The organism is Nitrobacter vulgaris (assembly GCF_002028545.1).
Classification (GTDB): domain Bacteria; phylum Pseudomonadota; class Alphaproteobacteria; order Rhizobiales; family Xanthobacteraceae; genus Nitrobacter; species Nitrobacter vulgaris.
The window spans coordinates 1-57,671 of record NZ_MWPQ01000005.1 but is presented as its reverse complement, the minus strand read 5'-3'; the positions used below and the strand labels follow the sequence as shown (position 1 = coordinate 57,671).

General features: G+C 60.7%; 48 protein-coding genes, 1 other RNA gene and 2 pseudogenes (1 of these 51 running past the window's edge). 33 read left to right on the top strand and 18 right to left on the bottom strand.

Annotated features, from left to right (window positions below):
- The 4 genes in view from B2M20_RS02110 to B2M20_RS02095 are tightly spaced (at most 6 nt apart) and all read left to right on the top strand, a layout consistent with a single transcriptional unit that may run on beyond the window.
- Positions 1–7, top strand: partial view of a carbon-nitrogen hydrolase family protein gene (locus B2M20_RS02110; protein WP_079445454.1) — the 3' portion only. Its footprint begins 875 nt before the window's first position; only the last 7 of its 882 coding nucleotides appear in the window; its start codon lies beyond the left edge, outside the window; its stop codon occupies positions 5–7.
- Positions 4–246 carry a DUF1178 family protein gene (locus B2M20_RS02105; protein ID WP_079445453.1) on the top strand — a complete coding sequence of 81 codons (243 nt, stop codon included), beginning with the start codon at positions 4–6 and terminating at the stop codon, positions 244–246. Before B2M20_RS02110 ends, B2M20_RS02105 begins: the two co-directional genes overlap by 4 nt.
- Positions 243–686 (top strand): DUF1178 family protein, encoded by a 444-nt coding sequence (locus B2M20_RS02100; protein WP_079445452.1) that lies wholly within the window; start codon positions 243–245, stop codon positions 684–686. Before B2M20_RS02105 ends, B2M20_RS02100 begins: the two co-directional genes overlap by 4 nt.
- 6 nt (positions 687–692) lie before the next feature.
- The gene (locus B2M20_RS02095; protein WP_079445451.1) at positions 693–1,130 is read left to right on the top strand and encodes an EamA family transporter; all 438 of its coding nucleotides are present in this window, start codon (positions 693–695) and stop codon (positions 1,128–1,130) included.
- On the opposite strand, the gene B2M20_RS02090 is transcribed toward B2M20_RS02095, so the two are convergent.
- The 3 genes and pseudogenes from B2M20_RS02090 to ubiG form a co-directional block, all read right to left on the bottom strand.
- The gene (locus B2M20_RS02090; protein ID WP_079445450.1) at positions 1,131–2,030 is read right to left on the bottom strand and encodes a DMT family transporter; all 900 of its coding nucleotides are present in this window, start codon (positions 2,028–2,030) and stop codon (positions 1,131–1,133) included. It abuts the gene before it with no gap.
- Between the two features lie 161 nt (positions 2,031–2,191).
- Positions 2,192–2,471, bottom strand: a pseudogene (locus tag B2M20_RS02085) (GIY-YIG nuclease family protein).
- An 81-nt stretch (positions 2,472–2,552) separates the two neighbouring features.
- Complete coding sequence (ubiG, locus tag B2M20_RS02080; RefSeq protein WP_079445449.1) at positions 2,553–3,326, bottom strand: bifunctional 2-polyprenyl-6-hydroxyphenol methylase/3-demethylubiquinol 3-O-methyltransferase UbiG; 774 nt, start codon at positions 3,324–3,326, stop codon at positions 2,553–2,555.
- A 411-nt stretch (positions 3,327–3,737) separates the two neighbouring features.
- On the opposite strand from ubiG, the gene B2M20_RS02070 reads away from it, so the two are divergent.
- The 5 genes from B2M20_RS02070 to B2M20_RS02045 all read left to right on the top strand — a co-directional run bounded on the left by B2M20_RS02070 (position 3,738) and on the right by B2M20_RS02045 (position 11,000).
- Positions 3,738–4,991, top strand: coding sequence for an aspartate kinase (locus tag B2M20_RS02070; protein ID WP_079445447.1), 1,254 nt, complete (start codon positions 3,738–3,740; stop codon positions 4,989–4,991).
- Positions 4,992–5,272: 281 nt separating this feature from the next.
- On the top strand, positions 5,273–7,540 hold the full coding sequence (gene ptsP / locus B2M20_RS02065) for a phosphoenolpyruvate--protein phosphotransferase (protein ID WP_079445446.1): 2,268 nt from the start codon (positions 5,273–5,275) through the stop codon (positions 7,538–7,540).
- 244 nt (positions 7,541–7,784) lie between these two features.
- On the top strand, positions 7,785–8,861 hold the full coding sequence (gene prfA / locus B2M20_RS02060; protein WP_173815890.1) for a peptide chain release factor 1: 1,077 nt from the start codon (positions 7,785–7,787) through the stop codon (positions 8,859–8,861).
- 69 nt (positions 8,862–8,930) lie between these two features.
- Positions 8,931–9,827 carry a peptide chain release factor N(5)-glutamine methyltransferase gene (gene prmC, locus B2M20_RS02055; RefSeq protein WP_079445444.1) on the top strand — a complete coding sequence of 299 codons (897 nt, stop codon included), beginning with the start codon at positions 8,931–8,933 and terminating at the stop codon, positions 9,825–9,827.
- A gap of 468 nt (positions 9,828–10,295) precedes the next feature.
- On the top strand, positions 10,296–11,000 hold the full coding sequence (locus B2M20_RS02045) for a DUF4167 domain-containing protein (RefSeq protein WP_079445442.1): 705 nt from the start codon (positions 10,296–10,298) through the stop codon (positions 10,998–11,000).
- A gap of 55 nt (positions 11,001–11,055) precedes the next feature.
- On the opposite strand, the gene B2M20_RS02040 is transcribed toward B2M20_RS02045, so the two are convergent.
- Positions 11,056–11,796 (bottom strand): methyltransferase domain-containing protein, encoded by a 741-nt coding sequence (locus tag B2M20_RS02040; protein ID WP_079445441.1) that lies wholly within the window; start codon positions 11,794–11,796, stop codon positions 11,056–11,058.
- Positions 11,797–12,130: 334 nt separating this feature from the next.
- Here B2M20_RS02040 and gloB point away from each other — a divergent pair, with 334 nt between their 5' ends.
- Positions 12,131–12,898, top strand: a complete 768-nt coding sequence (gloB, locus tag B2M20_RS02035) for a hydroxyacylglutathione hydrolase (protein WP_079445440.1) — start codon at positions 12,131–12,133, stop codon at positions 12,896–12,898.
- A 40-nt stretch (positions 12,899–12,938) separates the two neighbouring features.
- Here the strand turns inward: gloB and recR are convergent, their stop codons facing one another.
- The 4 genes from recR to ffs all read right to left on the bottom strand — a co-directional run bounded on the left by recR (position 12,939) and on the right by ffs (position 16,166).
- A complete protein-coding gene (gene recR, locus B2M20_RS02030; RefSeq protein ID WP_079445439.1) occupies positions 12,939–13,544 on the bottom strand; it encodes a recombination mediator RecR in 606 nt (201 codons plus the stop codon).
- Positions 13,545–13,732: 188 nt separating this feature from the next.
- Positions 13,733–14,053 carry a YbaB/EbfC family nucleoid-associated protein gene (locus tag B2M20_RS02025; RefSeq protein WP_079445438.1) on the bottom strand — a complete coding sequence of 107 codons (321 nt, stop codon included), beginning with the start codon at positions 14,051–14,053 and terminating at the stop codon, positions 13,733–13,735.
- A gap of 60 nt (positions 14,054–14,113) precedes the next feature.
- Positions 14,114–15,952, bottom strand: a complete 1,839-nt coding sequence (locus B2M20_RS02020) for a DNA polymerase III subunit gamma/tau (RefSeq protein WP_079445437.1) — start codon at positions 15,950–15,952, stop codon at positions 14,114–14,116.
- Between the two features lie 117 nt (positions 15,953–16,069).
- Positions 16,070–16,166, bottom strand: an RNA gene (ffs, locus tag B2M20_RS02015) — signal recognition particle sRNA small type.
- Between the two features lie 135 nt (positions 16,167–16,301).
- Between ffs and B2M20_RS02010 the strand changes: the two genes are divergently transcribed.
- The 3 genes from B2M20_RS02010 (at position 16,302) to B2M20_RS02000 (ending at position 18,329) form a co-directional block, all read left to right on the top strand.
- Positions 16,302–16,751 (top strand): HIT domain-containing protein, encoded by a 450-nt coding sequence (locus B2M20_RS02010; RefSeq protein WP_079445436.1) that lies wholly within the window; start codon positions 16,302–16,304, stop codon positions 16,749–16,751.
- Between the two features lie 58 nt (positions 16,752–16,809).
- Complete coding sequence (locus tag B2M20_RS02005; RefSeq protein WP_079445435.1) at positions 16,810–17,733, top strand: sugar kinase; 924 nt, start codon at positions 16,810–16,812, stop codon at positions 17,731–17,733.
- Between the two features lie 86 nt (positions 17,734–17,819).
- Positions 17,820–18,329, top strand: a complete 510-nt coding sequence (locus tag B2M20_RS02000) for an Lrp/AsnC family transcriptional regulator (RefSeq protein WP_079445434.1) — start codon at positions 17,820–17,822, stop codon at positions 18,327–18,329.
- A 120-nt stretch (positions 18,330–18,449) separates the two neighbouring features.
- On the opposite strand, the gene B2M20_RS01995 is transcribed toward B2M20_RS02000, so the two are convergent.
- From B2M20_RS01995 to hrpB, 4 genes are all read right to left on the bottom strand, one after another.
- Positions 18,450–19,949, bottom strand: a complete 1,500-nt coding sequence (locus B2M20_RS01995) for a phosphomannomutase/phosphoglucomutase (RefSeq protein WP_079445433.1) — start codon at positions 19,947–19,949, stop codon at positions 18,450–18,452.
- 254 nt (positions 19,950–20,203) lie between these two features.
- Positions 20,204–20,731 (bottom strand): TIGR02281 family clan AA aspartic protease, encoded by a 528-nt coding sequence (locus B2M20_RS01990; RefSeq protein WP_079445432.1) that lies wholly within the window; start codon positions 20,729–20,731, stop codon positions 20,204–20,206.
- 242 nt (positions 20,732–20,973) lie between these two features.
- Entirely contained in the window at positions 20,974–21,693 is a 720-nt protein-coding gene (locus B2M20_RS01985) for an MgtC/SapB family protein (protein WP_244553381.1), read from the bottom strand.
- Between the two features lie 83 nt (positions 21,694–21,776).
- Positions 21,777–24,290 carry an ATP-dependent helicase HrpB gene (gene hrpB, locus B2M20_RS01980; protein ID WP_079445431.1) on the bottom strand — a complete coding sequence of 838 codons (2,514 nt, stop codon included), beginning with the start codon at positions 24,288–24,290 and terminating at the stop codon, positions 21,777–21,779.
- 264 nt (positions 24,291–24,554) lie between these two features.
- Between hrpB and B2M20_RS01975 the strand changes: the two genes are divergently transcribed.
- The 6 genes from B2M20_RS01975 (at position 24,555) to rocF (ending at position 33,876) form a co-directional block, all read left to right on the top strand.
- A complete protein-coding gene (locus tag B2M20_RS01975; RefSeq protein ID WP_079445430.1) occupies positions 24,555–25,604 on the top strand; it encodes an acyltransferase family protein in 1,050 nt (349 codons plus the stop codon).
- Positions 25,605–25,708: 104 nt separating this feature from the next.
- Positions 25,709–28,762, top strand: coding sequence for a DNA polymerase I (polA, locus tag B2M20_RS01970; RefSeq protein ID WP_079445429.1), 3,054 nt, complete (start codon positions 25,709–25,711; stop codon positions 28,760–28,762).
- Positions 28,763–28,913: 151 nt separating this feature from the next.
- A complete protein-coding gene (gene ku / locus B2M20_RS01965) occupies positions 28,914–29,885 on the top strand; it encodes a non-homologous end joining protein Ku (RefSeq protein WP_079445536.1) in 972 nt (323 codons plus the stop codon).
- A 12-nt stretch (positions 29,886–29,897) separates the two neighbouring features.
- On the top strand, positions 29,898–30,086 hold the full coding sequence (locus B2M20_RS01960) for a hypothetical protein (protein WP_079445428.1): 189 nt from the start codon (positions 29,898–29,900) through the stop codon (positions 30,084–30,086).
- Positions 30,087–30,151: 65 nt separating this feature from the next.
- A complete protein-coding gene (ligD, locus tag B2M20_RS01955) occupies positions 30,152–32,905 on the top strand; it encodes a DNA ligase D (protein ID WP_079445535.1) in 2,754 nt (917 codons plus the stop codon).
- A complete protein-coding gene (gene rocF / locus B2M20_RS01950; RefSeq protein ID WP_079445427.1) occupies positions 32,902–33,876 on the top strand; it encodes an arginase in 975 nt (324 codons plus the stop codon). Before ligD ends, rocF begins: the two co-directional genes overlap by 4 nt.
- A gap of 24 nt (positions 33,877–33,900) precedes the next feature.
- On the opposite strand, the gene bla is transcribed toward rocF, so the two are convergent.
- The 3 genes from bla to B2M20_RS01935 form a co-directional block, all read right to left on the bottom strand.
- Complete coding sequence (bla, locus tag B2M20_RS01945) at positions 33,901–34,797, bottom strand: class A beta-lactamase (RefSeq protein WP_079445426.1); 897 nt, start codon at positions 34,795–34,797, stop codon at positions 33,901–33,903.
- Between the two features lie 120 nt (positions 34,798–34,917).
- Positions 34,918–36,534 (bottom strand): phosphoenolpyruvate carboxykinase, encoded by a 1,617-nt coding sequence (locus B2M20_RS01940; protein WP_079445425.1) that lies wholly within the window; start codon positions 36,532–36,534, stop codon positions 34,918–34,920.
- Between the two features lie 156 nt (positions 36,535–36,690).
- A complete protein-coding gene (locus B2M20_RS01935; RefSeq protein WP_079445424.1) occupies positions 36,691–37,428 on the bottom strand; it encodes a HugZ family pyridoxamine 5'-phosphate oxidase in 738 nt (245 codons plus the stop codon).
- A 210-nt stretch (positions 37,429–37,638) separates the two neighbouring features.
- On the opposite strand from B2M20_RS01935, the gene B2M20_RS01930 reads away from it, so the two are divergent.
- From B2M20_RS01930 to modC, 11 genes are all read left to right on the top strand, one after another.
- Positions 37,639–38,340 (top strand): response regulator transcription factor, encoded by a 702-nt coding sequence (locus B2M20_RS01930; RefSeq protein WP_079445423.1) that lies wholly within the window; start codon positions 37,639–37,641, stop codon positions 38,338–38,340.
- A 172-nt stretch (positions 38,341–38,512) separates the two neighbouring features.
- On the top strand, positions 38,513–40,324 hold the full coding sequence (locus B2M20_RS01925) for a sensor histidine kinase (protein WP_173815889.1): 1,812 nt from the start codon (positions 38,513–38,515) through the stop codon (positions 40,322–40,324).
- Positions 40,321–40,848, top strand: coding sequence for an HPr kinase/phosphorylase (locus B2M20_RS01920; protein ID WP_079445422.1), 528 nt, complete (start codon positions 40,321–40,323; stop codon positions 40,846–40,848). Before B2M20_RS01925 ends, B2M20_RS01920 begins: the two co-directional genes overlap by 4 nt.
- 129 nt (positions 40,849–40,977) lie before the next feature.
- The gene (locus B2M20_RS01915; RefSeq protein ID WP_079445421.1) at positions 40,978–41,379 is read left to right on the top strand and encodes a PTS sugar transporter subunit IIA; all 402 of its coding nucleotides are present in this window, start codon (positions 40,978–40,980) and stop codon (positions 41,377–41,379) included.
- A complete protein-coding gene (locus B2M20_RS01910; protein WP_079445420.1) occupies positions 41,376–41,717 on the top strand; it encodes an HPr family phosphocarrier protein in 342 nt (113 codons plus the stop codon). The genes B2M20_RS01915 and B2M20_RS01910 overlap by 4 nt, the downstream gene beginning before the upstream one ends.
- A 250-nt stretch (positions 41,718–41,967) precedes the next feature.
- Positions 41,968–43,800, top strand: coding sequence for a translation elongation factor 4 (lepA, locus tag B2M20_RS01905; RefSeq protein WP_079445419.1), 1,833 nt, complete (start codon positions 41,968–41,970; stop codon positions 43,798–43,800).
- A 216-nt stretch (positions 43,801–44,016) separates the two neighbouring features.
- Positions 44,017–44,355, top strand: coding sequence for a plasmid stabilization protein (locus B2M20_RS01900; protein ID WP_079445418.1), 339 nt, complete (start codon positions 44,017–44,019; stop codon positions 44,353–44,355).
- Between the two features lie 203 nt (positions 44,356–44,558).
- Entirely contained in the window at positions 44,559–45,521 is a 963-nt protein-coding gene (gene mepA, locus B2M20_RS01895; RefSeq protein WP_079445417.1) for a penicillin-insensitive murein endopeptidase, read from the top strand.
- Between the two features lie 320 nt (positions 45,522–45,841).
- A complete protein-coding gene (gene modA / locus B2M20_RS01890; protein WP_079445416.1) occupies positions 45,842–46,666 on the top strand; it encodes a molybdate ABC transporter substrate-binding protein in 825 nt (274 codons plus the stop codon).
- Positions 46,667–46,907: 241 nt separating this feature from the next.
- Positions 46,908–47,603 (top strand): molybdate ABC transporter permease subunit, encoded by a 696-nt coding sequence (modB, locus tag B2M20_RS01885; RefSeq protein WP_079445415.1) that lies wholly within the window; start codon positions 46,908–46,910, stop codon positions 47,601–47,603.
- A gap of 2 nt (positions 47,604–47,605) precedes the next feature.
- Positions 47,606–48,271, top strand: a complete 666-nt coding sequence (gene modC / locus B2M20_RS01880) for a molybdenum ABC transporter ATP-binding protein (protein ID WP_079445414.1) — start codon at positions 47,606–47,608, stop codon at positions 48,269–48,271.
- A 75-nt stretch (positions 48,272–48,346) separates the two neighbouring features.
- Here the strand turns inward: modC and B2M20_RS01875 are convergent, their stop codons facing one another.
- A complete protein-coding gene (locus B2M20_RS01875) occupies positions 48,347–50,140 on the bottom strand; it encodes a potassium/proton antiporter (protein WP_079445533.1) in 1,794 nt (597 codons plus the stop codon).
- Positions 50,141–50,452: 312 nt separating this feature from the next.
- Here B2M20_RS01875 and map point away from each other — a divergent pair, with 312 nt between their 5' ends.
- A complete protein-coding gene (gene map / locus B2M20_RS01865; protein WP_079445412.1) occupies positions 50,453–51,277 on the top strand; it encodes a type I methionyl aminopeptidase in 825 nt (274 codons plus the stop codon).
- Positions 51,278–51,564: 287 nt separating this feature from the next.
- Positions 51,565–52,275: a RadC family protein gene (radC, locus tag B2M20_RS01860; protein ID WP_079445411.1), complete on the top strand. Its 711-nt coding sequence runs from the start codon at positions 51,565–51,567 to the stop codon at positions 52,273–52,275.
- 137 nt (positions 52,276–52,412) lie between these two features.
- On the opposite strand, the pseudogene B2M20_RS20060 reads toward radC, so the two are convergent.
- Positions 52,413–52,733 (bottom strand): annotated as a pseudogene (locus B2M20_RS20060) (transposase); the annotation flags it as partial.
- A gap of 127 nt (positions 52,734–52,860) precedes the next feature.
- Here B2M20_RS20060 and B2M20_RS19365 point away from each other — a divergent pair.
- Positions 52,861–53,124: a hypothetical protein gene (locus tag B2M20_RS19365; RefSeq protein WP_079445410.1), complete on the top strand. Its 264-nt coding sequence runs from the start codon at positions 52,861–52,863 to the stop codon at positions 53,122–53,124.
- A gap of 44 nt (positions 53,125–53,168) precedes the next feature.
- On the opposite strand, the gene B2M20_RS01845 is transcribed toward B2M20_RS19365, so the two are convergent.
- A complete protein-coding gene (locus B2M20_RS01845) occupies positions 53,169–57,548 on the bottom strand; it encodes a hypothetical protein (RefSeq protein ID WP_079445409.1) in 4,380 nt (1,459 codons plus the stop codon).
- Positions 57,549–57,671 lie beyond the last annotated feature (123 nt).

The window sequence follows — 57,671 nt, the reverse complement described above, 5'->3', positions numbered from 1 at the left end:
TGCATGATCCGCTACAACCTGCGCTGCGAGCGGGGCCACACTTTCGAGAGCTGGTTTCAGAGCTCCTCGTCCTACGACGCGCAGGTCAAACGCAAACTCGTCACCTGTGCGCTCTGCGGCTCGGCGAATGTCGAGAAGGCGATCATGGCGCCAAGGATCGCCGGCTCCAAGCGCCGCTCGCCGAGACTCGCAGCCGCTCCCGCATTTACGATAGACGAGCCTCCCGAGCGAGGAGGTTCGGCATGATCCGCTACAACCTGCGTTGCGATGGTGGCCATACCTTCGAAAGCTGGTTTCAGAGCTCGTCGGCCTATGATTCACAGGTCAAGCGCAAGCTTGTGACCTGCGCGATCTGCGGCTCTGCCAAGGTCGAGAAGGCGATCATGGCGCCGAGGATCGCCGGCACCAAAAAGCGCGGATCGGCGGCACCTGCGGACTCATCCACATCGGCAACAATGGCCGAGGGGCGCGAGCTGCGTGCCGAGCTCAAACAATTGCATGATCATCTCGTCAAGAACGCCGACAATGTCGGCGCGCGGTTTCCGAGCGAAGCTCGCAAAATGCATTACGGCGATATCGAGCATCGCCCGATCTACGGCGAGGCCTCGCCCGAGGAAGCGAGATCGCTGATCGAGGAAGGCGTCGAGGTCGGGTCGCTGCCGGTGCTGCGGGACAACCGGAACTAACGGGCGATGACGCTCACGCTTCCCTCCTGGCTGTTCTGGGCACTGCTGTCGGCGGCATTCGCGGCACTGACCGCCATCTTTGCCAAGGTCGGCGTCGAAGGCATCAATTCCGATCTCGCCACTTTCCTCCGCACCATTGTTGTCCTTGTCAGTCTCGGCCTGATCCTGTCGGCGACGGGGCAGTTCAGCCACCCCGGCCCAATCCCGACCCGGAGCTGGATTTTTCTCGTACTATCGGGACTGGCCACCGGTGCGTCGTGGCTCTGCTATTTTCGCGCGCTCAAGCTCGGTCCGGCCACACTGGTCGCGCCGATTGACAAGCTGAGCGTCGTACTGGTTGCCTCGTTCGGCGTCGTCTTTCTTGGCGAGCGCCCCTCGCTAAATGGCTGGATTGGAATCGCCCTGATCGCAGCCGGCGCCGTCATTATCGCCGTCAAACGCTGATTATACCGCGACCAACAGCCCAACGCCGATCACAATCAGCACGATGCCGCCGAACTCATGTAACGAAAGCGGCTGCTTGAACGAATAATATGACACCGCCTGCGCGAACAGCACCTCGACCAGCGCCAACGTCCGAACGTTGGCAGCGGCGGTGAGCGCGAACGCCAGGAACCAGAATTGCGAGGCGAACGCGCCCAAAAAACCCGCGAACAGCGATGGCCGCCACAGGCCGAGAATTCTTTTCGGTACGTCGGGCGCGCGCAACAACAGATATGCCGTCAGCACCGCCGTCTGCACGAATAGCCCGAACACCAGCGTGTAGGATGCCGCGGTGACGAACGACACGCCCGGCACGGCGATGATGGCGCCGCGAAAGCCGACCGCGGACAGGGCGAAGCAGGCGGCTGCGACCAGCCCCAACGCCGTCGGCTTGAGATCGGCGAAGCCCTTGGCGCCGCCGGGACGGAGCGCGGTGATAACGACGCCCACGGTGGCGATCAGAATCGCGACCACCTTTAACAAGGTGAGATGATCGCTGAGAAACACAAATCCAAAGATCGCGGTCTGGATCGCTTCGGTCTTGAGGTACGCGATCGTCACCACGAACGAGTTGCCGTCCATCACGAGCAGCATCAAGCCGGTGCCGACGATCTGGGTGAGTGCGCCGAGCAACAGCCACAGCCAGAAGGCGACGACGGGCCATGGGACCGGGTCCCCGGTGAACCCGATCACCATGGCGAAAAAGATCAGCGAGAACGGAAAGCCGAACAGGAAGCGGATGTTGGTCGCGCCCCACGTGCCGAGCGGACTGGTCAGCGACCGCTGCATCGCGTTACGCGCGACCTGTCCGAACGCTGCCGTGACGGTGAAGGGTATCCAGAGCGAGGCGACGGTGAACATGGAGGATGACTTCCAGGTCGTCCCTGCGAACTCAAGGGACCTTTAGCCCCTGCCCCACCTGGAGCAAAGGACCCTGGTGTCCAAGAGGTAAAGTCCTCGCCGTATGGGTCCCTGCGTGCGCAGGGACGACTCGTTGAGGGTTTGTACGCGACTCAAGCTGTTCAATCGAGCAAATCATCCAGATCGCACCATTCCAGATTATCGCGCTCGATCAATTCGATTTTCCAGTCCCGTTTCCAGCGCTTCAATTGCTTTTCGCGCGCAATGGCCTCCGGGCCGGTCGTAGCTTTCAACATAAACGAGGCGGTAGACTTTGTATTTCTGGACGAATTCGGACCCCTTCCCGCTGCGATGCTGCGCCAATCTCGCCAGCAGCGAATTGGTCACGCCGATATAAAGCGTTCCATGGCGACGGCTGGCAAGGATATAGACGTGATACATGCTGAGCCCGGCGCGCCTGTAGCCTATCTTCGTCGTCCCTGCGGACGCAGGAACGACCATGTAGTCAGGCCGCGAACCCCGTCACCCCACCGCTTCCGCCACCACCATGTAGTTGACGTCCATGTCGGATGACAGGCTCCACTTGTCCGCGAACGGGCTGTACACCACGCCGGACTGCTCGGTGATGCCGAGCCCGTTGCGCTCGAGGTGGCGCGCAAGTTCGTCCGGAGTAACGAACTTATCCCACTGATGAGTACCGCGCGGCAGCCAGCGCAGCACATATTCGGCCGCGACAATGCCCAGAGCAAAGCTCTTCCAGTTACGATTGAGGGTGGAGGCCACCATGATGCCGCCCGGCTTCAGCATCGCGGCGCAGCGATCCAGAAACAGCCCGACGTTAGCGACGTGCTCCACCACCTCCATCGCGAGGATGATGTCAAAGCGCTCTCGTACGTCCATGTCTTCCACGGTCGTGCAGCGATAATCGATCGACAGATGGGCTTTCTCGGCGTGGAGCTTCGCCGCCGCGATATTGGACGCGGAGGGATCGACCCCGATCACCTGCGCGCCGAGCCGCGTGAACGGCTCGCATAGAAGGCCCGCGCCGCAGCCGATATCAAGCAGCCGCAGGTCCGCCAGACAGTTCAGGCTGCGGACGCTGCGCTCGAACTTGCGGCAGGCGGCGTCGCGGATGAACTGGAGCCGCAGCGGGTTGATCCTGTGCAGCGGCGCCATCTTGCCGGTGGGATCCCACCACTCCTGCGACAGTTTTGAGAACTTCTCGATCTCGGCGCGATCGACGGTCGTTTCGGATGCGGCTGAAGAATTGGCAGAAGGGTCGGCTTGCATCGTCATTGCCGGGCGGCTCCTTGGGCGACGTGATGGGATTGCGGAACGCCGGCCGCGGCGGCGATGGTTCTGACCCTCTCAGCCCAGTCGTCGACCCCACATAGGGTTTCGTGCAAAACCTGCAAATGGGTCACCTCGGTCCTCATGGTCCGGCGGGCCGTGCAGTGCACATTGTTCGAATACAACATCGTCTCATCCGGTTGCAGAATCGTTGATATGGCAGCCCATCGGCCTGCCTCACGCCGTTCCCTGGAGCGTCCGGCCGCCGCAGGACGACCGAAAGCCGGGTTGCCTGCCCGCATCCGCCCCGTTATGTATACGCGCCTTCTCGCCCGTGCGCCCCCGCTTTTCGCATTTCATCGAGTTGGCTTGTATCCAGAGCCTTCTTGTAGAGAGCCTTAGGAACGCACACCCGTCATGAGCCGGCTTGTGATGAAATTTGGCGGCACCTCCGTCGCCAATCTCGACCGTATCCGCAACGTCGCGCGGCATGTCAAACGCGAGGTCGATGCCGGCCACGACGTCGCGGTGGTGGTGTCGGCGATGTCGGGCAAGACCAACGAGCTGGTGGCATGGTGCAGGGACGCTTCGTCGATGCACGACGCGCGCGAATACGACGCCGTGGTGGCATCCGGCGAGCAGATCACCTCGGGGCTTTTGGCGATCGCGCTACAGGCGCTCGGCATTCAGGCACGCTCATGGCAGGGATGGCAGATCCCGATTCAGACCAGCGACGCCCACGCCTCGGCCCGCATTCTTGAAATCGACGGCAGTGAACTGGTCAACCGCTTCACGGAGCGCAAAGAGGTTGCCGTGATCGCCGGTTTTCAGGGAATTAGCCCGCAGACCGGCCGGATCACCACGCTTGGCCGCGGTGGCTCCGATACCTCGGCGGTGGCGATCGCCGCTGCCATCCGCGCCGACCGCTGCGACATCTACACCGATGTCGACGGCGTCTATACCACCGATCCACGGGTGGTCCCGAAAGCGCGCCGGCTCGACAGGATCGCGTTCGAGGACATGCTGGAACTGGCATCGCAGGGCGCCAAGGTGCTTCAGGTTCGTTCCGTGGAACTCGGCATGACCCAGAACATGCCGATTTTCGTCCGCTCCAGTTTCGACAAGCCGGAGGACATCGATCCCCATGGCACGCCGCCGGGTACGCTGATCTGCGGCGAGGAGGAAATCATGGAAAGCCACGTCGTTACCGGGATAGCCTTCTCCAAGGACGAGGCCCAGATCTCGGTCCGCCAGATCGAGGACAAGCCGGGCGTCGCCGCCTCGATCTTTGTCCCGCTTGCCGATGCCAATATCAACGTCGACATGATCGTCCAGAACGTCTCAGAGGATGGCAAGACCACCGACCTGACGTTCACGGTGCCTGCCTCCGACTATGCCCGCGCCAAGGAGACCATCACCGGCGCCAGGGACAAGATCGGTTATGCGCGCCTCGACAGCGCCACCGACGTCGCGAAGATCTCGGTAATCGGGTCCGGCATGCGTAGCCATGCCGGCGTCGCGGCGCAGGCGTTCAAGGCGCTGTCCGACAAGGGTATCAATATCCGCGCCATCACGACCTCGGAGATCAAGTTCTCGTTGCTGATCGATACCGCCTATACCGAACTCGCGGTACGGACCCTGCATACGCTCTACGGGCTCGATCAGACCTGAAACGCGCGCTTGCAGCCACCTCCATCGTCCTCGGCTGAGCCGGCGCGGCGCGGCCCCAGCGAAGCCCATTGTAGCGCGAACGCCGTTGCCGTTTTTCAGACCTTGTGCTCCTCAACGGCAGGCGTTTTGCTTGGCAAAATGGACGTCGATTGGCTATACGGCGAATGACATGGCCGTTGCGGCTGGGGCAACGACTTCAGACAATCGCGCTACGCTTCTGACGCGGAATGTCGTTTTTTAGGCTAATCCAAAAACTGGCTCGCAGGGGAAGGGACCGGGATATGCGGAGCGCGTCGAGCGGCCCCCGCGTCTTGTTGAGACGGCTCCGCGAGGTCATGGCGGAGCGGGTCAGCGCGCAAGAGCGTCTCGACAAGGTCGTGGTGCTGATCGCCGCCAATATGGTGGCGGAAGTATGCTCGACCTATGTGCTGCGCGTCGATAACACGTTGGAACTCTATGCGACTGAAGGCCTCAATCGCGATGCCGTGCATCGCACCGTTCTGACCGCGCACGAAGGCCTCGTCGGCCTGGTCGCAAGCGAAGCGACGCCACTGAACCTGTCGGACGCACGCAGTCATCCGGCATTCTCGTTCCACCCTGAAACCGGCGAAGAAATCTACAATTCGTTCCTCGGCGTGCCGATCCTGCGCTCGGGCAACACGCTTGGCGTGCTTGTGGTGCAGAATCGCGCCAAGCGCACCTATGTCGAGGAAGAGGTCGAAGCGCTTCAGACTACGGCGATGGTGCTCGCCGAGATGATCGCTTCCGGCGAACTGGCTGCCCTCGCGCAGCCCGGCCTTGAGCCTGCCACCCGCCACACAATCCACCAGGTTGGCGCGATCCTGTCCGATGGCATCGCGCTGGGCCATGTTGTGCTGCACGAACCGCGCGTCGTCATCACCAACTACATTGCCGACGATGTGCCAAAGGAGATCCGGCGGCTGGATACGGCGCTCTCCAAGCTGCGCGCCGATCTCGACCACCTGCTGGAGCGCGGCGACGTTGCTGACGGCGGCGAGCATCGCGAGGTGCTTGAGGCTTACCGGATGTTCGCCAACGACCATGGCTGGTCGCACAGGCTACAGGAGGCGGTTGCAACCGGCTTGACGGCCGAGGCCGCTGTTGAGCGTGTGCAATCGGACACCCGCGCGCGAATGTTGCGCTCGACCGACCCTTATCTGCGTGATCGCCTTCATGACCTCGAGGATCTCGGCCACCGCTTGATGCGACAGCTGGTCGGGCAAGATCACGCGCCTTCCCGCGAGCAGCTTCCCGATAACGCGATCCTGATCGCGCGCGCCATGGGACCGGCGGCCCTGCTGGATTATGACCGCAAGCGGCTGCGCGGACTGGTGCTGGAGGAAGGCACGGCGACCTCACACGTTGCCATCGTCGCGCGCGCGCTGGGCATCCCCGCCGTCGGCGAGGTGCCGAACGCGGTCGGAATCGCCGATCCCGGCGACGCCATCATCGTCGACGGCACCTCTGGTTCGATTTACCTGCGGCCATCGGCGGAAATCGAGTCGGCCTATGCGGAGCGCGTGCGTTTTCGCGCCCGGCGGCAGGCGCAGTACATCGCCCTGCGCGACAAACCCTGCGTCACCAGGGACGGCGAACCGATCGATCTCATGATCAATGCGGGCCTCGTGATCGACCTTCCGCATATCGAGGATACCAATTGTTCTGGCATCGGACTGTTCCGGACCGAACTCCAATTCATGATCGGACAGAGCCTGCCGCGCGCAAGCGAGCAGCTTGCACTGTACCGCACGGTACTGGACGCCGCCGGGGACAAGCCGGTGACGTTCCGCACCCTCGACATTGGCGGCGACAAGGCGCTTCCCTATATGGAAGCCGCAGTTGAGGAAAATCCTGCGCTAGGCTGGCGCGCGATCAGGCTCGGGCTCGATCGTCCCGGCCTGCTGCGCGGCCAAATTCGCGCGCTGCTGCGCGCCGGAGGCGGTCGCGCGTTGCGCATCATGTTCCCGATGATCTCGGAAGTCGCCGAATTCGATCAGGCCAAAGCCATCGTCGAGCGCGAACTTACCTATCTTCGCCAGCATGGCCACACGCTGCCGGAACGGGTGGACGTCGGCACCATGGTCGAAGTCCCCGCGCTGTTGTACCAGCTTGACGAATTGCTTGCGAAAGCCGATTTCGTCTCCGTTGGATCGAACGACCTGTTTCAATTCATGTTTGCAGTCGATCGCGGAAACAGCAAGGTGTCGAACCGCTTCGACACGCTCTCCTCCCCGATCCTGCGTGCGCTGCACGACATCGTGGTCAAGGCCCGGGCCGCGGGGAAAACCGCTTCGCTATGCGGGGAAATGGCATCGCAACCGCTGGGCGCACTGGCTCTGATCGCGCTCGGCTATCGCTCGCTCTCGCTCTCGGCCACTGCACACGGTCCCGTCAAGGCCATGATACTCGATCTCGATACCAAAAAGGCGGAGGCGGCCATCATGCCGCTGCTCGAAGCGCCCTCCGGCAGCATTTCGATCCGCGACAAGCTCAAGAACTTCGCCGACGCCGAGGGGCTGTCGCTGTGACCTTTTTTTCGGTGATCGTCTCCCGAACCGGGACGTCGTTTTCCCTCCCCCCTCGCGGAAGAGCGTGCATGGGCGGCCAATGGCCGCCGTCACAGAACACACCGATGCTTTGGATCGGCCATGGTGAAGCGAGGGCGGGAAAAGCGAATTTGCCTGTCACGTACGAAAGCTTTCTCACCCGGCACGGACGTGGTCCGCGTCATCCTCTCCCGCAAGGGAAGGGGGAAAGAGGCCACTTCTGACAATGCTGCCCGAAGCCAAACTCGACCTCCTGCTGGTTCGCCACGCCGCGCTCGAAAACGAGCTGCTGAGCCAGGTCAGTGCTGACAGATACGTCCAGATGACGCGCGAATTGGCGGAACTCAATCCCATCGTGGATGCCGTCAGGAACTGGCGCGCTGTCACGACCGAGATTGCAGGAATCGACGCGATGATCGCCGATCCCGCCACGGACGCTGAGATGCGTGCGATGGCGGAGGCCGAGCGCCCCGCGCTGGAGGCGCGCAACAACGAACTTATGCAGAGTATCCGAGTAGCACTGCTGCCAAAGGACGCGATGGACGAACGCAACGTCATGCTCGAAGTCCGGGCTGGCACCGGCGGCGACGAGGCCTCATTGTTCGCTGGCGATTTGTTTCGAATGTACGAGCGCTTTGCAGCCCTGCTGGGATGGAAGGTGGAGGTGATCTCCGCAAGCGAGGGCACCATGGGCGGCTACAAGGAGATCGTCGCTCAGGTGCAGGGACGCGGCGCCTACGCCAAGATGAAATTTGAATCCGGCGTGCATCGTGTGCAGCGCGTGCCGGATACCGAAGCGCAGGGACGTGTCCATACCTCAGCGGCCACGGTGGCGGTGCTGCCCGAAGCCGAAGAGGTCGATGTGGAGATCAAGCCCGATGATCTGCGAATCGAAACCATGCGCGCGCAGGGCGCAGGCGGCCAACACGTCAACAAGACGGAATCGGCGATCCGCATCACCCACATCCCGACTGGCATCGTCGTCAACATGCAGGACAGCCGCTCACAGCACAAGAACCGCGCGTCGGCGATGAATATCCTGCGTTCCCGCATCTACGACGCCGAGCGGCAGCGCATCAATGCCGCGCGCTCGGCCGACCGCAAGGATCAGGTTGGATCGGGCGATCGTTCCGAGCGCATCCGCACCTACAATTTTCCGCAAGGCCGCGTCACGGACCACCGCATCAACCTGACACTTTACAAGCTGCCGCAGGTGATCGCCGGCGACGCGCTGCACGAATTGATCGATGCGTTGACCACAGAGCATCAGGCCGCGCAGCTGGCAGCCGAAGGTGGCCGGTGAACATTCCCCTATCGCGACGCGGCGTCTTTCTTTCCGTCTTCCCTGGCGGGAGAGGGAAAAAGCGATCACATGACCGCTTCGTTTGCCACTGAGACGATAGAGTCCGCGCGGCGGATGCTGACGGCACGCTTGGCGGCCGCGGGGATCGACAGTGCCGCGCTCGAAGCCCGCACACTCACCGGCGAAGTGCTGGGCCTCGATCTTACTGGACTGATCGCGCAAGGCTTGCGGAGACTCAACGAGGATGACGCGGCGCGCCTCGATGCTTTTGCACAACGCCGGCTTGCGGGCGAGCCCGTGGCGCGCATTCTTGGAAAGAAAGAGTTCTGGGGCCTGCCGCTGAAGTTGTCGGCGGACACGCTGGTACCTCGGGCCGACACTGAAACCGTGGTCGAGGCCGCGCTTGACGTTCTCCGCGCTGAAGGCCGGATCCAAGCTGCGCTCCGCATCGCGGACCTTGGCACCGGCAGCGGTGCGATCCTGCTCGCATTGCTGACCGAACTGCCGGCTGCCACCGGCGTCGGGACCGACCTGAGCGCCGCGGCACTCGACACGGCCAGAACCAATGCGCAAGGCGTCGGCCTCACGACGCGCGCGCAATTCCTGGTCAGCGATTATGGAGATGGTCTGTCAGGCCCATTCGACCTGATTGTCTCGAACCCGCCCTACATCCCGTCGGCCGACATCGCGATGCTGTCGCCAGAGGTACGCGACCACGATCCGCATCTCGCACTGGACGGCGGCCGCGACGGGCTTGATGCCTATCGCCGGATCGCGCCGCAGGCGGTGTCGCTGCTGGCGACCGACGGCCTCCTGGTGTTGGAGATCGGGCAAGGTCAGGACAGCGCCGTCAGCCGGCTGGCGACCGCGGCGGGGTTGGCGGTCATGGAATCGGCAAGGGTTGATCTCGCGGGTATCGGCCGCGCCATCGTGGCCCGCAAGATTGCCCTTAGAAAGCCCGATTGAGCCATAAAAAACCACTTGGAATATCCCTCGGGAGCGATTACGTTTCATGCACAATCATCGGTCCCGGGTTGGCCCCGCAGCTTTGCTGCTGGTGAGCCTTAGAGTTTTCGGACGAAAACCGGCCCGAGTGAACGGTTCCTAAAGGCAGGTCATATCGAGCGCGATGGCCGAGAGCTGCGCCGCTTGCGACCGCGAAGCGAACGAAAGCCTGAATACTGCGCTTGAACACTCACGCGAGAAAACCTGAGTTTGAAGTCTCTGGCTGAATGATCTGGCCGTGCTGGCGCCATGCGCCTGCCGGCGACCCGGGAACGCGTCTTTGCTATGGAGATGAGTGGCGGCCGATACGCGCTTTGCGTAGGCCGCGTCGAGGGGCGGGAAATCGCACCAAAACGACAGGGCAATACCCAAATACCCAAGCGAAAACTTCAAAGCTGGAACTTCAAGGCTGATAACTGAAGGCGGGACATGAGAAACGGTCAGAATAACAACAAGCGGATGCGTAACCGGAACAATAATAACAATAATAACAATAACAACCGGCGCGGCCAGAACCCGATGACACGGGTTTTCGAATCCAACGGCCCCGACATCAAGATCCGCGGCACCGCCTCTCACGTCGCCGAAAAATACGTCCAACTCGCCCGCGACGCTCGCTCATCCGGCGATCCCGTGGCCGCCGAAAACTACTATCAACATGCGGAGCATTATTTCCGCCTGATCGCCGCAGCGCAGGAACAGTTTCGCCAAAGCCAGCCGCAGCAACAGCCGCGAACCGACGTCGATGTCACGGATGAAGCGGGTGACGACGACAGCGAAAACTACTCGAATTTTGGAGCGGAGCCCGGCTTCGTTCCGGTTCAGCAACCGCGTGACAATCATCAGCGCGAGGCGCAGCCCTACCAGCGCGATCAGCAGCAGCCCCGAGAATATCGTCAGCCCCGGCCGGCGATGGAGCCCGCCGACAATGGCGGCGTCGATCGCCTCCCGTCGTTCATTACGGGATCTCAGCCGCAGGTGAATGGCGGCCGGTTCGAAGGCAACGGCCATCAGGGCGGCGAGCGCAGCGACCGCTTCCCGCCACGCCGTCGCCGACGTCCGCATGGCCCGCGGCCGGACGGCATGGTGCAGCCGCCGGCTCCGAGCGAGGACTTCAATCCCGGAAACGAATAGCGATTCACCTCACCTGTTCTGGGCGGGTGAACCACTCGGATCACGATCGGATATATCACTCCTCGGCGTTACACGAGGACGGCGCGAGCGTTGGCTGCAACACCGGGATCAGCCGGCTGTGCTCCCGTTTCGCGGCAATGGGCCGGTAAACTTGCTTGGTTGCCTCAACGATGTGAACGCCGGCAAACGGCAGCGACAGTGCCGCGCCGATGCGCTCCCACGCCGCGGCCGAGCGCAGGAACCAGTTGCCATTGATCGGCGGGACGAATAGCGCCTCGCCCCAGGCGGACGGCGTGAACCATGTCTGCCGCAGCAGTTGAGTGATCTGCGAGCGCGAATAAGGCTGACCGTGGCCGAACGGCGTTGTATCGGTACGGGTCCAGATACCCCGGCGATTGGGAACGATCACCATCATTCGGCCAGACGGCGAAAGAATTCGCCACACCTCGCGCAGGAGACTTTCCGGATCGTCCGACACTTCCAGCGCATGAACCAGCAAGATCCGGTCTGCGACCGCGTCCTGCAGCGGCAACGAAAATTCATCGACCAGGGTCGCCAGCGCCGGCCGCGCCGTCGGCCATTTCAAGACGCCCTGGGCCGCCGGCATCAAGGCGATACAGCGCTCGCACTCCTCGCGGAACAGACCGAGGTAAGGAGTGGGATAGCCAAGGCCGACCACGCACTGCCCCTCCAAACTCGGCCAGTGTGCATGAATGGCGCGATTGATCAGCCGCCGGGCCACCATGCCGAGACGTTGCGCGTAGAAATCACGAAGGTCGATGACGTCGATCGCCATGTCCACATCTACCATGTTGCCGGCAAGCCGGGCACCCCCGCCCTGCCGATTTGTGCAATCGTAAACTGCCGTTAACGGCTTGTTTCGCCACGCAATTGCCTATGCTATAGCGTTTCCGAGCGAGCATGTCTTCGGGATCGACCTGAGGATGTCTACGGATCCCGCAAGATCAAGATAACGTGTCAAAACAAAAGCTCGAGCGGCTCGATCCCCTCAAAGCCGGAATAGTTCTAGTCTGGTTTTCCCGGAGTTCGCGTCATTTTCCCCGCAAGTCCGACGAGCGAACTCCGCGGCCGGGACACTCGCGTCGACCTCTCGGACTCACGGAGACGACATGACCGCCGATATCCGCCTGTTCACCTGCCTCACCGATAATTTCGGCGCGCTGATTCACGACCCCGCAACTGATGCGACCGCCGCGATCGACGCGCCGGACGCCGAACCGATCATCCAGGCGCTGGATCGCGAAGGCTGGATGCTGACCGATATTCTGGTCACCCATCATCACAGCGATCATGTCGGCGGCATCACGAAACTGAAACAGAAATACAACTGCCGGGTGGTCGCACCGCATGACAGGGGCGCCGGAATTGCCAACGTCGATCTGCGAGTCGGCCAGGGCGACATCGTCAAGGTCGGAACGCTGCTGGGACGCGTGCTGGAAACGCCCGGTCACACGCTGGACCACGTTAGTTACGTGTTCGACGACGAGAAGGTGGTCTTCGCCGCCGATACTCTGTTCTCGATCGGCTGCGGCCGGGTTTTCGAGGGCACCTATCCAATGATGTGGGACTCGCTTTTGAAGCTGCGCGCGCTGCCCGACGATTTCCGGCTCTATTGCGGCCACGAATACACCGCATCAAACGTGAAATTCGCGCTGACCATCGAGCCGAATAATCCGGTTCTCAAGGCCCGCGCCGAGGAGGTCACGCGGCTGCGCGCCGAGGGCAAGCCGACGGTGCCGACCCTGATGGGCGAGGAAAAGAAGGCCAACGTGTTCCTGCGCGCCGACGATCCTGCGGTGGCGGCCGGCGTGCACATGAAAGGAGCCAGCGGAGCCGACGTGTTCACCGAGTTACGCGAACGCAAGAACAAGTCGTGAGCGTATGATGTTCATGCCCGCGCCGGGCCGACACCACCAGCTAAAATAGCGTGCGCTGTCGCATCGCGGCCGACAGCGTCCCTTCATCGAGATAATCGAGTTCACCCCCCACTGGAACGCCGTGGGCGAGCCGCGTGACCTTCACGTTGGCGTCGCCAAGCAGATCGGTGATGTAATGCGCTGTGGTCTGGCCGTCGACGGTCGCGTTCAGCGCCAGGACGATTTCCGCTACACGCGGATCATGCGCCCGCGACACCAGCGCATCGATCGTCAGGTCCTGTGGACCGACGCCATCGAGCGGTGACAGCGTCGCTCCCAGCACGTGATAGAATCCGTTGGTGGCGCCGGCGCGCTCCAGCGCCCAGAGATCCGCCACATCGGCAACCACGACGATGATAGACGGATCGCGCCGGGCATCCGTGCAGACCGTGCAGGGGCTGCGGGTGTCGATGTTACCGCAGGTTTCGCAGACCCGGATCCTGTCGATTGCAACCTGCAGCGCGCCTGCCAGAGGCGTCATCAACGCCTCGCGTTTCTTGATCAGATGCAGCGCCGCCCGCCGCGCCGAGCGCGGGCCAAGCCCCGGCAGCCGCGCAAGCAACTGGATCAAACGATCGATCTCAGGTCCGGTGACGGCGGTCGGCATCTCTTAGGGTTTCCGAATCCGAAATTCGCCAAAGTGCACTGCGCCTCTTCGCGAATTTCGATTCGAAGGACACTAGCGCCTTTTTCGCTTCTGACAGAATCAGAAGCATGGCTACTATGATTGATCTGACGCGTCTTCTTCACGCAAACCTGAGTGGTCCGATTTCAGCATTCGCATCGTGCTACCGATCACGAGAAACCCAGGCCGGGCGGCAGACCAAGGCCGCCGGTCAATGTCTGCATCTTCTCCTGCATTGCGACCTCCGCCTTACGGCGCGCATCGCCAAGCGCGGTCACGACAAGATCTTCGAGAATTTCACGTTCGTCTGGCTTAATTAGAGACGGATCGATCGAGATCCCCTTGACATCCATCTTGGCGGTCATCCGCACAGTGACAAGACCGCCGCCGGACGTGCCCTCGACCTCAATGTGGTCGAGCTCGTCCTGCATCGCCTTCATCTTGGATTGGAATTGAGCCGCCTGCTTCATCATGCCGAGAAAATCAGCCATCAAAAAGTTCCTTTTCTTGCTGGAGCCTTTCCGCTTCCTGGTACCAGAAGCGGAAAGGCCCTAATCGTTGCTGTCGAGATCGTCGGCCGGCTCGTCAGGAGCGGCATCGGAATCCGGCGAGGACAAAGCGAACTTGCGTACCTCGACCACTTTGGCACCGGGAAAACGCGCCAGCACATCCTGCACGCGCGGGTCGGCCTCAGCGGCGCGCTCCCGTTCGTTTTTTTGCAGCAACGCCTGGGAGCGCAATGTCGGCTGGCCCGGCTCGTTGGAAACGATCACCGTCCAGCGCCGGCCTGTCCACTGTTCCAGCTTGCGCGAAAGATCGTTCACCAGCGTGCGCGCCGCACTGCGCTCCAGCGCGATCTCAAGCCGGCCGTCCTCCATCCGGACTAACCGCATGTCGGCCTCGAGCGCCGCCTTGATAATCAAATCGCGTTTTTCGCCGGCGAGCGCCACGAGTTCGGTAAAGCTTTCGATGGCCGTCACCGGACTCGCATCCGCTCTATCGGCCACCAGCGCGATGGCTTGCGGGCGAGCCGGTTCTGCTGCGGCGCGCTGCGACAATGAACGCGCAGCCGACGATCGGGCGGATGACACCGATCCTGAGCTCGATCTGGGCGGCGCGGCGTTGTTCGGGACAACTGGCGATTCGCCGCCATTGCGATCCAGCAGCCGGATCGCCTCATCGGGCGGCGGAAGGTCCGCGACATAGGCGATGCGCACCAGCACCATCTCGGCCGCGGCCGCCGGCCGCGTCGCGCCCTGAACTTCTGCGATCCCTTTCAGCAGCATCTGCCACATCCGCGACAACACGCGCATCGACAGTTTCACGGCAAAATCGCGAGCGCGCAGACGCTCCGTTTCCCCGAATGAGACATTGTCGGCGATCGCCGGAACAATCTTGACGCGGGTTACGAAGTTGACGAACTCGGCCAGATCACTGAGCACCACGACCGGATCGGCGCCGGTATCGTACTGGTCGCGAAACTCGCCGAATGCGCTCGCGATGTCGCCTCGCGCCAGTGCCTCGAACAGATCGATGACCCGCGTACGGTCAGCAAGTCCCAGCATTTGCCGTACAGCATCGGCCCGAACCACGCCAGCCGCATGGGCGATGGCCTGATCGAACAGCGACAGGGAATCGCGCACCGAGCCTTCGGCCGCCCTCGCCACGATGCCGAGCGCCTCCGGCTCCACCTCGACGTTCTCTTTCGCCGCAATATTGGTGAGGTGCGCCATCAGCACCTCGGCTTCGACACGTCGGAGATCAAACCGCTGGCAGCGCGACAGCACCGTCACCGGAACCTTCCGGATCTCGGTGGTCGCGAACACGAATTTCGCGTGCTCCGGCGGCTCCTCCAGCGTCTTCAGGAACGCATTGAAGGCCGCCGTCGAAAGCATGTGAACTTCGTCGATGATATAGACCTTGTAGCGAGCGCTCGACGGCGCATAGCGCACGCTGTCGTTGATCTGCCTGACGTCATCGACGCCGGTATGAGAGGCCGCGTCCATCTCCAGCACATCGATATGCCGGCTTTCCATAATGGCCCGACAATGAACGCCGAGTTGCGGCATCCGAATCGTCGGTCCTTGCACCGAGCCGTCCGCAAGCTCGTAGTTCAGCGCGCGGGCAAGAATACGCGCGGTGGTGGTTTTTCCCACGCCGCGCACGCCGGTCAGGATCCAGGCCTGCGGAATCCGCCCCGTTTCGAACGCATTGGACACCGTGCGCACCAGCGCCTCCTGTCCGATGAGGTCGTCAAAGCTGGAGGGGCGGTACTTGCGCGCCAGCACCCGGTACTGCGCGCTCGTTTCCGATGGTATCACGCCGAGGTCGAGGCCGGTTTGACCGGCGGCGTCATCGGGGAGCGTTGAGGGATGGCCAGCATCGGTCATTGAGCGATCCGCAATTTTCTCTCTCGAAGCCGGCTTGCGGAACAACGAAGCGAACCTTCGGACCGCGCCTATCCGGCGCTGGCAAGATTTCCGAAAAACATGGTTCGCCCAAAAGAGGTAGGAGACTGACGAGCGACCCGATCCGGACCTCGTTAGGGCTGCTTCCTTCCGGATCTGACCCGGTTGGCGAGTGGCTCGTCCACCGCCAATCTCCCAATTCCTATTTGGGGCCAAAAGCCCAGGAAAGCAAGCAGCGAGGACGACCCCGGAACGAGCCGTCTGAACCATTGACCTCGGCGGATCGCCGCGCCAGTTTGCATCGGCCGTCCTCAAAAAGTGTCCGCGAACGATGTCCGAAGCCTGGTCGCTTCACCCGCAGCTGGAGGAGGACACGGTCTCCATCAGCGACCTGCCGCTCAGCCGTCTGCTGCTCAGCAAGGATGCCAGCTATCCCTGGCTTATTCTGGTGCCAAGACGAGCTGGTGCGATCGAGATCATCGACCTTGATCGCGACGATCGCGCACTCTTGATGACGGAGATCGGTCAGGCGTCAGAAGCACTCAAGGACATCACAGGTTGCGACAAACTCAACGTGGCCGCGCTCGGCAATCAGGTGCCCCAGCTTCACGTCCATATCATCGCGCGTCGCAAAGGAGACTTTGCATGGCCCCGCCCGGTCTGGGGCGTGGCGCCCGCGCTCGCATACAAGGCAGCAGAACTCGAAGCATTCTTGGGTGCTATCAGGCGCAGGACAGGGCTCGGTGAGACCATTGTTAGAATTCCGGCCGACGGAACCTGAGCAAAACCTGCCGGTTTAACCGCTTGTCCCGATCTTCCTCATTGGCAAGGATTTCCGCATGATGAAAAAGCCACGCATCCTGTGTATTGGCATGCCAGTGCGCGACCTGACCTTTCACGTGCAAGGCCTCCCGAAACGCGGCTTGAAAATCGGCGCCGAGCGCTTCGAGGAAATCGCCGGCGGCAACGCATTCAACGCGGCGGTCGCCATTTCCCGACTCGATGGCGGAGTGGCGTTTTGCGGCCCCATGGGGGACGCCGGCGAAACATCCAGCCGCTACATCTTCGACAAGGCGGCGGAGCTCGGCATCGCGATGCAGGACATCGTTCACATGCCCGGTCTGGTGACGCCGATCTCCACCGTCATGATCGATCCGGGCGGCGAGCGAACCATCATCACCTTCCGCGATCCCGAATTGTGGAAAGTGCGTTTACCCGAGGCTGACAGGATGCTCAGCGATTGCGACGCCATCCTTGCTGAAAGTCGATGCGCGGCGTTCTGCACCGGTCTTTGCGCTGAAGCGCGGCGCCGCGGCATCCCGGTCGTGATCGATGTCGATTCCGCCATGTCAATGCGCGAGGGTCTGCTCACTGCATCCTCACATCTGATTTTCTCGAGTGAAGCCCTTCAGGCCACTGCCGACATCGCCGACGACGCGGCGGCATTGCAGAAGCTCGCCAAGGTCACTCCATCCTTCCTAGCCGGAACGCGCGGCTCCCAAGGAACAGTGTGGCTCGATCCGAATGGCGGCGGCCTCCGCCAGACCGCCGCCTTCCCCGTCCACACCGTGGACACATTGGGCGCCGGAGACGTCTTCCATGGCGCTTTCACTCTCGCCATGACCGAGAATCAGGATCTTGAAGACGCACTCAGGTTCGCCTCCGCCGCAGCCGCCATCAAATGCACCCGCTTCGGCGGCGCCTTCGCCTGCCCGCAACGTGCTGAAGTGGAAGCCTTTTTAGAGCACGGCGGTTCGAACTGAGCCGAGCCCCGCTGACGACACTTGCATTGGAATATTTTTCTATATATGAGCTTGAATAACCTCAATATTGGAATAATGTTCTAGCCATGAGCGATCTTGCCCTTCAGACCATTGAATCCGGTCGCCGCCTCGACGCCATCGACCGCAAGATTCTCACCGTGCTCCAGGAGGACGCATCCCTGTCGGTAGCCGAGATCGGCGACCGGGTCGGTTTGTCCTCGACGCCCTGCTGGAAGCGTATCCAGCGGCTCGAAGCCGACGACATCATTCTGCGCCGCGTGGCGCTGGTCGATCAGAACAAGATCGGGCTCGGCATAACAGTGTTCGTATCGGTTGAAAGCGGAGACCACTCGGATACGTGGCTAACAACCTTCGCCAATGCGGTCCGCGCGATGCCCGAGGTGATGGAGCTCTACCGCATGGCGGGGGACGTCGATTACATGCTGCGCGTCGTGGTCGCCGACATGGCGAGCTACGACCTCTTTTACAAGAAGCTGATTAGTTCGGTCGCGCTGAAGAACGTCACCTCCCGATTCGCGATGGAGAAGATCAAATCGGTGACGGCACTGCCGGTGCCGGCGGCAAGCGCAGTGTAGTCGGCACGGCCTTCGTCGGAAATGCTCTGCCACGTCATTGCGAGGAGCGTTGGCGACGAAGCAATCCAGTTCTTTTTTGCCGCCTGGATTGCTTCGCTTCGCTCGCAATGACGGACGACCTCAAATCTTCTGATTGTATTCGCCGACCTCGGGATGGGTACGCAGCACGCTGTCCATCACCTCGAACATATCGCGCATCCGCTGCTCGGAGACCGGGCTTTCGACCACCACAACAAGCTCTGGCTTGTTCGATGACGCCCGCACCAACCCCCAGCTTCCATCCTGCGCCGTCACCCTGATGCCGTTGACGGTGACGAGATCGCGGATCGGCTGGCCGGCGATCTTGTCGCCGTTGGCCTTGGCCGCCTCGAAATGCTTCACCACGCTGTCAACGATGCCGTACTTGGCCTCGTCGGCGCAATGCGGCGACATGGTCGGCGAGGACCAGGTTTTGGGCAAGGCGTCCTTCAGATCTGCCAGCGATTTGCCCGCTGCGCGATCGAGCATCTCGCACACAGCGATCGCCGAGATCAGTCCGTCGTCGTAACCCCGGCCCATCGGCGCGTTGAAAAAGAAGTGCCCGGATTTTTCGAAACCAGCGAGCGCGCCGAGCTCATTGGTGCGCCGCTTCATGTAGGAGTGGCCGGTTTTCCAGTAGGTCGTCCGCGCGCCCTGCTGCTGCAATACCGGATCAGTGACAAACAATCCTGTGGACTTCACATCGACCACGAAATGCGCATCCTTGTGGATCGCCGACATGTCGCGCGCCAGCATCACGCCGACCTTGTCGGCGAAGATTTCCTCGCCGGTGTTGTCGACCACGCCGCAGCGATCTCCGTCGCCGTCGAAACCGAGACCGGCGTCGGCCTTGTGTTCGAGCACCGCGTCGCGGATCGCGTGCAGCATCTTCATGTCTTCGGGATTGGGATTGTACTTCGGAAAGGTGTGATCAAGCTCGGTATCCAGCGGGATCACCTCGCAGCCGATCGCCTCCATCACCTGCGGCGCGAAGGCGCCGGCGGTACCGTTGCCACAGGCCACCACGACCTTCAGCTTGCGCTTCAGTTTCGGCCGTTTCGTCAGATCAGCGATGTAGCGCGCCGGGAAACTGTCGTGAAACTCATAGGAGCCGCCCGCCCTGGTGGCGAAGGCAGCGCCGAGCACGATTTCCTTGAGCCGCGTCATCTCGTCTGGCCCAAACGTCAGTGGCCGGTTGGCGCCCATCTTGACGCCGGTCCAGCCATTGTCGTTATGCGAGGCCGTCACCATGGCGACGCAGGGGACGTCGAGCTCGAACTGCGCGAAGTATGCCATCGGCGTCATGCAAAGTCCGATATCGTGAACCTTGCAGCCCGACGCCAACAAGCCGGAGATCAGCGCGTACTTGATGGAGGACGAATAGCTGCGGAAATCGTGACCGGTGACGATCTCCTTCTTCTGGCCGAGTTCGCCGATCAGCGTGCCAAGGCCCATGCCCAATGCCTGGATGCCCATCAGGTTGATTTCCTTGCCGAACAGCCAGCGCGCGTCATATTCGCGAAAGCCGGTCGCCTTCACCATCGGCTCGGATTCATAGGCATAGGTGTTCGGTGCCAGAACGGGTTTCGGCTTCGGAAACATGCGGATGGGCCTCTCAAGGAAAGGACATGAGGAAATGCAGCGCTGGCGATACCACTGCTGCTGGAATGCGGGAGCTAGAACTATTCCTGCTTTGATGACATCAAAGCCGGGCTCAAGCTTGTTATTTTAACGCGTTTTCTTTGACGCGAACCGGTACCCACTTCGCTTAAAAACGCTACAGGTCTGTGAACGGCAATTGCGGCATAATTCGCGACGGCAAAACGACACGCGTCAACCCCGACGCCGATGCCGAATTACTGTTCCAGCATCATCCGCCCGTTCGCGAATTCGAAGCGCTTGAGTTTAGACAAAAAAGATAAACCAAGCAGATTTTCCGACAGCGCTTCGTCGGGCAGCACCATGGCATCGACATCGCGCACGATGAGACCGCCGATGTCGACCATGGCGAGCCGGGTACGCGCCGCCTTGAGCTTGCCGTTGGCCGTGGTCACCGTCGTCGTGTAGTCGTTCTGCGAGGGCCGCACGCCGAGCCGCGCGGCCGAGCTTTCGTTGAGCGCGACGACGGAGGCACCGGTGTCGACCATGAAGCCGATGCGCTGGCCGTCGATTCGGCCTTCTGTCTGGAAGTGGCCCCGGCCGTCGCGTGCAATGCTAATGCTGCGGATGCCGGCCTGGGCATTATCCTGAAGCGCGGCGAACGCCGTCGGCTGCGTCGACGTGGTGGGCCGCGCGGCTGCGGACGTGGTCATCTCGTCAGCCAGTTGCGCCATATAGGAGCCGGCGCCGATCAGAAGCGCGGCAAGAATTATCAGATTACGCATGGCGCACACTCACTGACAAATGACGACGCGGCGATCTCGCGACCGCCACCAGCCGGCTACGAGCAATGGCGAAGCTGCTATTTGTGCCAATAAGGATGAGCGAAGCGTTAACACGCGCGCGGAGCTGTGCGGCCGATCGGGAAAGTACCTATAGCGTTTTCGAGCGAAGTGGGTACCGGTTCGCGTGACGAAAACGCGTCAGGTCAAAAAGCTAGAGTCTTTCACATGAGCGTTGAAAGACGCTAGCGGCCATCTTCCGTCGTCAAGGCAAATGCCACAACCGCATAGCGCCTGTGGATCAGCATCAATAGTTCGGTCGGCGACGAGGACCGCCCAGCGCGCCGCCACGAGATGTCGAATGAGCAATCGATCCATCCGTCATCGCGACGCTTGGCTTCCGCAAAACTAGCCTGGTAGCCCACTTCTTGGGTCATCACAGGCAGTTCGATGACCGCCCGCATTTGCGTATCGTCCGCGACGATCAACCGGGCCCTGCGTTCACGGGGAATGAAATAGTCGACCCACCTGAGCGCCCCTAGAGTCATGACGGCCAGTACGGTGGCAGCCATGCCGAGCACGAGCTGGCCTCCACCCAGCGAGAGCCCGATCACGGTCATCAGCCACAGCGTCGCCGCGGTGGTGACGCCGGCGATGAGGTCACCCTTCTTGAAGATGGTGCCGGCGCCGATGAACCCCACGCCGGTCAAAATGCCGAGCGGCAAACGCATGACGTCAATCTGGACAAAGGACTCGACCGTTTTGCCGCTGGTCGATAGCAGGATGTTCGCTTGGATCATGGCGATCGAAGCAGCAAGACCGACCAGAATGGTGGTGCGAAATCCGGCCGCATGCCCTTGCACGCCCCGGTCAAATCCCACGATACCCCCCGCAACCATTGTCAGAGCGAGACGGATCGCGATATCCGACCAGGTCGGCTGCAGAAGCATGTCCATCATGTCCATGAAGGGCCTCAAGGTGGGTCACGGCGAGAGACGTCACGTCAACGCCTCATCAATGGTGCGAGTTCCCCGGTCAATCGGCCCCTTCAGGTCCCGCGTGGCTTAACCCGCCGTGTCGGCGGCGCATTCGCCGGATCATCCGGCCAGGGATGCCGGGGATAGCGCCCGCGCAGATCAGAACGAACGGCGGCATAGCTGCCGCGCCAGAAGCCCGGCAGGTCGCGCGTCACCTGCACCGGGCGATGCGCCGGAGACAGCAATTCCAGAACCAGCGGCACCTTGCCTTGCGCGATCGACGGATGCGTCGTCAGGCCAAACAATTCCTGCAATCTGACGGCGATGGTCGGCCCCTGCTCGGCTTCGTAGTCGATCGCGAGTATCGTACCAGTCGGCGCCTCAAAATGGGTCGGCGCCTCGCGCTCCAGCCGCGCACGCAAACTCCAAGGCAACAACGCCATCAGCGCTTCCGACAGATCGCCGGCTGAAAATTCCTTCAAAGCGGTCTTGTCGAACAGCGCGGGCGCCAGCCACATGTCGGTTGTGGCCACAAGCCCGGCATCGGACAGGTCCGGCCACTCCTCGCCTTCCGCCGCGCGCAGGAACATGACCCGGTCGCGCCATTGCTTGAGCGGCTTCGACCACGGCAAGCGATCCAGACCCGCTCCTATCAATCCTTCGGCGAGGATGCGCGCTGTCGTAACCGACGGCGCGACCGCCACCGGAGCTTCGGCAAGCGTGATCGCATGCAGCCGCTTGCGCCGCCGTGCCCGCAAACTCATCGCCGCGCGATCGAATGAGATCTCCTCGTCGGTCTCGATCTGGTCGGCGAAGCGCGATTCGATCTCCGCCTGCGCGATCGGTGCAGCCAGCAAGATACGGCTGTTCGCGGCGGTACCGGTCAGTTCAGCAACCGCGATAAAAGGCGACCGCGCCAGCGCCGAGGCCTGATCGGCCGACGCGCCGCGACCGTTGGCGAGCACGAACGACCCGTTGCCGCGATTGCGCGCCACGCGATCGGGAAACGCGAGAGCGAGCATCACACCGCTGGAAGGAAAGGTTTCTCCCTCCCCACCAGAGGCGGGAGGGGTAACAGGCACCGCTACCTGAGACGCCCAACGTTCCGCAAGCTGCCTCGCGCCGGTGGCGCGTGGCGAGCGGTCGCGGCGAAAGCTATCGAGCCTCGCATCGAGATCGACGCTGTCGCCGCCCAGACCCCGCTCGGTCAGCACCGCCGCAATGTCCGCAGCCTCCCGGCCTGCGCCGAGACGATGCGCGCCCACGATCATGCGCGCGAGCCGAGGGGGCAGCGCCAACGCCCGCAAACTTTTTCCTTCGTCGGTGATGCGGCCATCGGCATCCAGCGCGCCAAGCTCGCGCAGCAGGCTTCGCGCCTCGTTCAACGCGGGAGCAGGCGGCGGATCGAGAAACGTCAGTGTGGCGGGATCGCGCACACCCCATTGCGCGAGATCGAGCACCAACGACGACAGATCGGCTGAGAGGATCTCGGGCTGGGTATAGGCGGACAGCGAGGCGGTCTGCGGCTCGTCCCATAGCCGATAACATACACCAGGCTCCGTGCGGCCGGCGCGGCCCCGGCGCTGGTCCACCGCGGCGCGCGAGGCACGCATGGTTTCCAGCCGCGTCAGGCCGATGTCAGGCTCAAAGCGCGGCACCCTCGCCATGCCGGAATCCACCACGATGCGGACGCCCTCGATGGTCAGCGAGGTTTCTGCGATCGATGTGGCCAGCACCACCTTGCGACGCCCCCTCGGCGCGGGCGCGATGGCGCGATCCTGCACCGCGGCGTCGAGCGCGCCGAACAGCGGCACGATCTCAATGGATGCATCGTGCACCCGTTCAGCGAGCATATTTTGCGTGCGCCGGATTTCGGCCGCGCCCGGCAGGAACGCCAGCACGGAGCCTGCATCGGTGCGCAGCGCTGTCGCGATCGCGTCAGCCATCTGCCGCTCTAGTGGTGAATCGGGCTTGCGGCCAAGATATCGCGTTTCAATCGGGAAGGCGCGGCCCTCGCTTTCGATCACGGGCGCGCAGCCAAGACGTTTTGCAATCCGCGCGCCGTCGATGGTCGCGGACATCACAAGAATCCGCAAATCCTCCCGCAGTCCGGTCTGGACGTCACGCGCCAGGGCGAGCCCAAGGTCTGCATCGAGCGAACGCTCATGAAACTCGTCGAACAGGATCGCGGCAACACCGTTCAGTTCGGGATCGTCGAGGATCTGCCGCGAGAAGATCCCTTCGGTGACGACCTCGATACGCGTTCTGCGCGAGATCTTGGAGCCGAAGCGCACGCGATAGCCCACGGTCTCGCCAGCGCGCTCGCCCAACGTCTGCGCCATTCGTTCCGCGCTGGCGCGCGCCGCGATCCGGCGTGGCTCCAGCACGACGATCTTCCTGCCGGCGACCCAGGGCGTGTCGAGCAGTGCCAACGGCACCCGCGTCGTCTTGCCGGCTCCCGGCGGCGCCACCAGCACCGCGGCGTTGTGCGCAGCAAGCGTGCGTCCAAGTTCGCCGAGCACGGCGTCGATCGGAAGCGGGTTGGCGAATGTTTCCGTCAAGGAATAGGTCCGCGCGTACGGCATGGTAACGGGGAGACCGTCCTATAGCGTTTTCGAGCGAAGTGGATAACCGGTTCGCGTGGAGAAAACGCGTCAGATCAGAATGATAGAGCCCCGCTTCTGATTCCATCAGAAGCGGAAAGGCTCTAGCGCACCACTTGCCAAACGGCCAGGCGATACCTCTATCCGATCACTTTCCCGGGAAACCGGCACATTATTTGATTGGTGAAAGGAGAACGCAACCGATCCGCCTGTAAACAGGCCCCATCGCGCCGAAAAGAGACAACCATGACCGGAAACGGCACAGCTGCGCAGAAAACCGAACGGGTCGACTGGGTCGACTATGCCAAGGGCATCTGCATCATCATGGTGGTGATGATGCACTCGGTGCTGGGCGTTGAGGCCGCAGCCGGACAGACCGGTTTCATGCACCTCGTGGTCGAATTCGCAAAACCGTTCCGGATGCCGGATTTCTTCCTGATTTCCGGCCTGTTCCTGCCGCTCGTCATTAACCGCGACTGGCGCACCTACCTCGACCGCAAGGTCGTGCACTTCTTCTACTTCTACGTTCTGTGGACCGCGATCCAGTTCGGCTTCAAGGCCCCCCACTTTGCCGCCGAGGTGGGCTGGCCGGGCGTCGTCCATCTCTATCTGATGTCGTTCATCGATCCGTTCGGCACGCTGTGGTTCATCTATCTGCTGCCGGTGTTCTTCGTGGTCATCAAGGCCACGCGCCGGATCGCGCCTTGGGCGATCTGGGGCGCTGCGGCGGCGCTCGAGATGACGCACATCTCGACCGGCTGGACGCTTATCGACGAATTCGCCGCTCGCTTCGTCTACATCTATTCCGGATACCTGTTCGCAAACTACGTATTCGCATGGTCGGCCCGCGCCCGCGCTTATCCGGGATTGACGCTGGCGGCGCTTGCGCTGTGGGCTGTTGTCAACGGCGGCCTGGTCCATACTGGCATCAGCGAATGGCCAATCGTTTCGCTCGCGCTCGGTCTCGCCGGCGCCAGCGCCATCATCGCCGTTGGCACTTTGCTTGCGAAAATGCGCTGGCTGAACGTCGTGCGCTATTGCGGCGAGCACTCGATCGTCATCTATCTCGCGTTCTTCCTGCCGATGGCCGCCTCGCGCACGATCCTGCTGAAAGCAGGTTTGATCCACGATGTCGGCCTGATCTCTCTGATCGTCACCATCGCCGGCGTGATCGGCGCGGTGCTGATCTGGTGGGCCTGCCGCAACACGCGGGCGAACTTCCTGTTCGAGCGTCCTGACGCCTTCTGGATCGCGCCGAAGAAACGAGCCTCCGCGATTCAGGCGGCGGCCGAATAATCCGGCTCGGTCGCCCGGTCAAGGCCCGAAACCCTTGCGATTTTTGTCGGTCATGAGAACGCCGCGGGGGTGCCATCAGCGGGAAAACTCCTTAAGTTGCGGCCATGCCGAAGAAGCCCGCCGCCAAGCCCGCTGCCGCGATCGACGCAGCCGAGATCCCAGCCGCCATCCCCGCGACGATTCCTGCGGCGAAAGCTGAAGCTGGGACCAATATGCAGGGACAGCACGTCTTTCTGGTCGACGGCTCATCCTACATCTTCCGCGCTTATCACGCTCTGCCGCCGTTGAACCGCAAATCCGATGGGCTGCAGGTCAACGCGGTGCTCGGCTTCTGCAATATGCTGTGGAAGCTGTTGCGCGACATGCCGAAGGACGACAAGCCGACACACCTCGCGATCATCTTCGACAAGTCCGAGGTCACGTTCCGCAACAAGCTCTATCCCGACTACAAGGCGCATCGGCCGCCTGCACCCGACGACCTGATCCCGCAATTCGCGCTGATCCGCGAGGCGGTGAAAGCGTTCGACCTGCCCTGCCTCGAACAGATCGGCTTCGAAGCCGACGACCTGATCGCGACCTATGTGAGGCAGGCGTGCGAGCGTGGCGCGACCGCGACCATCGTATCTTCTGACAAGGACTTGATGCAGCTCGTCACCGACTGCGTCACCATGTACGACACCATGAAGGACCGCCGCCTCGGCATACCTGAAGTGATCGAAAAGTTCGGCGTGCCGCCGGAGAAGGTGGTCGAGGTACAGGCTTTAGCCGGTGACAGCGTCGACAATGTACCGGGCGTGCCGGGCATCGGCGTCAAGACCGCCGCGCAACTCATCACGGAATACGGCGACCTCGAAACGCTGCTACAGCGCGCCGGCGAAATCAAGCAGCCGAAGCGGCGCGAGACGTTGATCGAGAATGCCGAAAAGGCCCGCATCTCGCGGCAACTCGTATTGCTCGACGACAAGGTCGCGCTCGATGTGCCGCTGGACGACCTCGCGGTGCAGGAGCCCGACGCCCGCAAGCTGATCGCCTTCCTGAAGGCGATGGAATTTACCACGCTGACAAAACGCGTCGCGGACTATTCCGAGCTTAACGCGACCGAGATCGAGCCGGACAGAAAAAACGCCAGCGGGGCCTCTTCGACAGCGCCCAAGGCGTCCGTAGCCGCCGTCACCGGCGATCTGTTCGGTAGCAGCGATGGCGTCGTGAAAAGCACGCCGATCATCAGGGCAAAGGGCGACGCGGAGATCAAAACGCCTGCGGCCCTTGCCGCCGCCCGCCTTGAAGCGGTGCGCAAGCTGCCGGTCCAGCGCGACACCTACGAAACAATCCGCACGCTAGAGCGGCTGAAAGACTGGGTTGCCCGCATCGATAACAATGGCAGCTTTGCCTTCGAAGCCCTGGCACCGACGATTGATCCCATGCAGGCCGAATTGTCGGGCTTCACTCTGGCTCTCGCGCCGAACGATGCATGCTACATCCCGCTCAGCCACAAACAGGCCGGCGACGGAGCCGGCCTGTTTGCCGCCGGTCTTGCGCCCGGTCAGATCGCGGTCCGCGATGCGCTGGAGATCCTGAAGCCGATCCTTGAATCCAGCGGTCACTTGAAGATCGGGCTCAACATCAAGTTCAGTGCCGTGCTGCTCGCGCAGCATGGCATCGTCATGCAGAATCAGGACGACGTCGAGCTTATCTCCTACGCGCTCGATGCCGGGCGGGGCTCCCACGATCTTCAATCGCTGGCACAACGCTGGCTCGGGCACACCGCTTTGAGTTATGGCGAACTGACCGGCAGCGGCAAGAACAAGCTTGCCTTCGATCAGGTGGCGATCGAGCGCGCCACGGCCTACGCAGCGGAACATGCCGACCTCACCATGCGGCTGTGGCAGATCTTAAAGCCACGGCTGGTCGCCGAGCGCATGAATGCGGTGTACGAGACGCTCGAGCGGCCGATGGTCGCGACGCTGGCGCGGATGGAGCGGCGCGGCATCACCATCGACCGGCAGGTGCTGTCGCGTCTCTCGGGTGAATTCGCGCAGACCGCGGCCCGGCTGGAAGCCGAGATCCAGCAACTTGCCGGCGAGCCGATCAACGTCGGCAGTCCGAAGCAGATCGGCGACATCATGTTCGGCAAGATGGGCCTGGCCGGGGGCAGCAAGACCAAGACCGGCGCGTGGTCGACCTCGGCGCAAATCCTCGATGAGCTCGCCGAGCAGGGCCACGACTTCCCGCGCAAGATCCTGGACTGGCGACAGGTGTCCAAACTGAAATCCACCTATACCGACGCGCTGCCCGAATACGTTCATCCCCAGACCAAGCGCGTGCACACGACCTATGCGCTCGCCGCCACCACCACCGGCCGATTGTCGTCGAACGAGCCGAACCTGCAGAACATTCCGGTGCGTAACGAAGAGGGACGAAAGATTCGTCGTGCCTTCATCGCGGCCCCCGGACACAAGCTGGTGTCAGCCGATTACTCTCAAATCGAACTGCGGCTGCTTGCGGAAATCGCCGATATCCCGGTGCTGAAGCAGGCGTTCCGCGACGGCCTCGACATCCACGCCATGACCGCGTCGGAAATGTTCGGCGTGTCCGTAAAGGGAATGCCAGGCGAAATCCGCCGCCGGGCCAAGGCCATCAACTTCGGCATCATCTACGGCATCTCGGCTTTCGGCCTCGCCAATCAGCTCGGCATCCCCCGCGAAGAAGCAGCCGCCTATATCAAGAAGTATTTCGAGCGCTTTCCCGGCATTCGCGCCTACATGGATGCGACCCGCGATTTCTGCCGCGAGCACGGCTATGTCACGACCCTGTTCGGCCGCAAATGCCATTACCCCGACATCAAGTCGCCGAACCCGTCGCATCGCGCCTTCAACGAGCGCGCCGCGATCAACGCGCGCCTGCAGGGGTCGGCTGCCGACATCATCCGCCGCGCCATGGCGCGGATGGACGATGCGCTTGCGGCGAAGAGGCTGTCCGCACGGATGCTGCTGCAGGTCCATGACGAGTTGATTTTTGAAGTGCCGAACGAGGAGGTCGCGGCAACGCTGCCGGTCGTACAGCATGTGATGCAGGATGCGCCATTCCCGGCGGTGTTGCTGTCGGTGCCGCTGCAGGTCGACGCCCGCGCCGCTGATAACTGGGACGAAGCACATTAGGATCATCCCAACGGCGACCTGACAAGAACACAACAAGAACTGCACGACGACGCTGACGCCTGCACGCGCCGCCTTCGACTCGGAACGTTTCGCCGCTCGTGATATTGAATCCCTTTCTGCAGTTTTCAGCCCATTGCGTATGGAGTTTTCGATGGCCCCGCGTGCTAACTGGAAGGGCTTTTTGCGCCTTTCGCTCGTGACCTGCCCGGTAGCCCTGTTTCCCGCGACCTCGGAGTCCGAGAAGGTCAGCTTCAACCAGATCAATCGCAAGACCGGGCACCGCATCAAGTATCAGAAGGTCGATGCCGAAACCGGCGACGAGGTCGACAACGACGATATCGTCAAGGGGTACAAGATCGATACCGATACCTATCTCGAAGTGACGAAGGACGAACTCGACAACATCGCGCTGGAGTCCACCCACACCATCGATATCGACCGGTTTGTGCCGCGCGCAGAGATCGACGATCTTTATATCGTCAGGCCGTATTATCTGGTGCCGGACGGCAAGGTCGGACACGATGCCTATGCCGTGATCCGCGACACCATCAAGGCGACGGGCAAGGTCGCGCTGGCTCGGGTGGTGCTGACCAATCGCGAGCACGTCATTGCCCTTGAAGCGCGCGACAACGGGTTGGTCGGCCTGCTGCTGCGCTACGCTTACGAGGTACGCGAGACATCGGACTATTTCGACGACATCAAGGAGGTGAAGATCACCAAGGACATGCTCGATCTCGCCAAACATATCGTCGAGCAGAAGTCCGGCCGCTTCGAGCCGACCGCCTTTAAGGATCATTATGAAGCGGCGCTGCTGGACCTGATCGAGCAGAAGAAGGCAGGCCACCCGATCGCAAAAGCCAAGGTCAAGACCGAAGGCAATGTCATCAACCTGATGGACGCCTTGCGGCGGAGCCTGAAGGGCGGCAGGTCTGAGCGGACAGAAATCACCGCCGCTCCCGCGAAGGGCAAGAGGTCAAAGAAGCGGGTCGAAGGTCAGCGCGAAATGTTGTTTCCGATCGAAGGCAAGAAAGCCGCGAAGGAACCCAAGCGCGAGACTGCGAAGCGGCCAGCCAGGACGCGCGCCGCAAAAAAGGTACCCGCGGCAAAGCGCAAAGCCGGATAGCCGGGCGCGGACATGCGCAAGCTGATCGCCTTCGACGACGAGACCATGACCGCGCTGACGCAACTTGGCCATAGCCGCATGGCGACCCTCCAGGATCTGGCAGACGAGGCGTTCGCCGACCTTTTGAAGAAGCACGGCGTGCCGATTGATCTCAAGGATGCCCTGCGGAAGAGTGCGGGTGTCGGAAAGAAAAAGGCGTGACGCCGGCAGCACTCTTGCGCTTACCGGGCGTTGCCGACGTTTGATCCTTGATCGGAGCCGTCGCCGTGCCATCCCGAAAGCTCAGCACCTACCGCAAGAAACGCGACTTTTCGAAAACCGCCGAGCCGAGCGGCAAGGCGCGCGTCGTGCCCGCTAGGCAACTGCGGTTCGTGATCCAGAAGCACGATGCCACCCGGCTACATTACGATCTCCGCCTTGAGTACGAGGGGGTGTTCAAATCCTGGGCTGTGACGCGAGGTCCCTCGCTCGACCCCGGCGAGAAGCGGCTGGCAGTCGAGGTGGAGGATCACCCGCTCGACTACGGCGACTTCGAAGGCACCATCCCGAAAGGTCAATATGGCGGCGGCACGGTGGAAATCTGGGATCGCGGCTACTGGTACGCCGAAGACCCGGCGAAAGGCCTCGCGAAGGGCGACCTTAAATTCGCGCTGATGGGCGAGAAGCTTCAAGGCGAATGGGTGCTGGTGCGCATGAAGCACGACCGCAGCGGCGGAAAGCGCACCAACTGGCTGCTGATCAAACACCGCGACGACTACGCAAAGCCGGGCGGCGGCGAGGATGTGCTGGAAAATGACCGTTCGGTCGCATCGGGTCGGACCCTCGAACAGATCGCCAAAGGCAAGGGCAAGGCGCCGGAGCCTTTCATGATGACCAGGCGGATCGCCGGCTCTGACGCGGTTTGGGATTCGAACAAGGGCGCTGCCGCGGAGGCGCGCGCCAGGGAATCGAAACGGTCGGCAAAGCCGAGCGCAAAGCCCGCGTCGACCGGCAAGAAGGCGCCGAAGAAAGCCCGAGTACAAATTGCCAAGGCTCGCGCGATCAAGGGCGGGATACCGAACTTTGCCGGACTTCAGCTTTGTGAAACGGCAACGCGCCCGCCATCGGCGGAGGGCTGGGTGCATGAAATCAAGTTCGACGGCTATCGCATCCAGATACGGATCGAGAACGGTGACGTGACGCTCAAAACCCGCAAAGGCCTCGACTGGACCGATAAGTTTTCAGCCATCGCAAAGGCGGCCGCGAAACTGCCCGACGCCATCCTCGACGGCGAGATCGTCGCGCTCAACGCAAAGGGCGATCCGGATTTCTCGGCGATGCAGGCCGCGCTGTCCGAAGGCAAGACGGATGCGCTGGTGTACTTTGCTTTCGACCTTCCGTTTGCCGAGGGCGAGGATCTGCGCCCGCTGCCGCTGCTGACGCGCAAGGACCGGCTTCGCAAGCTGCTCGGGCGCTCTGCAAGATCCGACCGCGCACCGATCCGCTACGTAGAGCATTTTGACGTGAACGGCGAACAGATGCTCGCAACGGCGCACGAATCCGGCCTCGAAGGCATCATCTCCAAACGCATCGACGCGCCCTATCGCGCCGGCCGCGGCGGTAACTGGGTCAAAACCAAGAGCCGTCCCGGCCATGAGGTCGTGATCGGCGGGTGGAAGACAACAGGCGGCAAGTTCCGCTCGCTAATGGCCGGCGTCTATAACGGCGACCACCTCGTCTATACCGGCATCGTCGGCACCGGCTACGGCCGCGATACCGTGAAACGCATCATGCCGGCATTGAAAGCCGCGGCCGCATCGAAAAGTCCTTTCACCGGCAAGAATGCGCCGGCCGGCGGTCGCAACGTTCATTGGCTGAAACCTGAACTGGTCGCCGAAATCGAATTCGCCGGTTGGACTGATGACGGCATGGTCCGGCAGGCAGCCTTCAAAGGGCTGCGCGCGGACAAGCCGGCGCGCGAGGTCAGGGCGGAAATGCCGGCCCGTGCGGCCGCCCCACGATTCAACAAGACACGGCCCGACAAGACAAAGCTCAACGCAACACAGCCCAACGCGCGAGCCACACCAGCAGCGAACACCGACACGACCAGATCGCGGCAACCTCGCACGTCTACGGCGCGCGATCGCTCGACGGTGATGGGTGTTGTGATCTCGCATCCAGATAAAGCGCTATGGCCGGATGCGGACAGGCAGCCGGTCACCAAGCTCGATCTTGCCGCCTACATGGAAGCCGTGGGCGGCTGGATGATCGGCCACATCCGCGGACGGCCGTGTTCGATTGTTCGCGCACCAGATGGCATTGATGGCGAAACGTTCTTTCAGCGCCACGCCATGCCGGGTCTCTCGGATCTGGTCACGCAAGCGAAGGTATCAGGCGACCGAAAGCCTTATCTGCAGATCGACCGCGTCGAGGCACTGGCGGCGGTGGCGCAGATCGGCGGTATCGAATTGCATCCGTGGAACTGCGTGCCCAACGAATACACGGTGCCGGGACGGCTGGTATTCGACCTCGATCCCGCGCCGGGCATCGCATTCCCCGACGTGATCGCTGCGACCAAGGACATGAAGCAGCGGCTTGAGGCGCTCGGGCTCGAAACGTTCTGCAAGACCACCGGCGGCAAGGGGCTGCACGTCGTCACGCCGCTTGCAATCAAGCAAAAAGACGGATTGAACTGGAAGCAAGCCAAGATGTTCGCCCAAGCCGTCTGCGAACAAATGGCCGCTGACGCACCCGATAAATATCTCATCAACATGTCGAAGAAGCAGCGCGAGGGAAAAATCTTCCTCGATTATCTTCGCAACGATACCAAATCGACGGCTGTCGCGCCGCTGTCGCCGCGCGCGCGCCCCGGCGCCACTGTATCCATGCCGCTGAACTGGTCTCAGGTGAAAGCCGGTCTCGATCCTAAACGTTTCACACTCCGCACCGCGCCAGACCTCTTGAAAAAGAGTAAGGCATGGGCGGACTATGACAAGGCCGCGCGTCCGCTAACCACCGCAATCAGCAGGCTCGTACGATGACGAACATGACAGGTAGTAGCCGAAGGATCGCGCTGCTCGGCATTCCCATCGACATGGGCGCATCGCAACGCGGCACCTTGATGGGGCCAGCAGCACTGCGGACCGCGGGAATCAAGCCGGTGCTGGAAAACCTGGGCATCGATGTCCTGGATCATGGCGACATCTCCATTGCTCAGGTCGTGCCGGCAACCGACCCAATTCCCGCGAAGGCCAACAACTACCGCGATATCCAGGCATGGATCCGCGCACTCAGCCCGCGCGCTTATGATCTGACGACGTCCGGCGCGATCCCGATTTTTCTTGGCGGCGACCACAGCCTGTCGATGGGTTCGATCAACGGTGTCGCGCGCTATTGGCACGAAAGAGAGCGCGAACTGTTCGTACTTTGGCTCGACGCTCACGCCGATTACAATACACCGCTGACGACCATGACCGCGAACATGCACGGCATGTCGGCCGCTTTTGCGTGCGGCGAGCCCGGGCTTGATGGGCTGCTCGGCGACGAGCCGCGCGCCTCTATCTCGCCAGCGCATCTGGACCTGTTCGGCATCCATTCGATTGACCCGCTCGAGAAGAAGCTGGTGCAAGACCGTCGCATCGCGGTCGCTGACATGCGCGCGATCGATGAGTTCGGCGTATCCGTATTGATTCATCGCGTCATCGAGCGAGTGAGGGCGCGCAATGGCGTCCTGCATGTCAGCTTCGATCTCGACGTCCTGGACCCCGGCATCGCGCCCGGCGTCGGCACGACCGTTCCGGGAGGAGCGACCTATCGCGAGGCACATCTCGTCATGGAACTGCTATACGATTCCGGACTGGTCCGTTCGGTCGACATCGTCGAACTCAATCCGTTTCTCGACGAACGCGGGCGAACCGCGCGGGTCGCGGTGGAATTGATCGCGAGCCTGTTCGGGCAGCAGATCACCGACCGCCCGACTCCAAGCAATGCGCTGGAGCCGGATAGAATCTGAACACGCGCGGCAGTCTTGCGGACATCATGCAAATGCGGTCGTGACCGCGCGTCCGACGGCCGCGATGACAGCGTTTTGCCGATCCGCCGAGGCGGTGGCGCCCGTGAGATAGGCCGTCACAATAAACGGCGCCCGATCCGGCGGCCAGATCACAGCGACATCATTCGCTGTTCCCCGCTCGCCGGACCCGGTTTTGTCGCCGACGCGCCACGCGGCCGGCAATCCGGCGCGCAGGCGCTTGCCGCCAGTCGTATTGGCGGCGAGCCAACCCGCGAGTTGAGCGCGCGACTCCGCCGACAGCATGCCGTCCAACACCAACGCCCGCAAATCGGAGGCCATCGCGTTCGGCGTCGTGGTATCGCGCGGATCGCCTGGCAGCGCTTCATTAAGTGCCGTCTCGGCGCGGTCGAGACGCGTCATGTCGTCGCCCAGACCCCGCACAAAAGCGGTCAGGCCCTGCGGGCCGCCAATGCTCGCGAGCAGCAGATTTCCCGCCGTGTTGTCGCTGAGCGTAATTGCGGCCTTGCATAGTTCTGCGACGGTCATGCCGTGCGGGCCGACGTGCTTCTGCGTCTCCGGCGAATGGGTCACGAGATCGGTCTCACTGAAATAAATCCGCCGCGAGAGATTTTCCTTGCCGGCATCGACCCCTTGAAGAACGGCGCCCGCCGCTAGCACCTTGAAGGTGCTGCACATTGGAAACCGCTCGTCCATCCGCTGGCCGACGCGCTGGCCGGTGCTGGTATCGAGCAGCGTGACACCCAGCCGCCCGCCGCCGCTTTCATTTTCCAGCCTTTTCAATTCGTCGACAAACTTCTCATGCAATGCCGAGGCCGCCCGGACTCGGCCAGCCCGGCCTATGACGACCAGCCCCGCCAGGCCCGCACCCGTCGCACACAGCAATCGTCGTCTGCCGATCATTTTTTAATCGTCCTCATATTTGGCTGTGCCGAGATAGTTAGATATGCCGTAGCGCGGCGTAACTATCGAAGAATGGATGGGCGAGCATCGAACCGCTCTTCAAGACATCGATGTGCAGGCTTACTCTGCCGCCTCCTTAGCCGCCGGAGCCGCGGCCTTGACCTCGGCATCGACGTCGTTCTCGAATCTACCGAAATTCTTCCGGAACATGTCGACCAGGGCGCGCGCGGTCCTGTCGAACTCGACCTTATCGGCCCAGGTCTTGATCGGATCGAGGATATGCGGCTCGACGCCTGGTACCGAGGTTGGGACTGCGAACCCGAAATATTTGTCATTGTGAAACTGGACGTCGCGCAAGGAGCCGTCGAGCGCTGCGCCGAGCAGAGCGCGCGTGACCCTGATTGGCATGCGACGGCCGGTCCCGTATTTGCCCCCGGTCCAACCGGTGTTCACCAGCCAGCAATCGACCTTGTGCTTCGCGATCAAGGCGCGCAGCATGTTGCCGTAGACGCTGGGATCGCGCGGCAAGAACGGCGAGCCGAAGCAGGTGGAGAATTCTGGCTGCGGCTCGTTGCCGAGGTCGCGCTCAGTTCCCGCTACTTTCGCGGTGTAACCCGAAAGAAAATGATACATTGCCTGCGCCGGCGTCAGCCTGGCGATGGGCGGCAGTACGCCAAAGGCGTCAGCGGCCAGCATGATCAGATTTTTTGGCTGGCCGGCACAGCCTGTTAAAGACGCGTTCGGAATGAATTCGAGCGGATAGGCCGAACGGGTGTTCTCGGTCTTCGAGTCGTCATTGAAATCGGGTACCCGCGTGGCTTCGTCGTGTACGACATTCTCAAGCACTGCGCCGAAGCGTTTCGAAGCGGCGTAAATCTCGGGTTCGGCCTCCTGCGACAGCCTGATGCATTTGGCGTAGCAGCCGCCCTCGAAATTGAAGATGCCGTCCTTGCTCCAGCCGTGCTCATCGTCGCCGATCAGCGTGCGTTTGGGATCGGCGGACAGCGTGGTCTTTCCCGTTCCCGAGAGGCCGAAGAAGATCGCGCTGTCACCGCCGGGGCCGACATTGGCCGAGCAGTGCATCGGCAACACGCCTTTGTCGGGCAGATGGTAGTTCAGCGTGGTGAAGATGCTTTTCTTCATCTCCCCGGCATAATGAGATCCGCCGATGAGAATGATCTTGCGGATGAAATCGATGGCCACAACGTTCTCCGAGCGAACGCCATGCCGTTTGGGATCGGCGCGAAAGCTCGGCAGGTCGATGACGGTCAGTTCAGGTACGAAGTTGGTAAGTTCCGATATCTCCGGCCGGCGCAATAGGGTGCGAATAAAAAGCGAATGCCAGGCCAGCTCGGTGAAAACGCGGGTCTTGATACGGAAATTTGGATCGGCACCACCATAGAGGTCCTGTGCGAACAGCGTCTTGTTCCCGGCGTGCTCAAGAAAGTCGGAATACAACGCGCCGAATTGCCCCGACGTCATCGACTGGTTGCCTGCCCACCATATATTTTTATCGGTGGTCACATCACGGACCACGAACTTATCCTTGGGGCTTCGGCCGGTGAAGATACCGGTCTCCGCGCATAACGCGCCATCCGCATTCAGCATCGCTTCGCCTGTACGTAGGGCATGCTCGTAAAGCTGCGGCGCGCCAAAATTCCAGTACACGGCCTTGAGATTTTTTAGGCCGAACTTTTCGGCGCCGAAGGCGCCGTTACGCACGCCTGTCTCAGGCACGGAAAATTCCTCCTCGTCGAATCCGCATCGCAGGGCGCGATCATAACCAATCGCGCTTCCGCAGCGATGTCTAAATTATAGCCGTCCAGAGCCGGCATTGATCAAGGCCAAACTCATCTGGCCAATCCCGGCTTACTCCAGGAATTCGGATCAAGCCTATGCTGACGCGCGGGCCTTTTCCGCCAATTCCTTCAAGACACCGCGAAGTTCCTCGGGCGTGACGACCCGCCGCGGAAAATCAAGGCGCAACGCATCACGCTTGTCGGCACTCATGTCCAAGCCGTCGGGATCGCAGCCGGTGCAGCGCCAGTCGGCCGTCTCCGCGCCGAGCAACCGCGTTGCATAAAGATTCAAGGCGTCGCGATGATCGCCATTCATATGTTCGATCGCAGTTTGTTCGGCCGCGACCAACGCGTCCGCGCCCTCAAGGCTGGTCAGAATCTTTTCCGGCCTGAGATCAACAATCCGTCCGAAACCGGCCACCAAATGAACTCCGGTTAGCCGAATCCGGAAGAACGAAAAATCATTGAAATCCGCGAAAGATTCCGCCGAGGGGTGAACGTTCAGATAACGCCTTCGCAGGATTGCCTTGAGTTCCCCATCCGCCTCCTCGGCTGTTCCCGCGACCATGATCCGCGAGCCTTCCAGAGGGTCGCCGGCTGCGCGCTCGTCCAGCATCAGCGACACCCTGGGATCGGCGAGCAGATTTTTCGTATGCACTGCAAGGCGTGAAATCAAAAGAATTGGTGAACCATCGTAATGGCTTGCGACATTCACAAGGGAGCAATAGGGGTCGCCGCTACCTGCCATTAAGGTTGCAAGTGCGCCTTGCCGGCTGCGGCGTAGCAGGGATCGGGTCAGGTTTGCGGCTGTGAAATTGGCGGTCGGCTGCATGGCTTAAATCCTCAAATTTGAAAAACCACCTTTTCAGGGCTAAACTGATAACCGAACAGAGTGGGAACGGTAGGGCCTTTCGCACGTTTAAAGAGCCTCGGTCACACTTCAGCCTCGCTTGCATTGCTCGTTGACTGCGTTCTTAAGGTTACACCAATGGCAGACGGTCGAATTGTTCGCCTCTCGCCACCCGCTTCGGAAAGCAGGCATATGCCCACAATTGCTTTGGTCGATGACGACCGCAACATTCTCACATCGGTGTCGATTGCGCTCGAAGCCGAAGGCTATCGCATCATGACTTATACCGATGGAGCGTCGGCACTCGACGGCTTCCGCACCAGCCAGCCGGACCTTGCGATCCTCGACATCAAGATGCCGCGCATGGACGGAATGGAGACACTGCGACGACTGCGTCAGAAATCCGACCTGCCCGTTATTTTCCTCACCTCCAAAGACGAAGAGATTGATGAACTGTTCGGCCTCAAGATGGGTGCCGACGATTTCATCCGCAAGCCGTTCTCGCAACGGTTGCTGGTCGAGCGCGTCAAAGCGGTTTTGCGCCGAGCCTGCCCGAAAGATCCTGCCGCCGTACCCAAGGAGAGCGACGCAAAGGCGCTCGACCGTGGCCTGCTGCGCATGGACCCGGAGCGTCACACCTGCACCTGGAAGAATGAGCCCGTCACCCTGACCGTCACGGAGTTCCTTATTTTGCAAGCGCTGGCGACACGCCCCGGCGTCGTCAAAAGTCGCAACGCGCTGATGGACGCCGCCTACGATGATCAGGTCTACGTCGATGACCGCACCATCGACAGCCACATCAAGCGGCTGCGTAAGAAGTTCAAGGTCGTCGACGACGACTTTGAAATGATCGAAACCCTGTACGGCGTGGGTTACCGCTTCAGGGAAACCTGATAACATCGTTATGGGCGCGGCCCGTGAACCGGATGTTCGATGACATGTCCGGTTTGCTTTCGGTGTGAATGCGAACGTTCGTCGTCCAGCCGCATCTTCAGCGACAAACGCGAAGCGTTTACGCGGGAATGACAGCAATAGTGAATTTGGTGCAACCGGGCAGTTTCAGTCCTTGCTTGATCGAACGCAGCCTGATTTGAATCCCGAGACCGAGGACACCTCACAAGTCCTGGCGGCGGAAGGTCTTGCCGATCAGGCCCAACGGACGCCGCCCTGGCAACGGCCGCTTGGCTGGCTCAGGCGCGCAGGCCAGTTTCTCTTCACGCTCAGCTTTTCGAGCCTGACCCGCCGCATCGTATCGCTTAATCTCGCCGGCCTGATCGCGCTGGTCGCCAGCATTCTCTATCTCTCGCAATTCCGCGCCGGCCTGATCGATGCGCGCGCGCAAAGTCTGCTGGTACAGGGCGAGATCATAGCCAGCGCCATTGCCGCCTCGGCCACGGTCGAGACCAACACGATAACAATCGATACGGATCGCCTGCTCGATCTCAAGCCCGGCGAGAGCTATGGCGCACCGGACGAAATTTCAGGGCTGGACTTTCCAATCAATCCTGAGCGGGTCGCTCCCGTGCTGCGGCGGCTGATCTCTCCGACCAAGACCCGGGCGCGCATCTACGATCGCGACGGAGTATTGATTCTCGACAGCCGCAGCCTCTTTCGCCGCGGCGACGTCATACGTTTCGAACTGCCGCCCCCGACCGACGTCAAACCGGGGTTCATAGAACGCACCACGATCGCGATCCGCACCTGGCTCAATCGCGGCGATCTTCCGCTCTATCGTGAGCTCGGTCCCGAAAACGGCAACGGCTATCAGGAGGTTGCGCAGTCGTTAAAGGGTGAGAAATCCAGCATGGTGCGCATTAACGATCGGGGCGAAATCATCGTTTCGGTCGCCGTTCCGGTCGAACGCCCCCGCTCCACCATTTTCGGCTCGCTGATGCTATCCACTCAAGGCGACGATATCGACCAGATGGTCATGGCGGAACGGCTGGCAATCCTGAAAGTATTCGGCGTTGCCATGATCGTCATGATCGTGCTGTCGCTGCTGCTCGCAAGCACCATCGCCGGACCGGTACGGCGGCTCGCAGACAGTGCGGAGCGTGTGCGGCGCCGTATCAAGACGCGCATCGAGATTCCCGACTTCACTCGCCGCCGCGACGAAATCGGTCACCTATCCGGCGCGCTGCGCGACATGACCGACGCGCTCTACAACCGTATCGAGGCGATCGAGACCTTCGCGGCCGACGTTTCCCATGAACTGAAAAATCCCCTCACCTCGCTGCGCTCCGCGGTGGAGACCCTGCCGCTCGCGAAGACCGACACCAGCCGCAGCCGGCTACTGGAAGTCATCGAGCACGATGTCCGCCGACTTGATCGACTGATCTCCGACATATCCGACGCAAGCCGACTCGACGCCGAGCTACAACGGCAGGATGAGGCGCCCGTCGATATCCAGCGTCTTTTGACCATGCTTATATCGGTCGCGAACGAAACCAAGCTCGGCCGCGACATCAGTGTCGACGTGCGCTTCGAAGGCAGTCGCACCTTCTCGGTGCCGGGGCATGACTTGCGACTAGGACAGGTGATATCCAACCTCCTGACCAATGCTCAATCGTTTTCGAAACCCGGCGGCCGTGTGCGCATCGTGTGTCGCCGCTTGAAATCCGAAATCGAGATCGTCGTGGACGACGACGGTCCCGGCATTCGCCCCGACGCGTTGGAGCGCGTGTTCGAGCGCTTCTACACCGACCGACCCGACCAGGGTTTCGGTCAGAACTCCGGGCTTGGCCTTTCGATTTCGAAACAGATCATCGAAGCGCATCGCGGACGGATCTGGGCTGAAAACCGCCCCGGACCGACAGATGCCCATGGCGACATCCGGATCGCCGGCGCGCGTTTCATCGTCCGGCTTCCCGCGTCATGATCGCGTCGTCCGGACCGACGATCCATGGCTCCGCGGTTCTGGTAGGAGATCGCGCCGTTCTGATCCGCGGCCCCTCCGGCGCCGGCAAGTCTCGTCTCGCCTTCGACCTCATCCTCGCCGGCCGCAGCCGCCAGCTCCCCGTAACGACGCTGGTCGGCGATGACCGCCTCTTCGTGACGCCGCTTCATGATGGGCTGCTCGTCAGGCCCGCGCCTGAGCTTGAGGGAATGATAGAAATCCGTGGGTTCGGGATTCGCCGGTGCGCTTTCATCGCGGAGGCGCAGGTCGGCCTCGTGATCGATCTCGAGGCGCCCGACGCGGAGCGCTTGCCGCCGCCAAAAGCGCTGCGAACCACCATATTAGGGGTCGATCTGGCCCGAATTCCGGTTGCAGCTACTTTTTCGCCACTTCCGATAGCCATCGCTGCGCTGACGACTATTCCGGGTTGCAGCGACACTCGCTCCACTACCGATTGTCCGGGGGAATCCGGTAACCATATAAGTCCTACTACAGCCATGGAGTAAACCATCCCGGCTTTCAGAGCGGACCCGCTTTTCAGGGAAAAACCTAGCACTCCCCCTTGCGTGAGAGCTCTGGATGGTCAAAGTGGCCTGTTCGTGCGGTGCACCAAAAGCACCCGCGAGGAGTTTTCAATGATTGGTCTGGTACTTGTGACCCACGGGCGCCTTGCCGATGAGTTCAAGGCGGCACTCGAACATGTGATGGGCCCGCAAAAGCAAATCGAAGCCATCACCATCGGCGCCGAGGACGATGCCGATCTGTGCCGGGGCGATATCATCGAAGCCGTCAATCGCGTCGACAGCGGCAACGGGGTTGCCATTCTCACCGACATGTTCGGCGGTACGCCTTCAAACCTCGCGATCTCTTGCATGAGCCGGCCCAAGGTCGAGGTGCTCGCAGGCATCAACCTTCCCATGCTCGTCAAACTTGCCAAGGTGCGCAACGATCTCCCGCTGCCGGAAGCCATCGCGGCGGCGCAGGAGGCCGGACGCAAATACGTGACGATCGCCAGCCGGGTACTCGCCGGGAAATGACCGGACAGCCTGACGACGCAGCCTCCTCGGGTCCCCCACCGACGGTGAGCGAGGCATCTCCTGCCGGAACGGTCTCCTGCGAAATTTCGATCATCAACAAGCGCGGCCTTCATGCGAGGGCGTCCGCGAAATTCGTACATCTGGTCGAACGCTTCGACGCCGACATTAGCGTAACGCGCAATGGCGAGACGGTCGGAGGCAATTCGATCATGGGATTGATGATGCTGTCCGCGGGAATCGGAACGACGATCATCGTTTCGGCAACTGGTCCGGAGGCGAAAGCGGCGGTCGACGCGATCACAGAGCTCGTCGGCAATAAGTTCAACGAGGACGAGTGATCGTCTTCTCGCTCTTGCCCTTAAAACAGTCGTCAGAAAGCGTTTCCCGAGGTTGACGCTTGCTTGCCCGCCGTTCGGGCGGGTGCTATCCCGCGCCCCATGACGACCAGTGCCGCCGGTTTGCAGTTCCTGCAGCAATTGCAGCGTTTTTCGAGCGAAGTTTGCGGCGGTTCGAAAACGCATCAAATCACAATCAAGGAGCCCCGCTTCTGATTCCATCAGAACCGGAAAGGCTCTAGAGGTTGCCGTAATGTCTGACGAGCTTCAAAAGCAGGGCACGCCCCCCACTGCAAACATCCGCAACTTTTCCATCGTCGCCCATATCGATCATGGCAAGTCGACGCTGGCTGACCGCCTGATCCAGATAACCGGCGGCCTGACCGATCGAGAGATGGCGGGCAAGGAGCAGGTGCTCGATTCGATGGACATCGAACGCGAGCGCGGCATTACCATCAAGGCGCAAACGGTGCGCCTGAAATACCGCGCCAAAGACGGCAAGGATTATGTCTTCAACCTGATGGATACGCCCGGACACGTCGACTTCGCTTACGAGGTTTCGCGTTCACTCGCTGCTTGTGAAGGTTCGCTACTGGTGGTGGATGCGAGCCAGGGCGTAGAGGCGCAAACGCTCGCCAACGTCTATCAGGCGCTCGACAACAACCACGAGATCGTGCCCGTCCTCAACAAGGTTGATCTGCCTGCGGCCGAGCCCGATAAAGTGAAGCAACAGATCGAGGACGTGATTGGAATCGACGCCTCGGACGCGGTGATGATCTCGGCCAAAACCGGCCTTGGCGTGCCCGATGTCCTGGAGGCCATCGTCACCCGGCTGCCGCCGCCGAAAGGCGACCGCGACGCCACGCTGAAGGCGCTCCTGGTCGATAGCTGGTACGACGTCTATCTCGGCGTCGTCGTGCTGGTCCGCATCATCGACGGCGTGCTCAAGAAGGGCAGCCGCATCCGCATGATGGGCACTAACGCGGCTTACGATGTCGAGCGCGTGGGCTTCTTCACGCCGAAAATGCAACAGGTCGACGAACTCGGCCCCGGCGAGATCGGCTTTATCACAGCCGCCATCAAGGAAGTCGCAGACACCCGCGTCGGCGACACCATCACCGACGACCGTCGGCCGGTGGCGGAGATGCTGCCCGGCTTCAAGCCGGCGATTCCCGTGGTGTTCTGTGGCCTGTTCCCGGTGGACGCCGACGATTTCGAGACGCTGCGTGCCGCGATGGGCAAGCTGCGTCTCAACGACGCCAGCTTCTCGTTTGAAATGGAAACCTCCGCCGCGCTCGGCTTCGGCTTTCGCTGCGGCTTCCTCGGCCTGTTGCATCTTGAGATCATCCAGGAACGGCTCTCCCGGGAGTTCGATCTCAACCTGATCGCCACCGCGCCGAGCGTCATCTATAAGATGAAACTGACCGACGGCGGCGAGATCGAGATCCACAATCCGATCGACATGCCGGACGTGGTGAAGATCGCCGAGATCGAGGAGCCGTGGATCGAAGCCACCATCCTCACGCCCGACGAGTATCTCGGCAGCGTGCTGAAGCTTTGCCAGGATCGCCGCGGCGTGCAGAAAGAGCTCACCTATGTCGGCGCGCGCGCGATGGTAAAATACGATCTGCCGCTCAACGAAGTCGTGTTCGACTTTTACGACCGGCTCAAGTCCGTCTCCAAGGGCTACGCCTCATTCGATTATCACCTCACCGACTACAAGCCAGCCGATCTCGTGAAGATGCAGATCCTCGTCAACGCCGAGCCGGTCGATGCGTTGTCCATGCTGGTGCATCGTACCCGTGCCGAAGGCCGCGGCCGCGCCATGGTCGAGAAGATGAAAGAGTTGATCCCGCCGCACATGTTCCAGATACCGATCCAGGCGGCAATCGGAGGCAAGGTGATCGCGCGCGAGACGGTGCGTGCATTGCGTAAGGACGTCACCGCGAAGTGCTACGGCGGCGATGTCAGCCGTAAGAGAAAACTTCTCGAGAAGCAGAAGGAAGGCAAGAAGAAGATGCGGCAGTTCGGCAAGGTCGATATTCCGCAGGAAGCCTTCATCGCCGCACTGAAGGTCGATAGCTGATGCTTCACATCAGCCCCAAAAGATGGTGGGGCTATAGCGTTTTCGAGCGAAGTGGATACCGGTTCGCGTGAAGAAAACGCGTCAGATTAGAATCTGAGAGCTCCGCTTCTGATTCCATCAGAAGCGGAAGGCTCTGACGGCCGCAGCGCGACTGCCAGGAACCCTCGCAACCGCCGGACGTTTCGATTCCACCGAAACGCAACCGGGAGAGGCGTCATGCCGCGCGGCGACAAGTCAGCCTATACAGGCAAACAGAAGCGCAAGGCCGAGCATATCGAGGAAGGCTACGAGAAGCGCGGGGTGAAGAAAGAGGAAGCCGAGCGCCGGGCGTGGGCGACCGTCAACAAGGAGAGCGGCGGCGGCAAGAAGAGCGGCTCGGGCCGCGGCCGCAAGACCACGAACGTCTCATCGAAGCGCGGTGGCAAACGCGGCGGCAAGGCTTCGGCCACCCGTTCCGCAGCCGATCGGTCGCGCTCGGCGAAAAAGGCCGCGGCGACCCGCAAGCGCAATGCCGCAAAGCGCTCTCCGGCCAGGAAAGCCGCTGGCAAGCGATAACGGCCGTTGCCACGAGCCCGGATCGACAGCCCGTGATGGCAACCGGGGCACCTACGGCGCGGGGCTATGACTGACCTGAATCTTGGCGGTCGCGGAGCTGAAGTCCGGTGGATTCAGCCAAAGCCGTCCGGCAGCGTTCGACGCGTTTTCGATACACGAACGGGGTATCCACATCGCTCGAAAGCGCTATAGAATCGCCTCTCATGAATGGCCGCGCGATTCTATTTCTGTTTCTACTGTCCACGTTCGCCGCCTCCGGCGGTGGCGCGCTGGTGTCCAGAGCGATCGCGCAAGACAAAGGCACGCTGCACCCGAAACCGCTGCCGCCACTGGCCAATCCCGAAGACCCCGCATTGGCCGCCAAACAACTGTTCGGCCGCAAGACGCTTCCGGCTGCCGGCGCGCCTTACGTCATTGGCTATTATGCGCGGGGCTGCATGGCCGGGGCCGAGGCGCTGCCGATCACCGGGCCGACCTGGCAGGTGATGCGACTGTCGCGCAACCGCAACTGGGCGCATCCGGCTATGGTGGCGTTGCTTGAACGACTATCGGGGAAGGCGCGCAAAGACGCCGGCTGGCCGGGGCTTCTGGTCGGCGACATGGCCCAACCGCGCGGCGGTCCGATGCTATCCGGTCATGCCAGCCACCAAATCGGACTCGATGCCGACGTTTGGCTCACGCCAATGCCGGACCGGCTTTTGTCGCGCAACGAGCGCGAGGAGATGTCCGCGGTCATGATGGTGCGCCACGACCGCCTGGATATCGATCCCCACGCCTGGACGCCGAGTCACCTCAGCGTCATCCGTGCCGCTGCCAGGGAGCCGGCGGTCGAGCGTATTTTCGTCAATGCCGCGATCAAAAAGGCGCTGTGCCGCGAGGCCAAAGGCGACCGCAGTTGGCTCTCGAAGGTTCGCCCCATGTACGGCCACGACTATCACTTCCATATTCGCATCAAGTGTCCGCCGGGCAATCCCCAGTGCGAATCCCAGACTCCGCCTGAGCCGACAGACGGATGCGGCGCGCACGATCTGGCCTATTGGTTCAGCGACGCCGTGCTGCACCCGAAACCGCCGAAGGTGCCGCCGAAGCCAAAACCCCCGATCACGTTGTCACAACTACCCGCGAACTGCCGTCAGGTTCTGGCTGCGCCGGATGCCAGCCACTAACAGTCGCCACGAAGGATGGGTCCGGGGAATTCATGACCGCCCACGGACCGTTGGCGGAAAAGAGTCGGCTCGCCTTCTTGTGCCTGGAAACGCTAAAGGTTAGCGGCTCAACCAGAGTCTACAGCCACCTCGCCTTTCAAAAAAACCAGTGGCCACCGCTCTTTACGTACGCATCGTGCGGCTGATACTGTCGTCAAAGCGATCTTTCCGGCTGGCCGTAAGCCTCCTGGAAACCATGGAACGGCGCTTCCACTGATCGTCATGTCAATCCCTTGCATCGTCTGCGCGGTCACTCGCGTCGGACCGATTTGGAGCGCCTTATGAAGATATTCACCCATTCATTGTTCTCGGCATTGCTGGTCGGTGCCCTCCTCGCCGTGCCGGCCACTGCCAAGGATGCCAAACCCTCGGCCATGGCGCCCGCCGCCGCACAGGACAAGACGCTGACCGTGTTCGCAGCCGCCTCGATGAAGAACGCGCTTGACGAGGTCGACAACGCCTACACCGCGAAGTCCGGCGTAAAGATCGTTGCGAGCTATGCGGCGAGTTCGGCGCTTGCCAAGCAGATCGAACAGGGTGCGCCGGCCGATGTTTTCATGTCCGCCGATACAACGTGGATGGACTACGTGAAGGACAAGAAGTCCATCAACGAGCCGACGCGCGTCGACCTGCTCGGCAACAGCATCGTGCTGATCGCGCCGAAGGATTCGAAGATCGACAAAGTCACCATCGACCAGGGCTTTGATCTTGCCCAGCTCGCAGGCGACGGCAAGATCACGACCGGCGATGTCAAATCCGTACCCGTCGGCAAATATGCCAAGGCGGCACTGGAAAAACTCGGCGCATGGGCCGCGGTAGAACCGAAAATGGCGATGGCGGAGAACGTTCGCGCAGCGCTGGCGCTAGTGGCGCGAAACGAAGCCGTGCTCGGCATCGTCTATTCAACCGACGCCAAGGTCGAACCCGGCGTGAAGATCGTCGCCACATTCCCGACGAACTCGCATCCGCCGATCGTCTATCCGGTCGCGGCGACCTCCACCGCTCATAAGGACGCAGCGGATTATCTTGCCTTCCTGCGCAGTTCGGAAGCCAAGGCGATCTTCGAGAAATACGGCTTCTCGTTCCTGGTCAGCCCGACAACCTAAAACTGAATACAACCTAAAACTGAATAATGTCGCCATCGCCCTCCCTCCCCCGCTTGCGGGGGAGGGTTAGGGTGGAGGAATGCTTCGTCGCAGTCAGACTGATATTTTTTGAAGCGCGATCGTATGCAAAACCGGAATCCACTTTGCTGATCGCGCTCCAGGCATCGTCCTTGAGCCAAAAGAAAAATTGGAAACCAATTTTAGTTCGACCTCGTTATGACAAACACATTACCGAGACCTCATGTTTGATATCTCGCCAACCGAATGGATAGCGATCCTGCTTTCGCTCAAGGTCTCGGTGGTCGCGACGCTGTTCGCGACACCGATCGGCATCGGATTGGCGTGGGCGCTGGCGCGGTATGAGTTCTGGGGCAAATCGATTATCGACGCCGCCATTCATTTGCCACTGGTGCTGCCTCCTGTCGTGACCGGCTATCTGCTGCTTCTGACCTTCGGCAGGCGCGGGCTGGTCGGCGAATGGCTTGCCGATCACCTCGGGATCGTTTTCGCATTTCGCTGGACCGGCGCAGCGCTTGCCTGCGGCGTGATGTCGTTCCCGCTGCTGGTACGGCCGATCCGGCTGTCGATCGAAGCTGTCGACCGGCGGCTGGAACAGGCCGCGAGCACGCTCGGGGCTTCGACATGGCAGGTCTTCGCCACCGTGACGCTGCCGCTGGCGTTGCCGGGCATTCTGGCCGGCATGGTGCTCGGCTTTGCAAAAGCGATCGGCGAATTCGGCGCGACCATCACATTCGTCTCCAATATTCCCGGTGAAACCCAGACCATTTCCGCGGCGATCTATTCGCTGATCCAGACGCCGGATGGGGATACGGCAGCGCTACGGCTGGTCGTCGTGTCGATTGCCCTGTCGATGGCGGCGCTGGTCGCCTCTGAGCTGTTCGCACGGCGCGCGACACGTCGGCTGCACGGAAACTGATCATGCTGGGTGTCAAGGTGTCGAAACGGCTTGGCAGTTTCTCGGTCGATGTCGCATTTGCGAGCGAAGGCCGCGTCACCGGCCTTTTCGGGGCATCAGGCTCAGGCAAGACATCGCTGATCAACATGATCGCGGGGTTGCAGACACCGGATCGCGGCGTGATCTCCGTCGACGGCGACGTGCTTGACGATACCGACCAACAGCTTCATCTCGCCGTGCATCGCCGGCGCATCGGCTATGTCTTCCAGGATGCGCGGCTTTTTCCGCATCTCGATGTGCGCAGGAACCTCGACTACGGGCGCCGGATGAACCACCTCACCCGCGACACCGCGCAAGAAGCCCGGCTGAACGAAATGCTCAATATCGGTCATTTGCTGGATCGCCGGCCCGGCCAGCTCTCCGGCGGCGAGCGCCAGCGAGTGGCGCTCGGCCGGGCGCTGCTGACACGGCCCCGCCTCCTGCTGATGGACGAACCGATGGGAGCACTGGATGAGGATCGCAAGGCGGAGATCCTGCCCTACCTGATCCGGCTGCGCGACGAAACCGGCGTGCCGATGGTCTACGTCACCCACGATCCGGATGAATTGCGCCAGCTCGCTTCGCAAGTCGTGATTCTGAAGCGCGGACGCGTCGCCGCCTTCGGCGGCCCCGAGGTCCTGCCCGCCTAGCGCGTATTCCGCAAAATTGCGGTACCGGTTCTGCGATGTGAATGCACGCTAGTTATTGATTGAGAGCATTTTCGGTCAAGTCCCTGCAACCGACGACCAGGCCTTTGCCGCCTTCTGCCTGAACGCGCCCATTCTGGTCAGCGGCGGCAGCTTCTCCTCGTCTTCGGGTAAACGAAGTCCGACTGCGTTGACGCGGCCTTCGCTGATATTGCGTGCGACGAGAACGATGGTGTCAAGCGGCAGGACCGCACCTTCTTTCGGTGCGTGGTCGAGATGAACATCGAAGTAATCCGCCAGCGTTAACTGCCCGGCGGTCGGATCGACGGAAATGCCATAGATCTGCGCGATATCGCCAAGGGTGATTTCGCCCGAGACCAGGAAATCGCCAAGCAGATGCGGGTCTGGTGACGCCATCGGCTGCATGTCCACAAAAAAGCGGTCGAGTGCCTCGGCCTTTTCCGGCGGCGCCAGCAGATAGAGGTAGTCTCCCGCTGTGATCGGATCGGCCTCGGCGGGTGTTAGAATTTTTTCATTGCGGATCACGAGCGTCGGCTTCGACCATGACGGAATCAGCCCGCGCCGAAGGAACAGGCTCATTGGTCGCACTGCATAGCCGACCAACTGCTGTTCGAGCTGTCCTGGCAAATCAAGTTCGACCCGACGTGGCCCGCGGTCGGCACGCGGCAGCGCCACATGCAGCAGCCGGGCAGCCGGAGCAAGCGTCCAGCCCTGCAGCAAAAGCGAGATAATCACCACGACGAATGCGACATCGAAGTACAGATACGCCTTCGACAGCCCGACCAGCATCGGAATCGAGGCAAGAAAGATTGCGACCGCGCCCCGCAGCCCGGTCCAGGCGATGAACAGCTTTTCCCGCCAATTGAAAGGAAATGGGGCGAGGCAGAGGAACACCGCGAGCGGCCGCGCCACCAGCATCAGCACGAGCGCGACCACCACCGCCGGCACGACGCTGTCCAGCAAGCGGTACGGCGAGACCAGCAAGCCGAGCAGCACGAACATCACGATCTGCGCCAGCCAGGTCGCGGCGTCGAGGAACGTCACCACGGAGTTATGGGCGCGGGTCGGACGGTTGCCGATGATAATTCCCGCGAGATAAACCGCGAGAAACCCGGACGCATGGGATATCTGCGCCACTCCGAAGATCACGAGCGCTGCGGTCGTGACGAACGGCGCATGCAGCCCCTGTGGAAGCGCCACCCGGTTAAGCGCCACCACCACGAGCCGCCCACCGATCACACCGACAATGCCGCCAAGCATGGACTCCCGGAGGAACTCAAGCACCACATGCCAGATCGAGCTGTCGCCGACCGAGATCAGCTCGACCAACATCAACGTAAGAAACACCGCGAAGGGATCGTTGGTGCCAGACTCCGCCTCCAGCGTCGCACCGACGCGCGGACGCAGCCGTAGCCCTTGCGCGTGGACCAGCAAAAATACCGCGGCCGCGTCAGTGGAGGCGACGACCGCGCCGATCAGCAGCGCCTCGGTCCAGTTGAGATCGAGCGCATATTTGGCGACTGGCGCCGTGACCAGCGCGGTCAACAGCACGCCGAGAGTAGCGAGCACCATCGAGGGCGCCAGGACCGTGCGGATGCTCTGGAACCGCGTCTTCAGACCGCCGTCGAACAGAATCAGCGCCAGTGCGGCCGACCCGACAAGGTAGGTGTTTTGGACATCGCTGAACGTCAGGCCCCCAGGCCCGGAATCACCTGCCAACATGCCGATGAACAGAAAGACGAGCAGCAAGGGGGCGCCAAACCGCAACGCCAACAGGCTCGACAGAATTCCGGCCATGACCAGAATCGCGCCGAGCAGGATGGCCAGACTGACCGAATCCAGAGATGCCATCAGACGTCCGCAGCGGTAAACACTAGCATTTTCATCCTTATCGCCGCCGCCGCGGCGCGCCAATCGATTTCTGCCGATCGGCGTCGTTTGTGCTTAAGCGCGCGCAATGCGCCAGCACCGCATGATCGAGCTGATCTGCTCGGTTTCGGTCACCGAACCCTGACGGCGTCACCACGACCGGCCAAGAGCCCGGCCGCGGCGAACCGAAGTGAACCCCTAATAGCGCCGCATTAGAGGCTTCAGCTTGCGCTGGCAGCGCCATCCATTAGATTAGGAGGCAACAACTCCTTTCATCCGGACTCAGATCACCTGATGAGCTACGTCGAAGCCTCCGAAACCCCCCTGCGAAAGACCGGACAGATTAAACTGCACGGCCCGAGCGGATTCGCCGGGATGCGCAAGGCCGGTGCTCTGACGGCACGCTGTCTCGACGAACTCGCCGATCTCGTGAAGCCTGGCATCCCCACCTCGCAGATTGACGATTTTGTCCGTGAATTCGCCTTCAGCCACGGCGCCTACCCGGCAACGCTGATGTATCGCGGCTATCGCTACTCGACTTGCACGTCGGTCAATCACGTGGTCTGTCACGGGATGCCCGGCGATCGCATCCTGAGAGAGGGCGATATCGTCAACGTGGACGTAACTTTTATCGTTGATAGCTGGTACGGCGATTCCAGTCGCATGTACTCGGTTGGTCCGATTGCACGCAAGGCCGAACGGCTGATCGAGATAACCTATGAAGCGATGATGCGTGGCATCGCGGCGGTCAAGCCCGGCGCGACGACCGGCGACATCGGTCACGCCATCCAGAGCTTCGTCGAACCCCAAGGCATGAGCGTTGTCCGCGATTTCTGCGGCCACGGACTCGGCCGCATATTCCACGACGAACCGAACATCATCCATGTCGGCCGGCCCGGCGAGGGCGTACGGCTCAGGCCCGGAATGTTCTTTACCATCGAGCCGATGATTAACCTGGGCAAACCGCACGTGAAAATCCTGTCGGACGGCTGGACCGCCGTAACCCGCGATCGCTCGCTGTCGGCGCAGTTCGAGCATTCGGTCGGCGTGACCCAGACAGGAGTTGAGATCTTCACGCTGTCGCCAGGTAAACTCGACAAGCCGGCCTGCGGGGGCTGAACCTCGGGTCCGGAATCAGATCGCGTTGGATCGCGCACGCTTTCGCAGCTCGCATTCCCGAATTGGGGTTGCAAATACCGCGAGCCACGGCAAGGTTGCGGAAACCCGTGGAGTGAATTTGACATTCGCGCCCCCTGGCGGCGTACCCCGAACGCGAATGTCGCATTCAAAACTTCACTAGCAACTTATATTGCTAGTGGTCCTTCGATTCTAACATTCGCAAGAAGGCTCGCTGAAACAGGACACGAATGTTAGAATCGGACCACTAGGACTGGTTCGCTCCATCCATGCCCGCAAACGCCGACAACCCCGCAGGATTTGCCGAAGCGCCGCACTATCACGGCCATCGCGAACGATTGCGCGAGCGCTTCCGCGACGCCGGGCCGGACGCGCTCAGCGATTACGAACTGCTCGAAATGGTGCTGTTTCGCGCGTTGCCCCGCCGCGACGTCAAACCACTGGCCAAGTCCCTGATTGGCAGATTCGGATCGTTCGCCGAGGTGGTTCATGCGCCCGACGCCCGGCTTCGTGAGATCAGCGGTCTTGGTGAGTCGGCGATCATCGAGCTCAAGCTGATCGCGGCAACTGCCAGCCGTGTGGCCAAAGGACAGCTGAAGCAGCGGACAGTGCTGTCGTCGTGGGCCGCGGTGATCGACTATTGCCGAACGTCGATGGCATTCGCCGACAAGGAACAATTCCGCATCCTGTTCCTCGACAAGCGCAACCAGCTTATCGCAGACGAGTTGCAACAGGTCGGCACCGTCGATCATACTCCGGTTTATCCTCGCGAAGTCGTCAAGCGTGCGCTCGAGCTATCCGCAACCTCGATCATCATGGTCCACAACCATCCATCAGGCGATCCGACACCGTCCCGTGCCGACATCCTGATGACGCAGAACATCATCGAGATCGCCAAGCCGCTCGGCATCTCCGTGCACGATCACATTATCGTCGGCAAGAACGGCCATGCTAGCCTGAAGGGGCTGCGGCTGATCTAACGCGATTAGGACACACCACTTGTGGGATGAAGTAAAGCCGGTTCAGAACACGGGAGAGTTCTAGCGTAGAAAAGCGTGCACATAGGCGGGGTGGCTTTGCGCCTCCGATTGTCAGATTACAGTTGCGCTGTCTGTAGGGCGCAGACTGTGGTGCTATCGATGCTGTAGTGCCTGCTGTCCGCCATGATCTCGGCAAGCGTTACTGCCACGGTTTCCTAGACCCCGGCTTCACTCCATCGCCGGAACCGGCGGTAGATGGTGTTCCAACTGCCGAATTTTGGCGAAACGTCTCGCCATGGCACTCCGCATCGAAGCCGCCAGAGGATGCTGTTGATGATTGAGCAGTTCTGTTCTGGCGGTCTGCCGCGACCGCGGTTCTCAGGCTCGATCGGCAATAAGTCCTTCAGAACGCGCCATTCCGCTTCGGTGAGATCACCCCGGCTCCAGCCTGCCTCCAAAAAGCAGCCTTGAATCAATCTCTCCTAACGGCGTCAACCGCGTTCTGAGTCGATGTCGCTTATTCTGCCAAAACAGCCCGGTTAATCGAATGCTGAATGAAAATGAGGGCACCGTGAAAGCAGCTTTTTGGCGCTTTGCGCACAGCCATTATCAGACGAAAAACCACTGCTTCTGGCCGAAGTACCCTTATTCGCGTGGTTCACCTTCTTCGCGCTGGTCTATGGCAGTGCCATGCTTGCCAGGTGGTTGCCGACCATGATTAAGACCGTGCTGGGCGTGATGCTCGTCGTCGGCCCATTAGCTCTTGCACTGCTGCGCAGACACATTCGCATCGAGGCCGCGAAAGGGCCTGACGCCCTCTATCGCAAACGCATCGCGGCTAATCGGTAACAACAAAGCGCGCGCCATATTGGCGAACTATTTGTCCACGCCGCCTAGTAAGTCGTGTTTGAGGATTTCTTCGCGTACCAGAAACGAATCTCATCCCCAGCCGGTCTGGTTCCTACATATACGGCTTTCACACCTGAACTGTCGCCGAAGCGACGGTCTTTGTACTTGCTCAACGTAACGTGGAACACGAGCTGACGATCGATTAGAGGTAATGCCCGGTCCAGCCAGTCTTGCGACGCCCATAAAATCTCACCATTTTCGTTTCGATGACTGCCCCGGTTGTCGTCCGGGTCAGGCATCCATTCCCCCCACACCTGACTCCGCATAGCCAGTTCGTTGTGAGAGGTTTTCCACTCCCGAAAATCCTTGTCCGGTATGAGCCCAAATGCCTTGAGAAGTTTGACGCCAAGACGTGGTCGCGACGCCACGCCGTCAGTCGCGATTTTCTCGCGTGAATCTACCCCAATGCTGTAATTTTCCAAAACCCACACAAATGGCTCAAAGGGCGATGCCTGTCTGTATGGGTCGTCAAAGCCGTCATGAAGAAACAGCGGTAGCCAGAGATCGTGGTCCGCTCTTCTAACGAATTTCTGGCAAAGTCCCACGATCCCACGGGGTTTTCCTAACGCCGTTTCAATACGAACATAAACTCCGTCCGGGGACTTCCACCGTCCATAAATCGGCAACATCGCGGATTCCGCAATATTCAAAATTCCTAAGCTCTCGAAAATCGCTGGAGTCAGAATTAGTGATTCGACATTCTTGACTCGTGGTCCCAACAGACTCTTCCCGCAAACCTCAGGCTCTTGATCTTTGTGATCGCTGAGCCAAGAACCATCTTTAAACGTAACGTCATAGTCGTTGAGCCACAGCTCAAAGGGCGACGCAGGATCTTCATCATAGCTTTGACGCGCCACCGGATGCGATTGCCGCAACGTAGTTGCTGCGCTTAGCAATGCGTGCTTTTGAACATGCTCACGATAATATTCGTATCTGTCAGTTCGTTCTTTTCGATAACGATCATGCCCAGGAAATGCATCCATATTTGTAGCGCTCGGCCAGATCCGCTGAATTTCATGAGCGATAGCATCGACGCATTGACCGTCTGAAATGTGAAATACTCTCGCAAGATGCGAAATCTCTGACTTGTTGAATTCATAATCGAAACTGAAACCAGATTTGGCAGGAACGTGCTTCGGCCAAGAGCCTTTAACAACTGCGATTCCCTTTGGATCGACTTCAACTTCTTGCGCTAAATTTGCGATTTCGGCTGCCTCGCAGCCAATATTTCGCAAGCATCGCAGGATGTGTCGCTTATTAAGGATGTGAACGTCATTTCGCGCAGCCAGCTGGAAAAGTCGGGGTTTCAACGGGGCCAGCTTTGCCCCGTGAATCAATGCGGCACGGGCCAGCCCCATCAGAAGCCATTGCTGTGAATTCTGAAATGAGAGGTTATAGCTTTCTGTTTTGAGTGCCGGCACCTCTCTGCGATCGAACTGCGCGAGAAGTGCATTCAAATCGTCGATTAAACCCAATGAAACAAAGAGCGGCAATGCGCGCGCAATGCTCCACTTTATGTAAGCATCGTCATCCCCTAAAAGGTGCCAGATTATTCCGACGAGAAGCTCTCGCTCATCTGAAATTTTGAAATCGGGCTTGTACGCACCTTCTCCAATCTGATCGGCCAAGCCTGCGGCCGGCCCAGACAGAAAGTTTTCGAGGGCATCGCGCGAAGCGCTATGCGACGTTTGGTGAGACAGTACCGTGGCAAGCTGCAACCACTGCTCACCATTCAATTCCACTCGTTCAGTCGAAATTGTATCTAGGACGTGGTTCAAGACGAAGCTTTCGTCACCACAAAGATCGCTGAGTTGCTTTATCTCGCGGCTCACACTGCCGTAAGAAATGCTGAAGAGTTCAGATCCTTTCGATTTGAATAAGTGTGAAACAACGTTTTTTTTCTCTGCCGCAATATGTGCTGATGAACCAGACCATTCCGAAACACAATCTTGAATGTGATCGATAGCTTGGTCGAACGAGACGTTATTGGCCTCAGCCAAAGCAAGCAAGTGATCGAGCCGTTTCGCGTAGGGGCAAGCCGCACGAATTGTAGAGAAGAAGTCCCGTCTCACATAAAATGGAAGTGACTTAACGGCATCTATTTCGTTGAGCGCCTCGTCAATGGACGCCGCTGATCCTGGGTCACACTTAGAGACCAGAGCTTTGACAAAAGCGTCTGGGTCTTGTTCTTTTTTCTTGCTTTCAATGCTCGCAGGCGAACTCGGTCCTGATGACGAGCGCGAATTATACTCGTGCCTTTTCCGTTCTGCCTCCTCAAGTAATTGCTTTGCCGTGCTGACATCGCCGTCGCCCACGACGGCTGGATTTTTTTCGGCAACATTCAATATGCCTTGCCAGACAGAGGACCAGCCGCCATCCGAGTGCTCGGCAATCAATTTTCCAAATACAGCCTCGAATATTGTCCTTTTCTCACCGACGTTGCGCGCTTGTGGAAGAATCGATAATAGTCCGTCACCAACGCTCCACTCGTGCCAGCCATGGTCTTTGCAAATGCCCAACAGCACCGCAGCGCGTAACGGCGAAAGATGCTTCTCGGCAGAAAGATATGAAGCGAGCTGAGGCAGTCCGAGAGAATAGCTCGCAACGTCTTCGTCATTCCACCGTATAAGCTTGGTTGCGGCTGTCGTTCCTACGGATTTAGCGCAAGCTATGCCGAAAAGATTCCAGCCAAACTTATGTGAATCATGAGCAAAAATAGTCTGGCATAGGTTCATCAGCCTATGCCCCAACTCGGGCCGGATGCACCCGCCAGGTTGGCCCGCTGCGTAATGCAGTATCGCGTAAATCAAGTCGTAATCGCCGCTGCCGAGCTTATCCAGTTCCGCCAATCCGTTGCGATAATATAGGCGCGCTTCGGGAACGCTCATTTCCAGCAATGCTTCGGCCAAAGAAGCGTAATCGTCGCCACGCTGATCGGTCTGATCGTCTTTGCGAATCTCATCGACCATCGATTGCGCAAACGCACCGGCGCGAGAGTGAAGATGACCTTTTGCTGCTAGCAACGAGAGCACATACGCTTTCTCGCTCAGCAAAAAACGTGGCCGAGAGATCACATCAATAACCGCGACCGCATCGCTGTCTGAAATAGCCGGTGCGTGTTGAAGAAGCAGTCTTGCAAATCCAAGCCCCACGGTCTTGGCAAGCATCTTTTCAGGCTCTTCGAACCCGCGCGTCACCGTCTTTGATACAAAGGAGGCCCAATTACCGAGAAACGCGCTCACGCCCTTATCAGCGACGCGAGCACACATGCTGGCCTGAATTGGCTCAATAATTTTCAGAACCGTCTCGATCCCGACGGCAATTTCCTTACATTCACGGCTATCAAAGCGGCCTTCAGGTTTCGTCCCGCTTTTTGCCTTTTTTTGGCCTTTACGGCGGACAGCGGGTAAAGCGGCCAGAAATGACTTAACCTCCTCCCGCTTTTTGAGAGCCCGCGCAGCAGCCGTGATCTTCACCCCTTGCGGAAGCAAATCATGAATTGCAACAGCGCGTTTTTTTGACCAAGCCGCTACGCATGTTTGAAGAAATGGAATCCACGCTCTCGATGGACCGTAACGTTCCCCGTAATCGTAAGCTGTGGGCCTGACTTGAGCGTCAGCATCCAGCAGCTTTTTCGCGGAGCTAGGGCCATCGTGTACGAGCGCCGCAAAAGCCGCTGAGACAAAGTCGCGGCCCGCATCATCACTCAAAGTAACGAGTTTTTCCGCCTTAAGTTTTGCTTCGGCGACTGAACGTGCCAGCAGTTTCCTTTCTTTTGAGGTCAGCGCTGTCTTACTGCTCAAAAGCGTCGCTTTGAGCACGAAAGATTTACTCTTCGAGCTGGCCGCAAATGCTGCAAGCTCGGACAAGACGCTCAATCCCGTTGCGCACTCATATTGCCGGGCAAGTTTGACCGCTTGCCGCGCGACCGGAATTGCTAATCCCCGGCCCCATTGATGCAGATTTCCATCAACAGGTTTAAAATCTTTCTGAACGATCTTCAGAAATAGAATGGAAGCAAAGTCGTCGTGGGCTGGACCGGTCCTCTCGTGAGGAAGTTCGAGCTCATCTCTCTCTTTGCGCGCGTTCCAGTTTATCCAGTCGATCGCACGGCCACAGTGAATTTCAGCCTCTTCCATCTCATTCGAGAAAGCATGGGCGATTGTTAGCCGTGCATCACGAGCGCCGCGCCACCCGGATCGGTCGCTGAATAAGCGTCGATAGGCGTCCCGATCGCCCAGAGTCGCTGCCAATGCGGGCGACTTGCGTATGAACTCATCGCCACGACTGTTTGCCGCGACCACTTGAGCCAAACGCATGGTGATGCCGAGCGCATGGTCGAGATCGCCGTCTTTAACCGCCAATTTAAACGCGGCATTGAGTCGTGCTAGGGTCGGGACCCATAAAAGTGATTCCTTCGGCGCTGAGTTTGTGATTCACGGTCTCGGACAGGAGGCCTTTGATGAGTCGCGATTGCTTTTGGCTAA

Excerpts from the sequence above, each read along its gene's own strand:
- B2M20_RS02105 (WP_079445453.1), top strand. The coding sequence starts at position 4 with ATGATCCGCTACAACCTGCGCTGCGAGCGGGGCCACACTTTCGAGAGC.
- B2M20_RS02100 (WP_079445452.1), top strand. The coding sequence starts at position 243 with ATGATCCGCTACAACCTGCGTTGCGATGGTGGCCATACCTTCGAAAGC.
- B2M20_RS02095 (WP_079445451.1), top strand. The coding sequence starts at position 693 with ATGACGCTCACGCTTCCCTCCTGGCTGTTCTGGGCACTGCTGTCGGCG.
- B2M20_RS02090 (WP_079445450.1), bottom strand. The coding sequence starts at position 2,030 with ATGTTCACCGTCGCCTCGCTCTGGATACCCTTCACCGTCACGGCAGCG.
- ubiG (WP_079445449.1), bottom strand. The coding sequence starts at position 3,326 with ATGACGATGCAAGCCGACCCTTCTGCCAATTCTTCAGCCGCATCCGAA.
- B2M20_RS02070 (WP_079445447.1), top strand. The coding sequence starts at position 3,738 with ATGAGCCGGCTTGTGATGAAATTTGGCGGCACCTCCGTCGCCAATCTC.
- ptsP (WP_079445446.1), top strand. The coding sequence starts at position 5,273 with ATGCGGAGCGCGTCGAGCGGCCCCCGCGTCTTGTTGAGACGGCTCCGC.
- prfA (WP_173815890.1), top strand. The coding sequence starts at position 7,785 with ATGCTGCCCGAAGCCAAACTCGACCTCCTGCTGGTTCGCCACGCCGCG.
- prmC (WP_079445444.1), top strand. The coding sequence starts at position 8,931 with ATGACCGCTTCGTTTGCCACTGAGACGATAGAGTCCGCGCGGCGGATG.
- B2M20_RS02045 (WP_079445442.1), top strand. The coding sequence starts at position 10,296 with ATGAGAAACGGTCAGAATAACAACAAGCGGATGCGTAACCGGAACAAT.
- B2M20_RS02040 (WP_079445441.1), bottom strand. The coding sequence starts at position 11,796 with ATGGCGATCGACGTCATCGACCTTCGTGATTTCTACGCGCAACGTCTC.
- gloB (WP_079445440.1), top strand. The coding sequence starts at position 12,131 with ATGACCGCCGATATCCGCCTGTTCACCTGCCTCACCGATAATTTCGGC.
- recR (WP_079445439.1), bottom strand. The coding sequence starts at position 13,544 with ATGCCGACCGCCGTCACCGGACCTGAGATCGATCGTTTGATCCAGTTG.
- B2M20_RS02025 (WP_079445438.1), bottom strand. The coding sequence starts at position 14,053 with ATGGCTGATTTTCTCGGCATGATGAAGCAGGCGGCTCAATTCCAATCC.
- B2M20_RS02020 (WP_079445437.1), bottom strand. The coding sequence starts at position 15,952 with ATGACCGATGCTGGCCATCCCTCAACGCTCCCCGATGACGCCGCCGGT.
- B2M20_RS02010 (WP_079445436.1), top strand. The coding sequence starts at position 16,302 with ATGTCCGAAGCCTGGTCGCTTCACCCGCAGCTGGAGGAGGACACGGTC.
- B2M20_RS02005 (WP_079445435.1), top strand. The coding sequence starts at position 16,810 with ATGATGAAAAAGCCACGCATCCTGTGTATTGGCATGCCAGTGCGCGAC.
- B2M20_RS02000 (WP_079445434.1), top strand. The coding sequence starts at position 17,820 with ATGAGCGATCTTGCCCTTCAGACCATTGAATCCGGTCGCCGCCTCGAC.
- B2M20_RS01995 (WP_079445433.1), bottom strand. The coding sequence starts at position 19,949 with ATGTTTCCGAAGCCGAAACCCGTTCTGGCACCGAACACCTATGCCTAT.
- B2M20_RS01990 (WP_079445432.1), bottom strand. The coding sequence starts at position 20,731 with ATGCGTAATCTGATAATTCTTGCCGCGCTTCTGATCGGCGCCGGCTCC.
- B2M20_RS01985 (WP_244553381.1), bottom strand. The coding sequence starts at position 21,693 with ATGGACATGATGGACATGCTTCTGCAGCCGACCTGGTCGGATATCGCG.
- hrpB (WP_079445431.1), bottom strand. The coding sequence starts at position 24,290 with ATGCCGTACGCGCGGACCTATTCCTTGACGGAAACATTCGCCAACCCG.
- B2M20_RS01975 (WP_079445430.1), top strand. The coding sequence starts at position 24,555 with ATGACCGGAAACGGCACAGCTGCGCAGAAAACCGAACGGGTCGACTGG.
- polA (WP_079445429.1), top strand. The coding sequence starts at position 25,709 with ATGCCGAAGAAGCCCGCCGCCAAGCCCGCTGCCGCGATCGACGCAGCC.
- ku (WP_079445536.1), top strand. The coding sequence starts at position 28,914 with ATGGCCCCGCGTGCTAACTGGAAGGGCTTTTTGCGCCTTTCGCTCGTG.
- B2M20_RS01960 (WP_079445428.1), top strand. The coding sequence starts at position 29,898 with ATGCGCAAGCTGATCGCCTTCGACGACGAGACCATGACCGCGCTGACG.
- rocF (WP_079445427.1), top strand. The coding sequence starts at position 32,902 with ATGACGAACATGACAGGTAGTAGCCGAAGGATCGCGCTGCTCGGCATT.
- bla (WP_079445426.1), bottom strand. The coding sequence starts at position 34,797 with ATGATCGGCAGACGACGATTGCTGTGTGCGACGGGTGCGGGCCTGGCG.
- B2M20_RS01935 (WP_079445424.1), bottom strand. The coding sequence starts at position 37,428 with ATGCAGCCGACCGCCAATTTCACAGCCGCAAACCTGACCCGATCCCTG.
- B2M20_RS01930 (WP_079445423.1), top strand. The coding sequence starts at position 37,639 with ATGCCCACAATTGCTTTGGTCGATGACGACCGCAACATTCTCACATCG.
- B2M20_RS01920 (WP_079445422.1), top strand. The coding sequence starts at position 40,321 with ATGATCGCGTCGTCCGGACCGACGATCCATGGCTCCGCGGTTCTGGTA.
- B2M20_RS01915 (WP_079445421.1), top strand. The coding sequence starts at position 40,978 with ATGATTGGTCTGGTACTTGTGACCCACGGGCGCCTTGCCGATGAGTTC.
- B2M20_RS01910 (WP_079445420.1), top strand. The coding sequence starts at position 41,376 with ATGACCGGACAGCCTGACGACGCAGCCTCCTCGGGTCCCCCACCGACG.
- lepA (WP_079445419.1), top strand. The coding sequence starts at position 41,968 with ATGTCTGACGAGCTTCAAAAGCAGGGCACGCCCCCCACTGCAAACATC.
- B2M20_RS01900 (WP_079445418.1), top strand. The coding sequence starts at position 44,017 with ATGCCGCGCGGCGACAAGTCAGCCTATACAGGCAAACAGAAGCGCAAG.
- mepA (WP_079445417.1), top strand. The coding sequence starts at position 44,559 with ATGAATGGCCGCGCGATTCTATTTCTGTTTCTACTGTCCACGTTCGCC.
- modA (WP_079445416.1), top strand. The coding sequence starts at position 45,842 with ATGAAGATATTCACCCATTCATTGTTCTCGGCATTGCTGGTCGGTGCC.
- modB (WP_079445415.1), top strand. The coding sequence starts at position 46,908 with ATGTTTGATATCTCGCCAACCGAATGGATAGCGATCCTGCTTTCGCTC.
- modC (WP_079445414.1), top strand. The coding sequence starts at position 47,606 with ATGCTGGGTGTCAAGGTGTCGAAACGGCTTGGCAGTTTCTCGGTCGAT.
- B2M20_RS01875 (WP_079445533.1), bottom strand. The coding sequence starts at position 50,140 with ATGGCATCTCTGGATTCGGTCAGTCTGGCCATCCTGCTCGGCGCGATT.
- map (WP_079445412.1), top strand. The coding sequence starts at position 50,453 with ATGAGCTACGTCGAAGCCTCCGAAACCCCCCTGCGAAAGACCGGACAG.
- radC (WP_079445411.1), top strand. The coding sequence starts at position 51,565 with ATGCCCGCAAACGCCGACAACCCCGCAGGATTTGCCGAAGCGCCGCAC.